Annotated in this window: 46 protein-coding genes, 2 tRNA genes, 1 other RNA gene and 1 pseudogene (2 of these 50 only partly in view); 21 read left to right on the top strand and 29 right to left on the bottom strand. The window is 42.5% G+C overall.

What is annotated here, in order from left to right:
• Nucleotides 1-1,313 carry the 3' portion of an adenylate/guanylate cyclase domain-containing protein gene (locus H0262_RS06230; protein WP_181210097.1) on the top strand. The gene continues 106 nt to the left of window position 1, outside the view, so 1,313 of the gene's 1,419 nt are visible here — the last part of the coding sequence; its start codon lies off the left edge, out of view; its stop codon occupies nt 1,311-1,313.
• 143 nt (nt 1,314-1,456) lie between these two features.
• Here H0262_RS06230 and fdx read toward each other — a convergent pair whose 3' ends face one another.
• From fdx to H0262_RS06190, 8 genes are all read right to left on the bottom strand, one after another.
• Nucleotides 1,457-1,795 carry an ISC system 2Fe-2S type ferredoxin gene (gene fdx / locus H0262_RS06225; protein ID WP_011513987.1) on the bottom strand — a complete coding sequence of 113 codons (339 nt, stop codon included), beginning with the start codon at nt 1,793-1,795 and terminating at the stop codon, nt 1,457-1,459.
• 97 nt (nt 1,796-1,892) lie between these two features.
• Entirely contained in the window at nt 1,893-3,770 is a 1,878-nt protein-coding gene (gene hscA, locus H0262_RS06220; protein WP_181210096.1) for a Fe-S protein assembly chaperone HscA, read from the bottom strand.
• 252 nt (nt 3,771-4,022) lie between these two features.
• On the bottom strand, nt 4,023-4,604 hold the full coding sequence (gene hscB, locus H0262_RS06215; RefSeq protein WP_181210095.1) for a Fe-S protein assembly co-chaperone HscB: 582 nt from the start codon (nt 4,602-4,604) through the stop codon (nt 4,023-4,025).
• Between the two features lie 60 nt (nt 4,605-4,664).
• A complete protein-coding gene (gene iscA / locus H0262_RS06210; RefSeq protein WP_011280745.1) occupies nt 4,665-4,985 on the bottom strand; it encodes an iron-sulfur cluster assembly protein IscA in 321 nt (106 codons plus the stop codon).
• Nucleotides 4,986-5,203: 218 nt separating this feature from the next.
• Nucleotides 5,204-5,590 (bottom strand): Fe-S cluster assembly scaffold IscU, encoded by a 387-nt coding sequence (gene iscU / locus H0262_RS06205; protein ID WP_011513983.1) that lies wholly within the window; start codon nt 5,588-5,590, stop codon nt 5,204-5,206.
• Between the two features lie 207 nt (nt 5,591-5,797).
• Complete coding sequence (locus H0262_RS06200; RefSeq protein WP_181210094.1) at nt 5,798-7,024, bottom strand: IscS subfamily cysteine desulfurase; 1,227 nt, start codon at nt 7,022-7,024, stop codon at nt 5,798-5,800.
• Nucleotides 7,021-7,533, bottom strand: a complete 513-nt coding sequence (locus tag H0262_RS06195; protein WP_149491856.1) for an Rrf2 family transcriptional regulator — start codon at nt 7,531-7,533, stop codon at nt 7,021-7,023. The genes H0262_RS06200 and H0262_RS06195 overlap by 4 nt, the downstream gene beginning before the upstream one ends.
• Before the next feature lie 382 nt (nt 7,534-7,915).
• The gene (locus H0262_RS06190) at nt 7,916-8,563 is read right to left on the bottom strand and encodes a hypothetical protein (protein WP_181210093.1); all 648 of its coding nucleotides are present in this window, start codon (nt 8,561-8,563) and stop codon (nt 7,916-7,918) included.
• A 509-nt stretch (nt 8,564-9,072) separates the two neighbouring features.
• Between H0262_RS06190 and H0262_RS06185 the strand changes: the two genes are divergently transcribed.
• Entirely contained in the window at nt 9,073-9,345 is a 273-nt protein-coding gene (locus H0262_RS06185; RefSeq protein ID WP_011513979.1) for an HU family DNA-binding protein, read from the top strand.
• Nucleotides 9,346-9,739: 394 nt separating this feature from the next.
• Nucleotides 9,740-11,614, top strand: a complete 1,875-nt coding sequence (locus H0262_RS06180; RefSeq protein ID WP_181210092.1) for a SurA N-terminal domain-containing protein — start codon at nt 9,740-9,742, stop codon at nt 11,612-11,614.
• 126 nt (nt 11,615-11,740) lie between these two features.
• Here H0262_RS06180 and purH read toward each other — a convergent pair whose 3' ends face one another.
• The 6 genes from purH to mrcB form a co-directional block, all read right to left on the bottom strand.
• Nucleotides 11,741-13,321, bottom strand: a complete 1,581-nt coding sequence (purH, locus tag H0262_RS06175; RefSeq protein WP_181210091.1) for a bifunctional phosphoribosylaminoimidazolecarboxamide formyltransferase/IMP cyclohydrolase — start codon at nt 13,319-13,321, stop codon at nt 11,741-11,743.
• A 201-nt stretch (nt 13,322-13,522) separates the two neighbouring features.
• A complete protein-coding gene (gene fis / locus H0262_RS06170) occupies nt 13,523-13,783 on the bottom strand; it encodes a DNA-binding transcriptional regulator Fis (protein ID WP_088591987.1) in 261 nt (86 codons plus the stop codon).
• 216 nt (nt 13,784-13,999) lie between these two features.
• On the bottom strand, nt 14,000-15,262 hold the full coding sequence (locus H0262_RS06165; protein ID WP_181210090.1) for a DUF3426 domain-containing protein: 1,263 nt from the start codon (nt 15,260-15,262) through the stop codon (nt 14,000-14,002).
• A 179-nt stretch (nt 15,263-15,441) separates the two neighbouring features.
• Nucleotides 15,442-16,368 carry a 50S ribosomal protein L11 methyltransferase gene (gene prmA / locus H0262_RS06160; RefSeq protein ID WP_181210089.1) on the bottom strand — a complete coding sequence of 309 codons (927 nt, stop codon included), beginning with the start codon at nt 16,366-16,368 and terminating at the stop codon, nt 15,442-15,444.
• Between the two features lie 116 nt (nt 16,369-16,484).
• Nucleotides 16,485-17,357 (bottom strand): tetratricopeptide repeat protein, encoded by an 873-nt coding sequence (locus tag H0262_RS06155; protein ID WP_181210088.1) that lies wholly within the window; start codon nt 17,355-17,357, stop codon nt 16,485-16,487.
• A 99-nt stretch (nt 17,358-17,456) separates the two neighbouring features.
• On the bottom strand, nt 17,457-19,940 hold the full coding sequence (gene mrcB / locus H0262_RS06150; protein WP_181210087.1) for a penicillin-binding protein 1B: 2,484 nt from the start codon (nt 19,938-19,940) through the stop codon (nt 17,457-17,459).
• Between the two features lie 418 nt (nt 19,941-20,358).
• Between mrcB and H0262_RS06145 the strand changes: the two genes are divergently transcribed.
• Nucleotides 20,359-23,223 (top strand): heavy metal translocating P-type ATPase, encoded by a 2,865-nt coding sequence (locus H0262_RS06145; RefSeq protein WP_181210086.1) that lies wholly within the window; start codon nt 20,359-20,361, stop codon nt 23,221-23,223.
• Nucleotides 23,224-23,333: 110 nt separating this feature from the next.
• Here the strand turns inward: H0262_RS06145 and H0262_RS06140 are convergent, their stop codons facing one another.
• Nucleotides 23,334-24,056 carry a Bax inhibitor-1/YccA family protein gene (locus H0262_RS06140; RefSeq protein WP_181210085.1) on the bottom strand — a complete coding sequence of 241 codons (723 nt, stop codon included), beginning with the start codon at nt 24,054-24,056 and terminating at the stop codon, nt 23,334-23,336.
• 297 nt (nt 24,057-24,353) lie between these two features.
• Between H0262_RS06140 and H0262_RS06135 the strand changes: the two genes are divergently transcribed.
• Both H0262_RS06135 and H0262_RS06130 read left to right on the top strand, forming a co-directional pair.
• On the top strand, nt 24,354-25,358 hold the full coding sequence (locus tag H0262_RS06135) for an NAD(+) kinase (protein ID WP_020443747.1): 1,005 nt from the start codon (nt 24,354-24,356) through the stop codon (nt 25,356-25,358).
• Nucleotides 25,359-25,412: 54 nt separating this feature from the next.
• Nucleotides 25,413-25,724: a YeaC family protein gene (locus H0262_RS06130; RefSeq protein WP_011513968.1), complete on the top strand. Its 312-nt coding sequence runs from the start codon at nt 25,413-25,415 to the stop codon at nt 25,722-25,724.
• Nucleotides 25,725-25,818: 94 nt separating this feature from the next.
• Here the strand turns inward: H0262_RS06130 and H0262_RS06125 are convergent, their stop codons facing one another.
• From H0262_RS06125 to alaS, 4 genes and pseudogenes are all read right to left on the bottom strand, one after another.
• Nucleotides 25,819-26,193 carry a HopJ type III effector protein gene (locus tag H0262_RS06125; RefSeq protein ID WP_181210084.1) on the bottom strand — a complete coding sequence of 125 codons (375 nt, stop codon included), beginning with the start codon at nt 26,191-26,193 and terminating at the stop codon, nt 25,819-25,821.
• A gap of 170 nt (nt 26,194-26,363) precedes the next feature.
• Nucleotides 26,364-26,531: pseudogene (csrA, locus tag H0262_RS06120) on the bottom strand (carbon storage regulator CsrA); the annotation flags it as partial.
• 411 nt (nt 26,532-26,942) lie between these two features.
• The gene (locus tag H0262_RS06115; protein WP_011513965.1) at nt 26,943-28,229 is read right to left on the bottom strand and encodes an aspartate kinase; all 1,287 of its coding nucleotides are present in this window, start codon (nt 28,227-28,229) and stop codon (nt 26,943-26,945) included.
• Nucleotides 28,230-28,562: 333 nt separating this feature from the next.
• A complete protein-coding gene (gene alaS, locus H0262_RS06110) occupies nt 28,563-31,235 on the bottom strand; it encodes an alanine--tRNA ligase (protein ID WP_181210083.1) in 2,673 nt (890 codons plus the stop codon).
• 429 nt (nt 31,236-31,664) lie between these two features.
• Here alaS and H0262_RS06105 point away from each other — a divergent pair, with 429 nt between their 5' ends.
• Nucleotides 31,665-31,877, top strand: coding sequence for a hypothetical protein (locus H0262_RS06105; protein ID WP_133104485.1), 213 nt, complete (start codon nt 31,665-31,667; stop codon nt 31,875-31,877).
• A gap of 164 nt (nt 31,878-32,041) precedes the next feature.
• Here the strand turns inward: H0262_RS06105 and H0262_RS06100 are convergent, their stop codons facing one another.
• Nucleotides 32,042-33,466, bottom strand: coding sequence for a L,D-transpeptidase family protein (locus tag H0262_RS06100; protein WP_181210082.1), 1,425 nt, complete (start codon nt 33,464-33,466; stop codon nt 32,042-32,044).
• Nucleotides 33,467-33,843: 377 nt separating this feature from the next.
• Here H0262_RS06100 and prmB point away from each other — a divergent pair, with 377 nt between their 5' ends.
• Together prmB and aroC are read left to right on the top strand one after the other, a co-directional pair.
• Nucleotides 33,844-35,019, top strand: a complete 1,176-nt coding sequence (gene prmB / locus H0262_RS06095; protein ID WP_181210081.1) for a 50S ribosomal protein L3 N(5)-glutamine methyltransferase — start codon at nt 33,844-33,846, stop codon at nt 35,017-35,019.
• 61 nt (nt 35,020-35,080) lie between these two features.
• Nucleotides 35,081-36,184, top strand: coding sequence for a chorismate synthase (gene aroC / locus H0262_RS06090; RefSeq protein ID WP_181210080.1), 1,104 nt, complete (start codon nt 35,081-35,083; stop codon nt 36,182-36,184).
• Nucleotides 36,185-36,219: 35 nt separating this feature from the next.
• Here aroC and H0262_RS06085 read toward each other — a convergent pair whose 3' ends face one another.
• Nucleotides 36,220-37,584, bottom strand: a complete 1,365-nt coding sequence (locus H0262_RS06085) for a glycerophosphodiester phosphodiesterase family protein (RefSeq protein ID WP_181210079.1) — start codon at nt 37,582-37,584, stop codon at nt 36,220-36,222.
• A gap of 159 nt (nt 37,585-37,743) precedes the next feature.
• Between H0262_RS06085 and H0262_RS06080 the strand changes: the two genes are divergently transcribed.
• From H0262_RS06080 to H0262_RS06025, 12 genes are all read left to right on the top strand, one after another.
• Nucleotides 37,744-38,415 (top strand): alpha/beta hydrolase, encoded by a 672-nt coding sequence (locus tag H0262_RS06080; RefSeq protein WP_181210078.1) that lies wholly within the window; start codon nt 37,744-37,746, stop codon nt 38,413-38,415.
• An 85-nt stretch (nt 38,416-38,500) separates the two neighbouring features.
• Nucleotides 38,501-38,859: a transfer-messenger RNA gene (gene ssrA, locus H0262_RS06075) on the top strand.
• A gap of 163 nt (nt 38,860-39,022) precedes the next feature.
• On the top strand, nt 39,023-40,264 hold the full coding sequence (locus H0262_RS06070; RefSeq protein WP_181210077.1) for a phage integrase central domain-containing protein: 1,242 nt from the start codon (nt 39,023-39,025) through the stop codon (nt 40,262-40,264).
• 48 nt (nt 40,265-40,312) lie between these two features.
• On the top strand, nt 40,313-41,371 hold the full coding sequence (locus H0262_RS06065) for a RelA/SpoT domain-containing protein (protein WP_181210076.1): 1,059 nt from the start codon (nt 40,313-40,315) through the stop codon (nt 41,369-41,371).
• A 110-nt stretch (nt 41,372-41,481) separates the two neighbouring features.
• Nucleotides 41,482-42,384, top strand: coding sequence for a hypothetical protein (locus tag H0262_RS06060; protein WP_181210075.1), 903 nt, complete (start codon nt 41,482-41,484; stop codon nt 42,382-42,384).
• 123 nt (nt 42,385-42,507) lie between these two features.
• Entirely contained in the window at nt 42,508-42,798 is a 291-nt protein-coding gene (locus tag H0262_RS06055; RefSeq protein WP_259275415.1) for an AlpA family transcriptional regulator, read from the top strand.
• A gap of 3 nt (nt 42,799-42,801) precedes the next feature.
• Nucleotides 42,802-43,056 (top strand): helix-turn-helix domain-containing protein, encoded by a 255-nt coding sequence (locus H0262_RS06050; RefSeq protein ID WP_181210074.1) that lies wholly within the window; start codon nt 42,802-42,804, stop codon nt 43,054-43,056.
• On the top strand, nt 43,053-43,328 hold the full coding sequence (locus tag H0262_RS06045; RefSeq protein ID WP_181210073.1) for a hypothetical protein: 276 nt from the start codon (nt 43,053-43,055) through the stop codon (nt 43,326-43,328). The genes H0262_RS06050 and H0262_RS06045 overlap by 4 nt, the downstream gene beginning before the upstream one ends.
• A complete protein-coding gene (locus tag H0262_RS06040; protein WP_181210072.1) occupies nt 43,321-43,596 on the top strand; it encodes a hypothetical protein in 276 nt (91 codons plus the stop codon). The genes H0262_RS06045 and H0262_RS06040 overlap by 8 nt, the downstream gene beginning before the upstream one ends.
• Nucleotides 43,583-44,113, top strand: a complete 531-nt coding sequence (locus tag H0262_RS06035) for a hypothetical protein (RefSeq protein WP_181210071.1) — start codon at nt 43,583-43,585, stop codon at nt 44,111-44,113. Before H0262_RS06040 ends, H0262_RS06035 begins: the two co-directional genes overlap by 14 nt.
• Entirely contained in the window at nt 44,106-44,690 is a 585-nt protein-coding gene (locus H0262_RS06030) for a hypothetical protein (protein WP_181210070.1), read from the top strand. Before H0262_RS06035 ends, H0262_RS06030 begins: the two co-directional genes overlap by 8 nt.
• A gap of 106 nt (nt 44,691-44,796) precedes the next feature.
• Nucleotides 44,797-47,337, top strand: a complete 2,541-nt coding sequence (locus H0262_RS06025) for a DUF927 domain-containing protein (protein ID WP_181210069.1) — start codon at nt 44,797-44,799, stop codon at nt 47,335-47,337.
• A 2,248-nt stretch (nt 47,338-49,585) separates the two neighbouring features.
• Here H0262_RS06025 and H0262_RS06020 read toward each other — a convergent pair.
• The 8 genes from H0262_RS06020 to H0262_RS05990 form a co-directional block, all read right to left on the bottom strand.
• Nucleotides 49,586-50,095 carry a BLUF domain-containing protein gene (locus H0262_RS06020; RefSeq protein WP_181210068.1) on the bottom strand — a complete coding sequence of 170 codons (510 nt, stop codon included), beginning with the start codon at nt 50,093-50,095 and terminating at the stop codon, nt 49,586-49,588.
• Between the two features lie 399 nt (nt 50,096-50,494).
• A tRNA-Leu gene (locus tag H0262_RS06015) sits at nt 50,495-50,581 on the bottom strand.
• A gap of 125 nt (nt 50,582-50,706) precedes the next feature.
• A tRNA-Cys gene (locus H0262_RS06010) sits at nt 50,707-50,780 on the bottom strand.
• A 128-nt stretch (nt 50,781-50,908) separates the two neighbouring features.
• A complete protein-coding gene (locus H0262_RS13280) occupies nt 50,909-51,043 on the bottom strand; it encodes a putative transporter small subunit (protein WP_220432381.1) in 135 nt (44 codons plus the stop codon).
• Nucleotides 51,044-51,131: 88 nt separating this feature from the next.
• The gene (locus tag H0262_RS06005; RefSeq protein WP_220432393.1) at nt 51,132-52,787 is read right to left on the bottom strand and encodes a sodium:solute symporter family protein; all 1,656 of its coding nucleotides are present in this window, start codon (nt 52,785-52,787) and stop codon (nt 51,132-51,134) included.
• Nucleotides 52,788-53,534: 747 nt separating this feature from the next.
• Nucleotides 53,535-54,548, bottom strand: coding sequence for a formate dehydrogenase accessory sulfurtransferase FdhD (locus tag H0262_RS06000; protein WP_181210066.1), 1,014 nt, complete (start codon nt 54,546-54,548; stop codon nt 53,535-53,537).
• A 60-nt stretch (nt 54,549-54,608) separates the two neighbouring features.
• Nucleotides 54,609-56,951 carry an FdhF/YdeP family oxidoreductase gene (locus H0262_RS05995; RefSeq protein ID WP_181210065.1) on the bottom strand — a complete coding sequence of 781 codons (2,343 nt, stop codon included), beginning with the start codon at nt 56,949-56,951 and terminating at the stop codon, nt 54,609-54,611.
• A 456-nt stretch (nt 56,952-57,407) separates the two neighbouring features.
• A protein-coding gene (locus H0262_RS05990; RefSeq protein ID WP_011513927.1) for an ABC transporter ATP-binding protein crosses the window boundary here: on the bottom strand, nt 57,408-57,671 show its final stretch. Its footprint extends 531 nt past the window's final position; the window shows 264 of its 795 coding nt (coding positions 532-795); its start codon lies beyond the right edge, outside the window; it ends in the stop codon at nt 57,408-57,410.

The following is a 57,671-nucleotide window of genomic DNA, read 5'->3' as shown; positions in this document are numbered from 1 at the left end:
TCGCTATCCATTTTGACTTCAGTCCAACTTCGATGGCACTTTTAATCGTCGTCTGCTTACCTAGCCTCATGATTTTAGTTTATAACTTTCGTCGTCAAAAAAGCTTTTGGACGTCTAATATAGTTATTATTTTATTGTCTTCTGTTATTGGTTCCATTCAGCTTTGTCCTATTATCTCATTAAGTTTAGCGTCGTTGATCGGATTGCGTATTATTATTAGCAGCCCTGAGAATCATCTAAAGCTGGTTTCTGTATCCATCGTTACCATCATTATTTTTTACTACGTTAGTGTCATTTTGAGTAGTGCCGAGATAGATTGTCACACCACTTGGATAACGCCTATCATCTTGCTAGCAACGATGCTGGTAATGCTTTGTCACTTTCGCCATATATATTATGAGTATATCCATTATGAGGCACGGGCTGAGCAAGTGGTTGGGCGCTTAAGTACGATGGTATCGGTAATCAATAAGTTGACACGTTTCGTACCACCGCAAGTATGGGAGCCTATTGTCAAAGCGGACGGTCCAGTTACTGTCGCTAATAAACGCGCTAAGCTGACGATTATGTTTTCAGATATCGTTGGTTTCACTGAGCTGTCTGATAGCTTAAGTGCGGATAACTTGGCTGATATTTTAAACACTTATATGCACTGTATGACTTTGATCGCCAATAAACATGGGGCAGTATTAGATAAGTTTATTGGTGATGGCATGGTGTGTTTTTTTGGAGAGCCTAATAGCCGTGGTCCGCGTCAAGATGCCCTAGATTGTGTAGCTATGGCAATAGATATGCGCCGTGAAATGCGCACATTGAGGCAAAAATGGAGATTGATGGGCTTTGAGGGATTATATATACGCGTAGGCATTAGTACAGGCTACTGTCATGTTGGTAACTTTGGTAGTAATAATCGTCTGAGCTATACGCTGATTGGCAAAGAGGCCAATCTGGCTTCAAGGCTTGAAGCTGTCGCTGGTAAGGGCGAAATATACATTAGCGAGAGCACTCACGACTATATCGCTCATGATTTTGACTGCGAATACGCAGGTGCTTTCCCGCTAAAAGGTTTCGATGATAAAATAAGTGCTTGGAAAGTATTGGATCCAGATGAAAATAAAGGCAAGTTATCGAAATGGGTAGACCACACGCTTCCAGGTTTTAATCTGCATTTGAACTTTAGAGACATGCAAGATAACGATTATCAAGATATTAGAAGTCGTCTTAATCTTGCACTTGCACGTATTGAGCAAGAAGAAAAATCTGCCGCTATTAAAATTGACGCAGCCAGCAAAAAAGAAGGGAAGCATAAATAATTTATAGCAATACTATAATGATAGTAAATAATTTTCTTTGCTCATGAATAGATTGTGATTACTTAAAGTATCAGATATTGGAATAGGAAAAAGCCAGCTATAAGACATAGTTGGCTTTTTTATGAGTATAAAGTCATCAATAATTAGTGATTTTCTTTGGCATGGTTCAAAGTGTACTTAGGAATTTCGATGGTTAAATCGTCATCCTCGAGCATCACCTGACAAGACAAGCGTGAATCAGGCTCCAGCCCCCAAGCACGATCAAGTAAGTCGGCTTCGATATCATCCATCTCATCCAAGCTATTAAAACCTTTACGTACGACGACATGGCAAGTTGTACAAGCTTTTGACATCTCGCAAGCATGTTCAATCTTGATGCCTTTTTCTAGTAAGGCTTTACATAAGTTTTCGCCTGCTGCTAATTCAACTTCGATGCCTTTAGGGCAAATTTCATGATGGGGTAGTACAGTGATTTTTGGCATAAGGTAGTCTATCCGGTGCTAATCCATTTAAAATAACATCTAAAAGTATAAAGATATGCTTAATTTGACACGTCAGTAATATGGTAACTTATTTCTGTTACCAGTCTTTGGCGCTGGTACCTGCCATACTAGTCTTGACACTTTGATTCATGATAAGAGCAGCAAAGGCGTCGCTATGCGGTTTAAGCGCCAGCTTTTTTGCATCAATAAGGGTTAAGTCATTGGTATCAAGCGCAGCTTGCAAGTCTTGCATAGTGTGTGCCAAAGACTGCTTAGCATCTTCTGAAAGTAAAGCGTCAAAATCTTTCAATGCCGATTGCAGTGCCAGTATCTCACGTTCTGATTCAACCTTGGTTTCAATCAATGAGCGCGCGTTTTTGTCTTCTTCAGCGTATTTAAATCCTGCAATGAGTAACTGTTCTTTTTGTTCATCAGACAAGCCATAAGAGGGCACAATCTCAATTTTACTTTCGGTCTTGGTAGTGGTTTCTTGTGCACTCACTGTCAGTTGCCCATTAGCATCAATGCTAAAAGTCACTTCGATTCGCGCAAATCCCGCTTTCATAGGCGGAATACCATATAGCTCAAAGCGTCCCAGTGAGCGGCAGTTATCGACAGTCTCGCGCTCACCTTGTACCACATGAATCACCATGCCGGTTTGACCATCTTGATAAGTGGTAAATATTTGGCGTTTCTTAACTGGAATAGGGGTATTACGCGAGATAAGCACTTCAACCAAACCGCCCATGGTTTCAAGCCCAAGCGATAGCGGAGTAATATCTAACAACAATAAATTATTATCACTATCACCGTTGACCAATTGATGCGCAGTTTGTGCAGCACCTAAAGCAACGACTTCATCTGGATTTAATCGACAAAGTGGCTGCTTTGCAAAAAAATCAGTAACCACTTGTTTAACAGCAGGCATACGGGTCGAGCCGCCAACTAAAATAACTTCATCTAAGTCAGATGTTGAAAGTTTGGCATCACGTAATACTTGTTCGCAAACGCTCAAGGTGCGGCGACTCACTGGGTCTACAATGACTAATAAATCTTCACGGCGCAATATGCCCTTAAAAGATTGCTCATTCACGATGATATCAATCTCAACTTGCTCAGCATCCGTCAACGCTTGCTTATAGGCTTTGGCTTGCTGAGCAAGGATCGACTTGTCGTGCAGGCTGACGTCTTTAGGATCGATATTTAACTGCTTGATCAGCCAATTGGTCAATAAGCGATCGATATCATCACCACCAAGTGCACTATTACCACCTGTCGCTAGCACCTCAAAAACGCCATCGTTTAGTTTCAAAATCGACACATCAAACGTACCGCCGCCCAAATCATAGATAAGGTAATGTTTCTCGATACCTGCTTCAGTTGCTTGGTCGAGTCCATAAGCAACCGCAGCCGCAGTAGGTTCGTTTAACAGACGCAGTACCTTGATACCAGCTGCTTGAGCGGCGTCTTTAGTAGCTTGACGCTGTGCTTCATCAAAATAGGCAGGCACGGTAATGACCGCACCTTGAATGCTATCCTCAGGCAATGCGTGAGCAGCACGCTGTTCTAGCGCTGCTAAGACACGCGCTGACACTTCAACAGGAGATACGGCTCCTTGCGCAGTGACAAAAGCTGGCATTTCATCTTTGCCACCGCTTAGCTCATAAGGATGAGAGAATTTGATATCAGCTTGGCTACGACCCATAAAGCGCTTGGCTGAAATAATGGTGTTTTTTGGATCATCTACTACGTGGGCGAGGGCATCCGAACCAACCAATGGGCTACCTTCACTTGGATAATACACCACAGAAGGCAACAAGGTATCTGTCGCTGTGCTTGCTTGCAAAACTTGAGCTTTGCCTGAGCGTACCACGGCGACCAATGATCGCGTGGTACCAAGGTCAATGCCTAGGCCAAAACGATGCTCGTGAGGTCGGGTGCTTTGATTGGGTTCAGCAATTTGCATTAAGGACATAAGATAACTCAAAGATAAAATGAATAAGTGAAATGATACAAAGGCGATAAATAGACTATCGTTAGTACAACATAAAATAGTTTTGCTATAAATGTTTGAATATAGAAACTAGCCATTAAAGGCTTTTAGAGTCAAGATTATACGAGATAATTGGTCTTACTTTAACCGTCGCTTTTTAAAACTTCTAAAACGTATTATAAATTGAGCCGTTATTATTATATTCAATAATAACGCTACTAATAAGCGCATTAATTACACATATAAATCATCATCATCTAAATGTGTAGCTGCCGAAATTCCATCAATGGCTGTCACGACGTCAGCATTTAACTTCACCAGAAATTTCAGCTTTTGGGTAGAATCAATAGCGGTTTGCCAGTCTTGAGTCTCATAAGCGTTTTTAAAGCTTGCTGACTGCTTTGCTAGACGTTCTGTAATCTGTGGATGTAACTGCTTTAGCGTTGCTATATCTTGAGCACCAATAGCGTCGTCTAAATCCATGCGCATTTCCATAGCGTCTTCTAAGAAGTCCAGATCTGCGATGGAATGCTCTAGACTTTGCGCTTGACCTGCCATATCTAACAAGTAGCTGGCTCGACTATCAGGCGAACTCAGAGTTTGATAGCCCTGATTAATAAGCGCTGATGCTTGCTCAGATTGCTGCTGTGCTTTTGCAATATTGGCTATATTTTTTGCGACATTGTCAGGATGATAGCGTTTTTGCAAAAAACGTAAACGCTGATCCAAATTGTCTTGTACAACCTCAAACTGTACAGGCTGCTCAAATAAGGCAAAAAAATTATCAAACTGTGGTTCTAATGCGTTGTCTGTCATATCGTCTGCCTTTATTTTATTTATTATTTTAAGGGCTTCTATTTTATATAGTAAAAACGGTTACACCGTAAAAGACTCACCGCAGCCACATTCGCCTTTCTGATTAGGATTACTGAATTTAAAGCCTTCATTGAGACCTTCTTTTTCATAATCCATTAATAGACCATCGAGATATACCAAGCTTTTAGGGTCAATAAAAATACTAACACCAAGGCTCTCATAACGGGTGTCATTTTCGTCAGGAATATCAACGAACTCTAAAACATAAGCCAAGCCTGAACATCCTGCCGTACGAATACCCACGCGTATGCCTTCGCCTTTACCGCGATTGTCCAAAAACTCACGCACATGTTGAGCGGCGCGTTCTGTCATTTCAATCATGCCAACTCCCATTGACTATCAATAATAGGGATAAAAATTCAAAATAAATAACGAAATAAATAAAAGGTGACAATTACATAAGCGTCATTGTCACCTCCTTGGCGTTAGCCGCTTTTTGGCAGCTTGCGCTTTCATACAGAGAACAAGTTGCTAAACACTATATATTAAACAGCTTGTACACTACTTAATATGGCTGGTCATTTTAACGACGACTGGGCTCAGGCAGGAACATGCTTGCCTTTATAGTCGCTAATAGCCGCTTTAATTGCATCTTCTGCAAGGACTGAGCAATGCACTTTTACTGGTGGCAATGCCAATTCTTCAGCAATGTGACTGTTCTTAATTTCACCAGCTTGATCCAAGCTTTTGCCTTTTAGCCACTCAGTAACGAGCGAGCTTGACGCAATGGCTGAACCACAACCGTAAGTTTTGAAGCGTGCATCTTCGATAATACCGTTATCATCGACTTGGATTTGTAAACGCATGACATCACCACAGGCTGGTGCGCCGACCATACCAGTGCCGACGTTTTTGGCATTTTTATCAAGATTGCCAACGTTGCGTGGATTTTCGTAATGATCAATAACTTGGTCACTATAGGCCATGGGGTTTTCTCCTGGTTAGATGATGAGCTGTCATGTAATGACTGTCGTTGTTAATGGGTTACTGGCTCATCGATAATTGGGGTCAAACACTTAATGTATAATTGTCTGATTCATTAGCTATGGCGATATTTTTATGTTTAGTAGAAAAAGTAAATAAAAATATCGCTGTTGCCATTATTTTTTAAATTATAAAGCTTGAATGTAGTATTAGTGCTCAGACCATTCTACTGAGTCTAAATCAACGCCTTCTTGATACATATCCCAAAGTGGCGATAGCGCACGTAATTTATCAACAGCTTGATGCATCTGAGTGATAACCGTATCAATGTCGTCTTCAGTAGTGTAGCGACCAAAGCTAAATCTGATTGAGCTATGTGCCAACTCGTCTGGGCGACCAATAGCGCGCAAGACATAAGATGGCTCAAGAGTCGCTGACGTACAAGCTGAACCTGATGAGACCGCTAAGTCCTTTAGCGACATCATCAGTGATTCGCCTTCAACAAAGTTAAAGCTGATATTTACAATATTAGGTACGCTGTTTTCTAAATCACCGTTTAGATAAATCTCTTCAATATCTTGTAGACCATCCCACAGTTTTTGGCGTAATTTTGCCGCATGTGCATTGTCTTCTTGATAGCGCTCATTGGCTAACTCAAATGCTGCGCCCAAACCAACGATTTGGTGAGTCGGCAAAGTACCTGAACGCATGCCGCGCTCATGACCACCGCCATGCTGCTCCGCTTTTAGGCGAATACGTGGCTTACGACTAACGAATAGAGCACCAATACCTTTAGGACCATAAGCTTTATGACCTGAGAAACTCATTAAGTCAATTTTCATCTCTGCAAGGTTGATAAGTACTTTACCAACAGACTGTGCGCCATCAACGTGAAAAACAACACCCGCTTCGCGCGTGATTTCACCAATCGCTGCAACATCAGTCACCGTACCAAGCTCATTATTCACCATCATGAGAGATACTAAGATAGTATCTTCACGCAGAGCTTCTTTTACTTGCTCTGGTAAAATCATGCCAGTGCTTGGCTGCGGCTCAAGATACGTAATCTCAAAACCTTCTTGCTCAAGCTCACGGCAGGTATCTAATACCGCTTTATGCTCAATTTTACTGGTAATGATATGCTTACCACGAGACTGATAAAAATGAGCAGCACCTTTGATGGCTAAGTTATCAGATTCTGTCGCACCAGAGGTAAAGACGATTTCGCGAGGATCAGCATTGATGACCTCAGCAACTTGCTGACGAGCCGTTTCTACCGCTTCTTCTGCTTGCCAGCCGTAGCCATGCGAGCGTGATGCTGGGTTACCAAAGATGCCATCTACCGTCAGATATTCGCTCATCTTGGCAGCGACTGACTTAGCAACTGGCGTCGTGGCGGCATAATCTAAATATATAAGGGTGTTATGTTGGCTCATGCTGGGTTTGCCTCGCTGGTCGATAAAGTAATAGTGTTAATGTCTTTTGTAGAAATATCTTTTAGAGCATCGCTGTGCTGCCGATCTGATACAGACTGCACGTGCTCCATGTTTAATAATTGCGCTAATGTTATATTTTTCAAGTACTGCTCTACATGATTTGATAATGCACACCACAAATCATGGGTCAGACACATTGTACCACCTTGGCAGTCGCCGCGTCCTTCACACTGCATGGCATTGACCGATTCATCGACAGCAGAAATGATACTCATGACATCAATCTGATCAAGTGGCTTTGCTAAATAATAGCCACCTGCTGCGCCGCGAATACTAGTGACCAAACCACGCTTACGAAGTTTTGAGAATAACTGCTCAAGGTAGGATATAGAAATGGACTGTCGCTTGGCAATGTCGGATAAAGACACCGCGCTTTCTTGTTGGCTGGTTTGTAATGCCAAATCTAGTAAAGCGGTCACGGCATATCTGCCTCGAGTAGTTAAACGCATGTGTTATCTCCAAACTTTTTAAGGATAATTTTATTTAACAACGATCTTAGTATCGGTCAGATGGTTAAGAGATAGCCAGTCACATATAAATAGCTATGCTGCTAATAAGAAAAATCATCTGTCGACTAAGTGTGTCTTATCGTTATTAAACAACAGATGGTTTACCCGATGTGTGCAACGATAAGGTAATTATACTCAATCCCGAGTAATTTAGTCAAGATTAAAGTGTGGTTGAATGGTTAGTGATGTTAATGACGATGATTGATAAAAACAATGATTGAAGATAAAACGAAAAAAGCGCTTGATAGACGATCTGTCATATCAAACGCTCTTAAGAGATATTTTTAAAAAATCATCTATACATCAGGTTGTTTTTTGAACATTAATTCATCACAAACAGTGCAATGATGGCAGCAAGAGCAATGATAGAAGCAATTATTGTCGTGATGATAAAAGTCTTTTGTTTACTTTGTAACTCTTTGACAGCGATTTCGAGCTCACGATTTTTGATGGTCAAAGTAGTAATTTCGATCTGCTGTTCTTTAATACGTAGCTTATAGCTTTCTTTTTTATCTGCCATTTCCGCTTCGGTCGGCTTGGGCTTGCTTTTACCGCCCTTAATCTTTTTGATTAAGCCTTGAATTAAGCTACCTAGACCAAGCTGCATAATAAATTGCTTAACCAGCTGAACCTGTACCGTTTCACCACGCATTTGCAGCTTTTCAGTTGTTTCACTATCATGCGTGGTAATGGCATTAATCACTTGCAGGCTATAAGCATTGATCACGACATCAGGCTCACTGCGACCAATAGGTAGCCTGTCATCTAATAACACGCCTTTGGTACTAAAAGTAGCGAACAACTCTACGTGTGGTAGATATAATCTAAGCGCAACGACAGTTTCTTGCTTAGCAAGTGGATAAGCGGCTTTACGGAGTTCTGGATCTAAACGTAACAATAGGGTCAGCGCCGATTCGATAAACACCAAGATGACATTAAGAAAAGAGTGAGACAACGTAGAACGCTTCATGTAAATAATCCGTTTTTATTGTTCAAATAAAACATAATAAGATAAGTAAGGGTTAAAACCGACCCAAAGTAGGCAATGACATTGCGCTTATAGTAACGCCTTTATGATAAAAAGTAACGCGGGTTTCTGTCAGTTGCAAAATTATTACCTGACAATAATTCTTTTATTTTATGCGTTAAGTATCATAGTTTATAGTTGGTGTTGATAAACATCAGCGTCTAGATAAGCGTTCAGTAAATAAAAGCTAAGACACAAATTAAAAGCTAAAATAGCGTTTTTGTCATCATATTGCAGCAGGTTTAGGTAACATTGGGTGTCAAATACGTTGTAGAGTGCACAAAAATATGTAAAATTGCTTGCGCTCCTTATGTTGCCTTGCTATAAAGGCGATAACAAAGCAAAACCTGTTTATGCATAAGCCAAGTGGTTTTTATTGCTTAAGTGCTCTGAGAGCGATACAATGCTTGGCGTGAGCGTTTTTTTACCCCCTAAAACTTGAAGGAAATTTTATGAATAAGTCAGAATTAATTGATAGCATTGCTGAGAAAAGTGGTCTAAATAAAACTCAAGCTGGCGATGCATTGAACGCAGTTATGGAAAGCGTTGGCGAAGCTCTAGAAGCTGGCGATAGCATTTCACTAGTTGGTTTTGGTACTTTTAGCGTAAAAGACCGTAAAGCACGTACTGGCCGTAACCCTAAGACTGGTGAAGAGCTAAGTATCCCAGCTAGCAAAGTACCAAGCTTTAAAGCTGGTAAAAACCTAAAAGAACGCTTGAACTAAGCCGTATCTATTTAAAGACAGTCGCAGCTTATGGCATGATACCCGAATAAGAACCGCGTTTGTTGACGGTAAAGTGATAAAAGGTGATGGCTTATAACAGCTATGAGCGACTCATCAAAAAAGCACCTAGATAATAGGTGCTTTTTTTAGTGCTGTGGTTTGTATTATATCGCCTGAATATTTTGAGTCTGCATCAAAAATCACGTATCATAGGGCGCGCGACAGAGATGTTGTTCGAACAAAGACGGTGTTATCCGCCTTGAGCAACGATAATAAAATGCACCCCTTCTTAGTTTTACCATTTTCTTACCATTGCCAGCTTGTAGAGCGTTGATATTATTAATAGTATTACAATGGTTTTTCATCAATATAGGTTAATAAAGCAGAGATAACTATGGATAAATTGCGCGATTTCTTAAAAAGCTGGCCGGGTCGCATTTTATTGATTTTATGCCTATCGCCGCTCGCTCTATTGGGCGTCGAAAGCTACTTTGGGGGTAATGTCGATCCCAATCAGATCGCTCAGGTAGGAGAAGCGAGTATCGGCCTATCAGAGTATCAAACGGCAGTAAACAATCGCCGTACTGAGCTTTTAGACCAAGTTGATGATGCCAGTTTATTAAATGAAGATGTGCTACATGAGCAAGTGTTAAAAGGTCTGATTGACCGCACCTTGCTAGAGCAGCAGGCTGGCAAGCTTGGTATGACCGTTTCTGATGACACCATTAATCGTCTGTTGCGTCAAGAAGAGATCTTTAAAGGTGCAGATGGTGAGTTTTCAAATGATCAGTTTGCAAGCTTTTTACGTCAACGCAATATGACAAAAAATCAGCTGTTTGATGAGTTCCGCAATCAGTTGAGCTTAGATCAGCTGAATGCCAGTATCGTTGGTACTGCTGCCTATCCGATGAAAGCGGTCAGTCAACTGATTGATTTACAGCTAGAGGCACGCAATATTTGGCTACATCGTTTTAATTGGCAAGATTATGTGTCAAAAGTTAAATTGAGTAAAAATGACATTCAAGCGTATTATGATGCCAATAAAGACACGCTAAAGAGCGCTGCTATGGTCGATTTGGCTTACTTGCAGCTTAGCCCTCAGACCATCCAAGTAAACGAGGTCACTAAAGAGGACTTACAGCAGCAGTACGAAGCCTATAAGCAAAGCCTTGCCGTCGTCGATGAGCGTAAGGTCAGCCAAATCTTATTAACTGGTAGCGATGCCAAAGCACGTGCTGATAAAATTAAAGCGCGTCTTGCCAAAGGTGAAGCCTTTGCGAAGGTTGCTAAAGCTGAGTCAGATGATCCATCAGGCGAAACAGGCGGCGATATCGGACGCTTTAATCCCTCAGTATTTGGCAATGACGCTGCAGCAGTAGAAAAAGCGTTAGAAGGTTTGAGTGTAGGCGATATCAGCGTACCGGTGAAGACCAGCTTTGGTTATCAGATATTCACCGTGACTGAAGATAATGGTAACAAGATACCAAGCCTTGAGAGTATGCGTGATGAGTTAACTGCCAAAGCAAAAGAGTACAAGCGTCAAGAAATCTACGCTGACAAAGTAACGGCGATTAACGATTTAGCCGCAGATGGGTTTAGCATTGAAGATATTGCTCAGCAAGAAAATGTGTCATTAAAACGTCTTAAAGATTATCGCAAAGAGAACAATAAATCTGTCCTTGCCCAGCCAGCGGTGATTAAACAAGCGTTTGATGAGTTTACCATTCAAGACCAAGCGGTTACCGCTGGTATCGAAGTTGGTAATGGCACAGTATGGGTACAGCCAAGTAACTATCGTCCGACCAAAACATTGTCCTTAACTGCTGCGACGCCTAGAATCACGCAGTTATTACGTCAGCAAAAGGCTAGTGAATTGGCATTAAATGATGCGAAAAAACTTGCGGCTGGTATTAAGACTACCGCTGATATCAATAAGCAAGGGGTAACATTCCAAGCGCTTGGTGAGATCAATCGTCAGACTACGCAGCTGACAGAAAAAGAGCGCGGCTTAGCGTTTAGTAAGCAAGCACCTGAGAACGGTGTGGTTGCCGTAGCAAGTAAAACAGAAATGGGCGCAACGGTATTGGTTGGTGACCGTATCAAAACAGAGCAGCAATCACCATTATCTGCCGCCCAAAGAGCGCAAACGGCAGCGATTATCCGTGATAATTTAGGCCAAGATCAGTTGCAAGATTACTTAGACTATTTGCGTTTGGTGTATAAGGTTGAGATTAATAAAGCCAATATGGAAAATGCACAAGGGCGATAAGTACTTTGTGCGCTATCCATTTTAAATAAAGCTATTTTTGACCATTAAAAAAGCCACTGTAATCATACAGTGGCTTTTTTTATTCAAGAGGATGAGTTTTTAATGAGGATAGCGCTCAATCACAAATTAATGACGGAAATGACGCATACCGGTGAATACCATGGCGATACCGTGCTCATTTGCAGCAGCAATGGTTTCATCATCACGCATAGAGCCACCCGGCTGGATAATCGCCGCAATACCTACTTCGGCAGCGTTATCGATACCATCACGGAATGGGAAGAAAGCATCAGATGCCATAACCGCGCCTTCGGTTGCAAGTCCAGCATGCTCCGCTTTAATAGCAGCGATACGAGCTGAGTTAACACGGCTCATCTGACCTGCGCCGACACCAATGGTACGCTGACCTTTAGCATAAACGATGGCGTTAGATTTGACGTATTTTGCAACGTTCCAGCTAAACAGTAAGTCAGCAATTTGTGCTTCGGTTGGTTGCACGTCTGTGACGATTTTTAAATCATTGGCAGTAATTAACCCTAAATCTTGCTCTTGCACCAGTAAGCCACCATTGACGCGCTTGTAATCAAGCTGGCGGTCACGTAACTCAGGTGCTGGCAAGTCGCCGCAGACCAAAACGCGAACGTTTTTCTTGCTAGCTGTCGCTTCAAGGACACCGTCTTCAATGCTTGGGGCAATAATGACTTCAACAAACTGATTGTCGATAATGGCTTTAGCAGTGGCAAGTGTTAACGGGCGGTTAAAAGCGATAATGCCGCCAAAAGAAGATTCAGGATCGGTGCTGAAAGCAGTGCGATATGCTGCTACTTGATCAGTGTCGACAGCAACGCCGCAAGGGTTGGCATGTTTGACAATCACACAGGCAGGCGTACTAAAAGCTTTCACACATTCAAGCGCGGCATCAGTATCAGCGATATTGTTATAAGACAATGCTTTGCCTTGCAATTGCTTAGCAGTAGCAATAGATGCTTGCTTGCTTTTTAACGCATTGTTTTCAACATAGAACGCTGCTTTTTGATGCGGGTTTTCACCGTAGCGCAGGTCTTGCACTTTTTCTAGCTGAACGTTAAAGGTACGTGAAAAATCTTCCGGCTCTTGATTCTCGTTAACACGGCTGCCTAAGAAGTTGGCAATCATCCCGTCGTATTGTGCCGTATGCTCAAACGCTTTGACCGCTAAATCGTAGCGTAAGGCATGGGTTAATGTCGTCCCATCTCCTAATGCTTCAAGTACACGCGTATAATCAGCTGGATCAGTCACAATACCAACGTGTGCATGATTCTTTGCCGCTGAACGCACCATCGTAGGTCCGCCAATATCGATATTTTCGATGGCATCATTCATGGTAACGTCACTACGGGCAATCGTTTCTGCAAATGGATAAAGGTTTACGACTACCAAATCAATACGCTCAATCGCGTGCTCACTCATCACCGCATCATCTGTGCCGCGGCGTCCCAAAATGCCACCGTGAATCTTGGGATGAAGCGTTTTAACCCGACCATCCATCATCTCAGGGAAACCCGTATAGTCTGATACTTCGGTGACAGCGACATTATGCTCTGTGAGCAAACGGAAAGTACCGCCAGTCGATAACAGACCAAAACCTGCTTTAATCAGACCTTGAGCGAACTCAACGATATTGGATTTATCGGAGACCGACAGTAGTGCTAGTGGGGCTTTACTCATAAAAAAATTTCCATAAAAAAAGCCTGACGTAAACGTCTGGCAAGGTAACAATGACAATCAGTATAGAACATATCGTGAGTGATAAGATCATAAACTACAAACTGCCATACATAATATCAGTTAGGGTAGGTAAGCATTTCATAAATAGGGTTGATGGTACTTATTAATAAGTCAGATGTATCAAAAACATTATTTATAGTATTACATTAAACCATATATTTTGAGCTTTTTGCGTAGTGTACCGCGATTTAGACCTAAAATCTGTGCACACTTGGTTTGATTACCACGGCTTTTTTCTAGTACCACAGACAGCAAAGGTTGCTCTATCTCTTTTAAAATAAGCTCATATAAGTCAGTTGGTATCTCATCACCTAACATTGCAAAATATTGACGCACCACGCGTTCAACATGTATCCGTAATGGCTCATGCGCATGACCTGTGTCATCTAAAGCAGATTCCACATTACGGATTGAGCGATGGTAGTCCTCTTCATAATAATCAAGATTACCAGCGCTTTTGTTAACATGACTGGCATTATACTGTGCCTGTGGTGTCATAAGATAATGTCCTTGGGGTTAAAGAGTAAAACCATGAGGCTCTCGTTGGCTATTATATCAAAATCAGCAGCGATCATCTTAAGAAGATGAGGTTAATGAGCGAATATCAGTCAGCGAACATCAGTAAATGGGATTAATAGCAATTTTACTAATTTGAGCATTGGCAATAGGTACCGTAAAGAGTAACTGCTTACGACCATTAGAAGCTAATTGACTTTGTTTACCAACCAAGTACTTATCTGGTGGAGCGATAAACTCACCAATCAGCGCATTGGCACCATATACACTGACTTTTATATGAGGATATAGCTGTGCTTGTGAGCTTTCGTTATTTAGAGTAGCACTTATATCACTAGAATCAGCTGCACTATTTATTTGACCGGCTCGGTATCTGATATCACTCAGAGTTAATGCAGTCAAGTCAGCACTGGGCAGGCTACAAGCTGCAATCGTACATATCGTCTGTAAGCGTTGAGCATGTGCAGGATTTTTAACTAAGTTATTTAAGTTAAACATAATGTACTGAGCAAAAAGTAGTAGTACTAGCACCAAACAGCCTAATGTCCATAGTAATGAAGCTACTGAACGATAGGATGGTGTTGGTGAGAATGTGGCTTGCGCTTGTAATCTTTTGGCATGTGCCGCTTTACTACGGTCTTCCTCTTTAAAGTCGACGCCCATACTAATGAGTAATTGCGATAAATCAGTATCATTGGTTGGCGTATCTTCGGGTGGGTGCTGTTCTTTCAGCAGTTTTTCGAGCCACGAGTCATCAGCATCATTATCAATATTGGCATGAATACTGTTAGCCGCCGTTGAGCTTAAAGCCACTTCTGCGGACGAAGGAGAGCGGTTTGAAGGCTTAGTAGAGGTAGAAGTTTCTTCAAATAAATTAAGGGATGTATCTGAATGTTTATCTAATTTTTTCGCAGTACTTCTTGCTGATAGAGCGCTTTGGGTAACGTTATTGTTATCGGTGGCTTGTGTAAGCCAAGCATCCATACTATCTAGTGAGTCGTATTCTAGACTCTTGTCAGCAGATGCCTCAATATCGATATCGATATCGTCATGAATCATGTCATCATGTATCATATCGTCATGAATTAGGATATCTGTATCATTTGAGTTTGCAGCTGCTAAAATAGAATGTTTCTTATGAGAGGTTATGTCATTAATTTTCTTATCACGCTCGCTAGAAACTTCTGTATCTGTTAGCTTACGATTGCTGTCAATATCAGCAGTGACGATAAGATTATTATTCACCAAAAACATTTGCTGGCAATGTTCACAACAGACAGTCGCGGTTTTTTGATTTAACTGGGTGTTTTTTATATTAAAAATGGTATGACAATGAGGACACTGGGTTTTAATGGGTGTGGTCATAGAGTTGAATCCAAAAAGGTATCAGTAAGAATACCGTATAGCCACTCACCAACCGCTGCCAATTACTTCAATGTCATTGTTGAAGTATTATTAATTATAAACTACAGGCAACTCTAGAGTAGCGCCAAATACACAACATTTAACTACTACTCTATCGTAACAGATGTAATTTAATGTTGCTAGCCTGTAAATGTACCAGACAATCTCTGCCAATGTTGATCTTCTTGTGCAGTAAAAGCATGCTTAGGATCAAGCGCAAAATAAGGCTGATACGCTTCCGTCACTTGCTCAGTTTGTGATTCAATCAAACCGGCAAGGACGATACGACTTTTTGGTGCCATCAAGGTGACAAAATAAGGCGCTAGACCTATCAGTGGCTTGGCTAAAATATTGGCAACCATCACTTCTACAGGCGCTATATTTTGCTGTTGCCAAAAGACAGTGAAGTCCTCTGGTAAAAACGCTTGCAAACGATTGTCGACCGAGTTGCGTGCTGCATTTTGATTGGTTGCCAGTACCGCTTGCGGATCAATATCTACGGCATAAACGTGGCGCGCCCCTAACAATAAGGCAGCGATACCCAAGATACCTGAGCCGCAACCATAATCAATCACTACTTTGTCTGTAAGGTCCTGCTCAGTTAGCCAATCAAGACATAGGCGAGTAGTCGCATGGTAGCCAGTACCAAATGCCAAGCCTGGATCCATAATAATATTGGTCGCTTCAGGATTGGGCGGAGTCAGCCAATTAGGTACAATCCACAAGTCATTGGCACACTCAATGGGCTTGTAATTGGACATCCATTCACGCTCCCAATCTTTGTCATCGACAGCACTTACCCAACTACGGCTCGCCTGTACTTGTGCTGCAATCTCATGACTGAGTTGCTCGATAACATCACGAGTTCCAGTCTCTATCGTAGCATCGAAGAGCCCTGTTAAAATTACCTCGTCCCATAGTGGTGATTCACCAGGAAGTGGCTCAAATAAAGGTTGGTCGCCTGCATCATCAAGTGCAATAGATAGCGCGCCTGCTTCTAATAATAGTGCTTCAGCAAGATCTGCGTTGTCTTTTTCACACTGTAAGTGAAGTTGTTGCCATGCCATAAAAGTAACCTTGTTTCAAAATAAAAAATAGATAATAAAAATTAACGACCGACTATAAAAGCCTATTCTAGCGCTTCTATAGTCAGTCGTCATGGTTAATCAAAAAGATAATACGGTTAGCGTAATGCTTGTTTGGCTTCTTTTATCACCCGTGCATTACCTTGTGCTTGTCCAGACTGTAGAATAATTTGCCATAGCGCACGGCGGCGACTGCTGTCTTGAGAGACACTAAGCCCACGCCGTCCCATTGCTTCAGCCTTACGCGGTTGGTTTTTCTTGAGTGCCACTTGCGCAAGATAAAAATATACCGCTGATGATTTGGGTGCTAGGCGCTGAGCGCGGGTGAAGCTATTCTCAGCGCCATTTAAATTGCCTGCCTTTAATTGCTCAGTGCCCACTTGCATCAGGGTACGAAAGGCGGGCAAGTTACTATTATTGTTGGTGGTTTTCTGACTGCGCTGCGAATTCTGCCGCGCACGCTCTAGTAGCTCATTATGCGACGGGATAGATGGCACATATATCACTTCATCTTCATGAGCAGGCGTGAGGATCACGATATTAGGCTGAGTTACGATCGGAGTTTGACTCGTGCTTTGATTAGACCCCAAGATTACAGGTGGCTTTTCTGTTATCGATTCCGTTGGCGATTCTATTGATGCAGGTGGATGATAAGGCTCGATAGGATAATTATCGTCAGTCTTATCAGCTTTAGTACTCTCAACACTTTCATAACCACTATGATCAGTGCTAGGGGTTTGGGTCACTATTGTGGATTGTTCAGGTTGCGTCGTTTTTTGACTACTGGTTGATGGTAAGGTTTCAGCAGAAGGCGCTTTTATTGAAGTTGGTGCAGTCTGACAAGCACTCAAACTTAGCATGCCAAAACAAGCGCTAATTAACAGAGCTGTATGCAAATGCTTTGGCTGTTTTTTGGACTGAGCTTCAATCGTCTGCTGAGTCAACAATGCTTGCAATATAGATAACGCCATATTAAAACCCTTTCTAAGTTTTAAAAATCTTAAAATCGTTCAGCTACTAACCTTTAAAGTCAAATTTTCAGCTATCACGACTGAAATAGAAGCAGTTCACTAAAACCATTCAACAGCACGATCATACCAAGTATCTACACGATTGGGTGTATCACCGTCTTGCTCGGCATCATTGCTACTATTATCAATAACTTCACCATCTGGAATCTCTAATCCTTCACGGCGACGTTGCTTATTGATATTGCCTTGCTGATTTTGCCACTGCATCTGCTCGCGCGCACGATCCTGTTGGTATAAGCCAATCGCACAGCTGCTGGCTTCTTGGGGCAAATATGCTGACATAACAGGCAAATAGCGTGCGCTGGCACAGCGCTCATTAGACAGCTTGCCTGAGTTGTTCTCTAACCATAGCCATTCGATGCCTTCTGGCTCTGGTAGCGCAACAGGTGTCAGTTTTAGACGATTCATATAATCAACCCAAACTGGCAAAGCACCGCTACCGCCACTAAGCCCAATCGGTTTATTATCATCACGTCCAACCCAAACCACGCTGACATAGTTGCCACTATAACCGGCAAACCACGCATCGCGGTAATCATTGGTAGTACCTGTTTTGCCCGCAAGATTTAGATTGCTACCAAGCGATTGCACGCGTCTAGCTGTACCGTTCTTGACGACGTCTTGCAACGCATAATTAATCAAAAAGTTGGTCTCAGGCGGAATGCTGCGCTGAGTATTTAAGCCTGTGCGCTGCAAAATACTACCGCGATCATCAATCACACTACGGATACTATGAATAGGCGTACGGAAACCACCCGTTGCAAAGACTTGATAGACCCCAAGCATGTCCATCGGGCTTAGATTGACTGAGCCCAATAATGCCGCAGGATAAGGGGGTATTTTCTCTTTAACACCCATACGTTTTAATTGCTTGGCAAAGGTGTCGACTCCAAACTCCATCCCTAAGCGTACGGCACTATGGTTATACGATTGCGATAGCGCTGTGGTAAAGGGTATGTAGCCATGATCACGATTGTCATAGTTTTTGGGATTCCATTCGGTACCGTCGCTTAGACTGACCGTAATAGGGGAGTCATCAACCGAACTTGCCAAATTATAGCGACCACTTTCGAGAGCGGTCATATAAATAATCGGCTTTAATAATGAGCCTACTTGGCGTTTGGCATCGACCGCACGGTTAAAACCAGTAAATTCGCTGCCGCTACCGACAACAGAAACCAGCTCACCCGTCTCAGGGTTGGCACTGACCAGCGCCCCTTGTAAATCTTTAGTTTTGCTACTACTACGGCGTAGCTCGCCAAGCTTTCTCTCAACCGCTTTGTCCGCTGCCAACTGGGCAATAGGGTCCATGGTACTAATAATAATCAGACCTTCGTTTTTGAGATCATCGGAATAATAGACTTTATTTAGTTCACGCTTGACGATATCTAAAAAGTCAGGGAATTGGCTTTTACCTTCAACAGGCTTATCAACTACCCCAAGTGAGTTTTTTAACGCTTTATCGTAGTCTTCTTGACTGAGCGAGCCGACGGCCAACATATTGCTAAGCACAACATCGCGACGTGCCTTTGAATCGTTTGGATGGCGGCGCGGATTATAAACGCTCGGTCCTTTTGCCATCCCGACAAGCAGTGCTTGCTGATCTAGGCGCAGCTCATTGAGCGGCTTATCAAAATAAAATTGTGATGCCAACCCAAAACCATTAATAGAGCGTTTGCCATTTTGACCCAGATAAATCTCATTGAGATATGCTTGCAAAATCTCATCTTTACTATAATGCAGCTCAAGTAGCACAGCCATCAAGGCTTCATTGGCTTTACGCTTCATTGTGCGGTCTGAATTCAGATAAAAGTTTTTGATCAGCTGCTGGGTGATGGTCGAGCCACCTTGACGTGATCCACCAGAGAAGTTATTGATGACTGCACGAGCGATACCACGTATCGATACCCCTTTATGTTCATAAAAACCACGATCTTCTGTCGCTATCAGCGCATCAATAAGCGGCTGCGGTACTTGATCTAACGAGACAACCATACGGTCTTCGTTACTATCTGGGTAAATACCACCGATATTCACCGGTTCAAGACGGATAATGCCGGTTTTCGCCGCCACAGTACTTTGTACTGACTCAATCTTATCACCAGCAATAGTCATTTTAATGACTTGCTCTTGATCTATATCATTAGCGCTATAAGTAAACCCACGTGTATGAATAAAATAGGTATTACCCGATTTATGATAAGTGCCCGTGCGATCATAGGCTTTATCACTTTGATAATTAAGTAGCTCAAGCCATTTCTTCATCGTGTCTTTATCGACGTTGGCGCCTTGATACAGCTCTAATGGCTGCGAATATACTTTGGCAGGAATATCCCAGCGTTTACCCTCAAACTTGTGAGTAATGGTGCGATCAAGTTTGACCAAGTATAGTGCTAATAGCACCATGCCAGCGATGACAACAATTAATAAAATACTACTAAACACCACACCGCGCTGCTGGGAAGGTAGCGTATTGATAGCAGGCTTAGAGGACTGTGGTTGCTTAGAATTAGATTTTTGCACTGATGACACACCATTTTGGGATGAAAAACTGCCTCATAATGACGCAAATTGACAAATTTTTCAATCTATCATCATCAACGCAGGCATTCATTTGCTCTCAGCGCTCAGGAGTTATACTGCTGAGCGCCTGTGCTTATAGTATAATCTTTATAAAAGCAATGATGGTTATTTGAAAGTATCCGCCACCTCTTACTGTCGTAACACTGTCTCAATTTTGAATAAGAGTAATGGTTTGCATTAACACGCACTATTTTAAAGAAGCATAACCATCAATGTCGCGTAGCCCCAAATATATAGTAGTCAGTTAACCAATATACATCAAACATAGTGGTTTTCTCGATATCGAGTAGATCAGATGATAGAGCCTTGATTTAAAGCTATCTACTCAATGTTCTGTCTAAAGGAAATAAGTGCGATTATGTCCAGTATTCCATCTCCTATGCCGCCAACATCACCGACATTACCAAGGTCATCAAAAACCAATACTCATTATCAAGACAATTCTATTATTGACGGTCTGGTATTGCCGCTGGCGGGTCATTGCTTTCATTGCGGTGATCCCGTGCCGCAGCCGCCGTTTCATACTGATATATTAGGTAAATCGCGTGAGATGTGTTGTATGGGCTGCCAGTTAGCTTCACAAAGTATCGTGGAAGCGGGTCTTGAGCAATATTATCTTGATCGCTCGGAGATTAACCGTACGGCAAGCTTACCCGTTCAGATGACCCGCCTTGAAGCTTATGATCATGATGAAATAAAATCACAGTTTGTCTACGCCCAAGACGGTATGTCGGTAGCAGAGTTGTCTGTCAATAATTTGCGTTGCGCCGCTTGTACGTGGTTGATTGAATCGCGGCTTGATGAGTTAGATGGCATCAGTAAATGTCAGGTTAATTTGACCAATCAACGCATGCGGGTGATTTGGGATGAGACCAAGCTACCGATTAGCCGGATTCTTGCGGTTATCAATGAAATTGGCTATGAAGCCAAGCCTTATCGGCAAGATACCCACGAAGCCATGCTAGCACGTCATAACAACCAAATGCTAATAAGGCTTGGCATTGCGGCACTCGGCTCAATGCAAGCGATGATGTATGCCGTGGCAATTTATTTCGGTGAATATAGCGATATGCTGATATTTCAGCGAGATTTTTTGCGTTGGGTGTCTTTATTCGTCAGTACGCCAGTATTCTTTTATGCCGGTGTACCATTTTTTACGTCAGCATGGTCAGCGATTCGTGCTCGCCAAGTCAATATGGACGTGCCCGTTAGTATTGCCTTGATTGTCACATTTTTCGCCAGTCTATTTGCCACTATTACTGGGCAAGGGGAGACTTATTATGACTCAGTTAGTATGTTTATTTTCTTCTTGCTGGCAGGTCGTTATATTGAGCACAATGCTCGCCTAAAAGCGGCAACTATGGCAAACGATTTGGTGGTAGTTGAGCCAGTATTGGTACAGAAAATTGCTGAAGACAAAGACTCTGCTGCAAGTATTTTGCAGCTATTAGAACAAAATAGCGTTCAGAAAAGTTCGCTTAAACAAGAAAGCGAAGAGTCTGTTAATAAGGTTGATGATGGAGCTGTTAATGGGGCTGTTATCGTAGTTGGTAATGAGGTAAATAGTCAAAATACAGTGAGTGCTACGCCTAATTTTACGCAAAGTATGGATGCTAATGTCTATCAGTTAACATCACGTATTGCTCAAGAATGGCAGCAGACTCGTCAGCAACGATTAACTGTCTCAAATACAAACGATGAGGCAAAAGAAAAGCAGATGGTGACCGCTCATAGCTTGCAGGTGGGCGACATCATCATGGTTGAGGCAGGTTCTGAGATTATCAGTGATGGTATCTTGCTCAGCTCAACCGCCACAGTTTCTCAAAGCCTACTGACAGGTGAAGGTGATTTAATCACTAAGACCCAAGGCGATTATATCGTTGGCGGTGCACAAAACGACAGCCAACCATTTGAGATGTTGGTCACAGCGCTACCAGAAGACAGCCAAATCGGTTTGATTGACAGGCTAATGAATCGGGCAATGAGTGAAAAGCCAAAACTTGCACAGCAAGCAGATAAGCTAGCACGTTGGTTTGTGGCGCGTATTTTAGTATTGTCTGTCTTGGTATTTATTGGCTGGTATATCGTGGATCCAAGCCAAGCGATTTGGGCAACGGTGGCGGTATTGGTCGCGACATGTCCTTGTGCGCTGTCTTTAGCGACACCAATTGCACTTACCGTATCGACTAATAGATTGGCCAGCTATGGGTTTTTGACGACGCGCGGGCATACCCTACAAACGCTGGCTGAAATTACCCATGTGGCATTTGATAAAACGGGAACCTTGACCTATGGTAAACCCAATTTATTAAACATTAAGCTACTTACTGATACAGGTGTCATCACAAAGGCAGATGAGCAAAGAGACAGTGTATTAGCCATTGCGGCAGCGTTAGAGGTGGGCAGTCGTCATCCTATTGCTCATGCGCTACTGACCGCCGCATATCAACTGCATCTGCCAGCGACACAAGCGCTGCAGCATTATCCAGCAGGTGGCGTTGAAGCAATGATGGATGATGTGCTATATCGTATTGGTCATGTAGATTTTGCTTTAGACAAAATGAATAATGTTGCCAATGCAGATAAAGACTTAATGATTGATTTAGTTGCCGAGCGCGCCAGCTCAGCGGTAGTCTTATCTTGTCAAAAGGCTGAATCAGCAAGCTGGCAAGCACTGGCATGTTTTTATTTTAATGATAAGGTACGTGATAGCGCTCAATCTATGCTGGATAGCTTGAAAGCACTAGGTATCGAGCCTGTCATGCTCACAGGTGACCCAAGTCCGCAAGCCTTGGTCATGGCTGAAAATTTGGGTATGCAGTCTGCGTATAACGGTCTGTCACCAATGGACAAGGTCAATCATATTCAGCAGCTACAAGCTCAAGGTGCAGTAATATTGATGGTTGGTGATGGTATTAATGATGCGCCAGTATTGGCAGCGGCAGACGTTTCAACCTCGATTGCCGGTGCAGCAGATTTGGCGCAAGTATCTAGTGATAGTATTATCCTAAACGGACAAATCGAAGCTATTATTGCAGCGAAACGTATCGCTGATAAAACCAAACGCATTATCAAACAAAACTTGCGTTGGGCACTTATTTATAATGGTAGTGTATTGATACCAGCAGCTTTGGGTTATGTGCCACCTTGGCTAGCTGCTATTGGCATGTCACTAAGCTCATTATTTGTCGTATTAAATGCGCTGCGTCTAAAGCGCGCTTAATTTAAACCAGCTTAAACTCATTTAAAAAAATCTCTGAAGATTACCCATAAAAAAACCGTCTTTATAAAAGACGGTTTTTTTATTTCAATGACTATCGAACAGCTATTTGACTAATCTTGTAGATAGCTTAATAGACGCATAAATTCGATATACATCCACACTAGCGTTGCAAGAAGACCAATACTGAATAACCATTCGTAGTCTTCTGACACACCCATTGCCACACCACGCTCAATATTATCAAAATCTAATAACAGCGTAAAAGAGGCGATAACAATCACAAATAAGCTAAAGCCAATAGCGATAGCGCCACCTTCAAACAAGAAAGGCAAGCTTGAACCAAATGCTAAAGAAAGTACCCACTGCGCCACATAAACTAGCATGATAGCGATCAAGGCTGAGGTGACGATTGAGCGGAATTTTTCAGTCACTTTAACCAAACCTGAACGGTATAGCCCTAGCATAACGGCTGCGGTGACAAAGGTCGCACACATCGCAGTGACAGGCACGCTTGGGTACATGCGCATAAAGAATAGCGAGATGCCACCTAAAAAGATACCTTCTAATAAAGCATAAGGTACGGCAAAGGTTTTGGCTTTTTGCGGTTTAAAGGTAATGAAGATCGCTAAGCCGAAAGCAGCAAACATACTACCAAAGGCTGCCATCGTGATAAAACCTTGTGATAAACCTGCCATCAACGCATAAAAGAAAAATCCAATACCAGTAATCGCCGATAAGCCAAGCAATAAACTGGTTTTTTGAATCACGCCCTTCACTGTCATCGGCGCACCGCCGACGGCAAGCTCTGCGCGACTGACAATAGGATTGGCCATAAAGTTGTCCTCAATAAAATATAAATAATAGTTATGTCAGCTACTTTAGCAAAATCGCCATTATTGTCAACGGTGTTTACGTGACAGCGTATAAGGCTTTGCGCAACTATTGAGTCGATTTCGCTCCTATACACAGCGATATCAAATAGCTAGATAGATACGCCCAAAACAGCGTATGTTGGCTTTTATATGGGGTCAATTACGACCGTTAACAACGATAATTGATAAACAGGCTAGTCTAATCGCCCATTTCTCGTTATCATTACTCTGTAATTTACCATCATGCCGAGTCGTTTTATGGAAACCTCAGCGCAGTCCGCAAGATTGCCGCACCTACATGAGTCAGAGCTGTTCCACGCTATCAAAAATCCAGCTTTTCGCCGTATTGGCTTGATGGGACGTGCTGGAAAGCGCAGCGTAACCCAAAGTCTTGGGCAGATTGCCCAGATAATTAACGATATGAACCTTACGTTGATTATGGATGTGCAAACCGCTAACTTGCCAACTCTGAATCTCACTGATATTGAGAGAGTCAAAATTGTTAAGCGTAGCCTTATCGGCGAGATTTGTGATTTGGTCATCGTGGTTGGCGGTGATGGTTCTATACTCCATGCTGCCGAAGCACTAGCGCGTTATCGTGTACCTGTCTTGGGGGTTAACCGTGGTCGCCTTGGTTTTTTAGCCGATGTCAAACCTGATGAAGCGGCGTTTAAATTGCGCCAAGTACTGATGGGCGATTATCAGTTAGACCATAGATTTTTACTGACGATGGAGATTCGTGAAGGTCGTAAGATTATTCATGAAGACATGGCACTCAATGATATCGTGTTGCACGCTGGTAAGTCTGTCCATATGATTGATTTTCAGATGAAAATCGATGGGCATGATGTCTATCGGCAGCACAGTGATGGTCTCATCGTAGCGACACCGACGGGCTCGACAGCTTATGCGCTCTCTGGTGGTGGTCCTATTATCCATCCAAGCATGGATGCCATATGTTTGGTGCCTATGCATCCGCATACGCTGTCAAGTCGCCCTATTGTGGTCAGTGGCACCAGCGAGATTTGTATTCGTATTCACGAGGACAACCGCACCCAGCCGATGGTCAGTGCTGACGGTAAACCAAGCACGCCGCTTGAACAAGAGCAGCGTCTATATATTCGTAAGCATCCGGACAAATTAACCTTGCTACATCCGCCAGGGTTTGACTTTTATGAAGCGTGCCGGACGAAGTTACACTGGAATGTGCATGCTGAGGAATTCAGTCTCGACGCTGATGATGATATCATGGACGATGAATAAGCGTCTTTATTAGACAAAAATGTGATATAAAAATAGTAGTGGAGAGTAGGCACGATGGACAAACAAACGATATTAGCAAGCCTAACACCTGAAGTGGTCGATAAATTTCGTATGGCAATTGAGCTTGGCAAATGGCAAGACGGTCGTAAGCTGACTGCTGAGCAGCGCGAGACCTGTATGCAAGCCGTGATGGTATGGGAGCATGAACATCTGGCGCCTGCTGAGCGAACTGGCTATATTCATAAGCCGGTCAGAGAAGATGGTTCGGTCGTTGGCGCTGAATGTGATGTTGAACATGAACATCATTATCCCAATATGCCAAATCCGAAAGGCGCGGTACAGCCCGTGAAGTTTCGCGATAAATAGACTTACTATCTAAATGCACTGATAAAAAATGAAGCATAAAAAAAGCCACGCTATCATCATAGTGTGGCTTTTTTTATGCTTCAATCATAAACCATTAAAGCGTGCTGGTATCTACGCTAGGACGCAGTGTTAATGGATTCTTCTCCATTAAAAAACCTTGCCAGCCCCAATGTAAAAAATTGCGAATATTGGGATGATCAACTCCTTTAGGCGTCACTTGAACTGTTTGGTAATGCTCACCAAACAACTTTAGCGTATCTAATTGATTTAAGCCGTGATGCTTTGCAAAACCAAAAATCTTGGCGCTGCCTTCGTTTTCACCAGCAGCATTATGTGCCATGCCATTCACAAAAGGCGCTGGCGCATAACGATAAAAATCATCAATAAAACTGATGACATCATTGAATCCAATGGCTTTTTTATTCAAACCATTAAGTAGAGCCGATACATCTGATTGGCGGATACTCATAAATAAATGACCTCAAAGCTGTTAAAAAGCCAAAACTAGCATGCTTGATACAAGCTTAATGATTATTGATAGTTGGATATGAAGCTAACAGGTTAGCGATTAAAATAGTCTTCATCATCAAATGAAGGCGCAAAGCTGCCTTGCTCGAGATGCTGCATTTGCGACTGTACCGTGCGCTCATGTTGAATGCGCTGATAAATCTCTTCGCGGTGTACGGCAATATCTTTTGGCGCATCAACGCCGATACGTACTTGATTGCCTTTGACACCTAGGACAGTCACACTGACCTCGTCGCCAATCATTAGCGTTTCGCCCACACGGCGTGTCAAAATTAACATGCGTCACACTCCTTATGTCGCATCAACAGATTATTACTCATCAGATTGCGTCTCAATTACAGGACATTATCGCTGCACAAAATAGGCAGCTGTTATAAAGTAAATGTCATAAACATTGTTTTATAAATTTTACCCAAAATAGGATGCTAATAGCGATAATGATAGATAAATTCATTTAGCCCAAATGAAACCCTCATTATAGGGGGCATAACAGATACTGTCACGGGTTTTCACAAAACTATTGGTTTTATAATAACCTCAGCAATAATAAAAAAAGAAAATAGGGTCTTAATAAGACCCTATTTAATTAAGTATTAAGCATTATTGAAAATAATAAATCGCAGTTTATTGAACAAATATTAAAGCCTATTATTTTTATACGGCTTTAGTAAAGTGTTTATACGCTCATTCTTATAAACCAGCGATTTTGCTTTCACCGTCTTCACGATCAAGACCAAAGGCCGTATGCAGTGATCTTACCGCTTTTTCCAGATACTGCTCTTGGATAAGAACAGATACCTTGATTTCACTGGTCGATATCATTTGAATATTGATGTTGTTTTCTGCAAGGGTTTGGAACATAAGACTAGCAACACCTGCGTGCGAGCGCATGCCGACGCCGACTAATGAGACTTTAACCACTTCATCATTGGCCAATATTTCTTTAGCACCGATTTCATCTTTGACTTCGCTTTCCAGTACTTTCATGGTTTTTTCCATGTCCGTACGATTAACGGTAAAAGTAAAATCAGTCATACCATTGGTAGATAGGTTTTGCACAATCATATCAATTTCGATATTGGCGCGGCCAATAGGGCTGAGGATAGCAGAAGCAATGCCAGGGTGATCAGGGACACCGCGTACGACGATTTTTGCTTCGTCTCGATTAAAAGCGATACCTGAGATGATTGCCTGTTCCATATTGTCTCCTTCGTCTATCGTAATTAGGGTGCCGACATTGTCTTGAAATTCTTGGTCGAAGCTACCATCGTTGTTTTCATCAAAGCTAGAGAGTACACGCAGCGGTACGCCGTATTTGCCAGCGAACTCTACTGAGCGAATCTGTAAAATCTTAGAGCCAAGACTTGCCATCTCAAGCATTTCTTCAAAAGTAATCTTTTCAAGTTTTTTGGCTTTTGAGGTGACGCGTGGGTCAGTAGTATAGACGCCATCCACATCAGTATAGATTTGGCATTCATCAGCGCCTAAAGCCGCGGCAATCGCCACACCTGTCGTATCAGATCCGCCGCGCCCTAACGTCGTCGCATTGCCTTCTTCGTCGATACCTTGGAAGCCTGCGACAATAACGACGTTACCAGCATCTAGCTGCTCACGGATGTTTTTGTCATCGATACTTTCGATACGCGCTTTATTGTGAGCATTATCGGTTTTAATAGCGACTTGACGACCGGTAAATGAACGTGCACCGATACCCAACTCTTTAATCGCCATGGCAAGCAGTGAGATAGACACCTGCTCGCCAGTTGAGACCATTTGGTCATATTCGCGAGGATCGGGCTGGCTACTGATTTGGCGTGCTAAATCAATCAAACGGTTGGTTTCACCGCTCATGGCAGACACGACAACGACTACTTGATGACCATTGTCATGCCAGCGTTTGACTCGTTTGGCGACGTTTTTGATGCGGTCGATACTGCCCATCGAGGTGCCGCCATATTTTTGTACTATTAACGCCATAAAAATCTACCTATTATTCACCAATGGTTATCTGTTATTGAGAGACATCAATTCATCATGGCACTGTCTAAATTAAGTGCTAGATTGATTTTAATAACGATAAAGCCAGATTATAAGAACTGCGCCCTTTGTTTTACTTTTTGATGGTTTACTGTCTTATTATGCCAATAGACTTCATACGCTGAAATAAGTCTAAGCGTTGACCTTTATATCATATTAGCGTCGTAAATTTAAGTATTAGTAGACATTAGATACATGGCGATTGGTTATAACCGTTATAACCAATCGCGTATCTTATTTCTGATTTATTACAATATTGCTCAGCTTAAGGTATTAGCCAAGCTGGTCTGCAATCCAAGCAGGTAGCGCATTGACAACAGCACTAGTATTGGCAGCTTTTGGCGCGCCGCCTTGGGCATAGTCAGGTTTACCACCACCTTTACCACCCAGCTCACCTGCCAAATGACGAATGATGTCACCGGCTTTTACTTTAACAGTCACAGACTTTGCCACACTGGCGGCTAGTGCTAACTGCTCATCTTTATCACCAATTAATACAATCACGCTATCAGGAAGTTTAGATTTAATATCGTCCATTAGGGTACGGATAGATTTGCCGTCGATACCGCTTAGTGTACTGATCAGTACTGGCGTACCAGCGATGGTTTGCACGTCATCAAGCAAGTTTGCGGCTTGGGCGCTGGCGATTTTTTGCTCTAAACGCTCTAGTTGTTTCTCAAGTTCGCGCTGCTTATCCGCCATGGTACGCACACGCTGCGCCACTTCAGGACGTTTTACTTTTAGCTGACTGGCAAGCTCGCTCAGCTGCTGCTCACTTTGCTGAATGTTTTTAATCGCATTCATACCAGTGACAGCTTCAATACGGCGGATGCCAGCAGCAATACCTGATTCGCTGGTAATTTTTAACACACCAATATCACCGGTACGTTTAACGTGCAAACCACCACAAAGCTCAATAGAGAAGGGCTTACGTTGACCATCGATGATACTGTCAGTACCCATGGTCAGTACACGAACGTCACTGCCATATTTTTCGCCAAACAATGCCATCGCACCTTGTTTCATCGCTTCGTCGATAGACATATTCTTGATGCGAGCAAGGGTGTTGGCTTGAATTTGCTCATTAACTAAGCGTTCGATACGTGTAACTTCAGCAGTGCTGACGGGCTTGTCATAGGAGAAATCAAAACGTAATACTTCGCTTGATACTAGCGAGCCTTTTTGCGTGACCGCGTCGCCCAATACTTCTCTTAATGCAGCATGCAATAGATGTGTGGCAGAGTGGTTTTTGGCACTGGCTGCGCGAATACTCGACAATACTTGCGCATCAGCGGTTTGTTTGGTGTTAATGTCACCCATGGTCACCACACCATAATGGATGATGGCTTGACCAGATTTTTTGGTATCTTGCACTTCAAAAACGCCAGTCGCGGTGCGGATTTCGCCAAGCTCACCAACCTGACCACCACCTTCCGCATAAAACGGCGTACGGTCAAGTACTACGACACCTTCCATACCTTCAGTTAGGCTATCGGCTGGATTGCCATCTTGATACAGCGCATCAATCGTGACACCTTCTTCTTCAAGCTGCTCATAACCGATAAAGGTGGTTGGGTTTTCTACTTGTATGACACTACTATAATCGACGTCGAATTTTCCTGCATCACGCGCGCGTTCACGCTGTGCTTGCATATGTTCATCAAACTCCGCTTCATCAATTACGATACCGCGCTCACGGGTGATATCAGCAGTCAAATCAACAGGGAAGCCATAGGTATCATATAGCTTAAATGCTGCTTCGCCAGAGAGGGTGTCACCATCTTGTAAGCCTTCAAGTTCGCTGGCAAGCAGGCGTAAACCTTGCGCCAATGTCTTGGCAAATTGGGTTTCTTCTTTTTGAATAGCATTTTCAATGACGCTTTGTTTGTCTTTTAGCTCTGGATAGGCAGTGCCCATCTCAGCGACAAGCGGTGCGACCATTCTATAAAAGAAATCGCTATCGGCACCAAGCTTATTACCGTGACGTACGGCACGACGAATGATACGGCGCAGTACATAACCGCGACCTTCATTACTTGGAGTGACGCCATCAGCAATCAAAAATGAAACAGCGCGAATATGGTCAGCAATGACTTTTAATGATGACTGTTGCTGATTCTCAATTTCTAAAATCTCAGCCGCCGCATCCATCAAGTGTACAAACAAATCTATCTCATAGTTGCCATGAACGCCTTGCATGATGGCGCTGATACGCTCAAGTCCCATGCCAGTATCAACACTTGGGGCTGGTAGCGGTAGCATAGAGCCGTCTTTTTGACGATTAAACTGCATAAAGACGCAGTTCCAAATCTCAATATAACGGTCGCCGTCTTCTTCTGGCGTACCCGGTAAACCGCCTTCGATATCAGCGCCATGGTCATAAAATACTTCGGTACAAGGACCGCAAGGACCGGTATCGCCCATCGTCCAAAAGTTATCAGAGGCGTAAGGCGCGCCTTTATTATCACCAATACGGATAATGCGCTCGCTTGGGATACCGATATCTTTATGCCAAATATCAAAGGCTTCGTCATCAGTCTCATAAATGGTCACATACAAGCGATTTTTATCAATCGCAAGCCATTCATCTGAGGTCAAAAATTCCCAAATATAACCAATACCGGCTTGCTTAAAGTAATCGCCAAAAGAGAAATTACCAAGCATTTCAAAAAACGTATGATGGCGCGCCGTATAGCCGACGTTATCCAAATCATTATGCTTACCACCAGCACGTACGCACTTTTGCGAGGTTACCGCACGCGTATAATCACGTGGCTCCATACCCAAAAATGTCTCTTTAAACTGATTCATACCGGCATTGGTAAATAGCAATGTCGGGTCATTATACGGAATCAAACTCGATGAGGCGACGGGGGTATGCTGCTTGCTTATGAAAAAATCGATAAAAGCTTGACGAATATCGGCTGAGCGAAATGGCTGGCTCACAGCGGCTCCTTACTGACGGATGTATTTAGTAGAATAAGTAAAATAATTTTGCAAGCGATTTTAGCACAAACGTGCCAAGGGTGTTGAAGATTCCTAAGTAAATACATGGTAAACCCTACTCATTTTTTGCTATAAACCAGACAATTTTATTTAGATTGTCAGTCGAATATTTCAATAGCAAGGATAAACAAGCACGTAGTCATAGGTCTTCCTGAATAAAATTAGACCAGTACAAAGGGTGGAAAACTTTTAAATAAAAGGTGGTTTGGGATTAGTAAAAACACTTATTATAAATCAATACTTATAATAAGGTTATCAATAGTAATTACTTACTATGATTGGGCTGAGCATAAATAATAAAAGACTTACTATTAGTGTGGATATAGTGTATAAAGTAGTTATACCCATAATAAAAGTAAGGAATAAGTTATGAACTGGCCACTTTTTTCTGTTGTCTATTCAATGGCAGCAACTGTAATCATCGGTCTCTTTATGATCGGCGCTTTGGTCATGGGTTTTAACCAGATTCCGCATATTCAAATAGCAGTCGCTATCGGTTTCTTAGTTTCTATTCCCACAGCATTATTTTTCACCAAAAAAATTGGCAGCATTACAGGTAATGAAGAGGGTTACAAAGCATAGATTGCGGTAAAAAAGATCGTAGTATCATTTAATCGAGCATTTTATATATGCTATTCATTTTATTTATTACATTTAAAATTTTGGTACTGAATCTTTTGGAATATAATAAAAAAAGACCTTGATACGATGATCAAGGTCTTTTTTATTGCGTACTATCTATTGAACTATTTTAGCTCAACGGTTGCGCCATTTTCGATATTGGCATAAACCTCTAAAACGTCCCAGTTAGTCAAACGCACACAGCCTGCTGATGCTTGGCGACTGATACCTTCTGGCTTAGGTGAGCCATGTAAACCGTAAGAAGGTTTAGATAAGCCCATCCATACCACACCTACGGGACTGTTCGGTCCTGGTGGTAACATATGTACTTTTTTATCTGCGCCTTCACCAACAGTTGCTTTATACCATGGCATTTTTACTTTATTAACGATTTTAAAGGTGCCCTGTGGTGATGGCGTGCTGTCACTACCGACGGTTGTAGGATAGGTTGCAACCAGCTTGTCATCATTATAAGCATAAAGGGTTTTATCGGCTTTATTGGCGACGACACGATTGATACGCTGCTTAAGCGGAGCACGCGTATTTAACACAGTAATGGTTTCACCCACTTTATATTGTTTGTTTTTATTTAACTTGTCTAAATAACGCACATCCATATGGAAGCGCTCACCAAACATCTCTTTGATGTCTTGATAATACAAGCCTTTCATTTTTGACTTGGCTTCTGAGCCTGCAGGCATAGTAGCAAAATTGGTATTCACATCATCTTCAGTGATGGTATACGTCACTAAAACTGGCTTGTTAGCTGGAATATTTTTATTTAAAGCATCCCATGTTTTTTGATCCATCTTACCGTTTGCTGGCAAGCCTTGCATGGTTTGAAAGTTGATCAGTGCTTTTTTACTGTTCATGCCCCAGCCGCCATCAATAGCACCCGGAGACGCATGATTCCAATCGAGCAGCGCCTGCATTTTGATAGTCATAGCTGAGTTAACTTTCATACTCGGTGTCCATGTGGCACCGTTTACTTGTTTGGCATAATTAGACAAATTCAGCGTGGTATGTTTTTTACCATCAACATCGGCGATACTTTTGATAGAAGTATCCGTTGCACTATCAGCCATCGCAGAGCTAGGTGCTGATACCGCTTGACCTTCGCTAATATCGTCACTGTCTGATTGCTCATCCTTACGAGTCAATTCCTCTACGGTCATATTGTCAGCGGTAACGGCGACCGATGCTTTCACTTCAGCGTCCTGCTTGGCATCAATCAGCTGGGTCATACGGTCCGCTGATTTGGCTTTATTCGTATCTAGCTTTACGGTCGTACTAGAGTCGACGACTGAGCTACTGCGACTTTCTTGCACATTCAGACTGACTTTTTTCGCAATACTAGGAAGCGAGTCAGCTGTGCGTACAGGTAAAGTGCGTGTACCATCAGTAGGTGCAGCAATAGCACTCATACTAACAACAGCGATAGATATAGCGGTGATAAGAGGTTTTATTTTCATCATATTTACATACTTGTGGTGGCTGCTAATGAGGCTATTATGCGCATAATTTGGATGCTTCGCAAACTTTTGACACATATTTTTTCGTTTAAGACTTGCCAAACGTCAACAGTTGACGTATTCACTACAATTAAGCAAGAGTTGAGTCAGGCTAGGGCTGCCTTTTCCGCTCAATTAACAGTTACCACAATACGTTATGAGCTTTAAGATAGTGTTATATGGCTATGCTAAATCAGCCTTTTTAACCCTTCTGTTAAAGCCATGGGCTACTTAATTGTGAATACTGCTGGAGATTTTGTTGAAGTAAAAAACACAGTCATTGGCGCATCATCTTGTTTCCGTCTATAATGTGGAACGAGATTTTTATTTAATAAATTGGCTGTTCAGTGAAGTCATTGAAAGCGATTTAACCCATCCGCATGTAGTCAGTGAGCATGTAATCAGCAAGGTGCGATATGTCAGAAGACCAAGTAATGAGCGCAGAAGAATTTCAAAATCAATACTTTAATGATGATGAGTCACAAGGTATCAATGATGATATGGAATACGATTTAGAGACAGGGCTGGTCGGTGAGCACGATGAATTTGCGACTTTGCGTGCGGAGCTTGAAGAGGCACGTGAGCAACTGGTCACTATTCGTGACTTTATTCGTTTTTCAGTGACGCAATTACGTAACTATGATGTGGTTGTCGCCCAAGGCACCACCGATGAGTTTGCCGAAGCATCTGCGATTGTATTGCATTCTTTATCTTTGGATTGGTCTGCCAATGATCAGATTCTGGACTGTCGTTTGACCACCTCAGAGAAGCAATTGGTTCTAAGCTTGTTAGAAGAGCGTATCGCTGAGCGTAAGCCATTAAGCTATTTGATTAATCTGTCTTATTTCTGTGATTTGCCGTTCTATGTCGATGAGCGCGTATTGATTCCTCGCTCACCTATTGCTGAATTGATTCGTCAGCAGTTCCACCCATATTTTGAAGTGAGCGAGCTGGCAAAACCAATAGGCGTAAGTGTCAATAATCAAGCGCCAGCTTTTCATGATCATGGCTTAGAAATTAAACAGCTATCGCAGCCTGAGCGTATTTTAGATTTATGTACCGGTTCTGGATGTATTGCTATCGCGCTGGCGACCCGTTTTGTCGATGCACTGGTTGATGCTGTAGATATTGATAAAGGCGCGCTAGAAGTCGCGATGGTCAACGTCGATCATCATGACCTTGGTCATCAAGTCAATGTAATTGAGTCTGACTTATTTGCCAAAATCCCTGCCGAAAATCAATATGAACTGATTGTAACCAATCCTCCTTATGTTGATGCCGCTATCATGGCAGATTTGCCACCAGAGTTTTTATATGAGCCTGAGCATGCACTCGCTGCTGGTCAAGATGGTTTGGACTTGGTACATCGTATCTTGTTTGAAGCGCCAGATTATCTTAGCCCAGAAGGTTTGCTAGTCTGTGAAGTGGGCGATAGCGAGTGGGCGTTAAAACAAGCTTATCCTGAGATTCAGTTTGATTGGCTAAGGTTTGCTCATGGCGGTCATGGCATCTTTGCGATTACCTATGATGAGCTTATGAGCTATCGCTCATTATTCGCCAATTATGTACAGTTACTAGATAGCAATCAATAAATCACGATTGATACTATAATTAAAACAGTCAAAAATCGACTTCATTTGTTTAAGGATAAATATGGCAGGCAACAGTATTGGGCAGGTCTTTACCGTCACCACCTGCGGTGAGTCGCATGGCGCAGGTTTGTTGGCAATCGTCGATGGCGTGCCACCAGGTTTAGCCTTATCCGAAGCCGACTTGCAAATAGATTTGGATCGCCGTAAACCGGGTACTTCTAAGTACTCGACCCAGCGCCGTGAATCTGATGAAGTCGAGATTATCTCTGGCGTTTTTGAAGGTAAAACGACAGGTACTTCTATCGGCCTACTGATTCGTAATACCAATCAAAAATCTAAAGACTATGGTGAAATTAAAGATACCTTTCGCCCCGGTCATGCCGATTATACTTATAGTATGAAGTATGGCTTTCGCGACTATCGTGGCGGTGGTCGATCATCGGCGCGTGAGACTGCCATGCGTGTCGCTGCTGGTGCTATCGCCAAGAAATACTTGCTAGAGCGCTTAGGTGTGCAAATCCGTGGTCATGTGACCCAAATTGGTAATGAGTACAGTGATGTCCTAAACTCAAGCACAATCGATTGGGATTTTGTGAATAGCAATCCGTTTTTCTGTGCGGATGCCGATGCTGTCAGTCGCTTTGAGACCTTGATAGATAGTTTACGCCGTGAAGGTACGAGCTGTGGTGCCCGTCTTGAGATTATTGCAAGCGGCGTACCAGTTGGACTTGGTGAGCCTGTCTTTGACCGTTTAGATGCCGATATTGCCCATGCCATGATGAGTATCAATGCCGTTAAAGGTGTTGAGATTGGTGATGGCATGGCAGTGGCAGGACAATTTGGGCATAGCTCTCGTGATGAAATGACACCCGATGGCTTTACCGCCAATCATGCAGGCGGCATCTTGGGTGGTATCTCATCAGGACAAGATATCCGTGTCAGTATTGCACTGAAGCCAACCTCTAGTATTACTACGGCTGGCAAGAGTATCAATACAGAGGGGGAGGCGATTGAGATGCTGACAAAAGGTCGTCATGATCCTTGCGTTGGTGTACGTGCAACGCCCATTGCAGAAGCTATGTTGGCGATTGTGTTACTGGATCATTATCTGCGTCATCGTGGTCAAAATGCGGATATTAAGCAACCAGTCCAATCGATTACTTAATGTCTTTATAATATGAGTAGGGTTGACCCTTTATATTACTTCAAACCTTTACAGTTGGCATAGTAACTGACCGTTGCTGGCCAATCTGAGAAGATGCCTTTAACTCCAACTTCTTGCGCCAGCACATCAATGACATTCATGATATCGCCATCATTATTAATGGCGGCGCTAAGCCCACTATAATACCAGCCACCACCACTTTTTAATGGCCCTGACCGTTCAAGCGACCACGTGAGAATGTCGAGGCCATTGGCTTTGGCTTGCAAGGCATATGCCGACGGTAGCAGCTTGCCATTACCATCGCTGGTAACCAATAGCCAAGTTGCGGGGGCAATGATATTAACGCCGCGCGCTTTCAGCTCAGCCAATGAATGCTTCCACGTCGTTGGGTCGTTTTTATCAAATATTTTACCCGCCGCGCTCTCGTTGCTATCATCGATAAGATAGACGGCATTGGTGGCATAGTTCGGTTCGTTATTAATCCAATAGTCAATATCTGCAAGATTAAATGACTGCGGATATACATCACTGGCGGGCACGCCTGCAACTTTATAAGTGTCAATCATTTGTTGACGATAAGTATCTAAACTATATCCATTAAATGGCATAGTAACCACGGGTTCTTTGAGCTCAGGTGTATGTTTCATACCCAAGCTACTGGCAAGTGCTATATGCTCTTTTAATGTCAATACCTCACCATTTTGTGAATACAAATCCGTTCGCCATGGGGCAGTCGCATTCATGTAGGCACTAATACTGGTGGCTTTTGGATTAGCGGCGTCCATTTTTCCCGTTAAGCTTTTAAAATCCCTGACGCTAATATCTGAAGTGCGACATTCAATATCGGCGGCGTTGGTAAGAGATCCATTAGCATCTATTATAGGCGGTACGCTACATTGATTCGCTAGTGGCGTAGCAACAATATTGGTAGTGGTATGCAAATCGTTTTGGGCATGGCGACATACCAGCTCACCATCATTAGTGAAGGCCACATCGCACTCTAGGATGCCTGCGCCCATTTGTGCTGAAGCTACATAACCGTCATAAGTATGCTCAGGAAATTGTAGAGGCGCGCCGCGATGGGCGATAGAGAAACCTGTCTTGCTAGGTGTTTGACCCTTACATGCCAGCAACTCATCTTTTAGCGGGCTGTCATCCATATCGTTGACCAGATAAAATGGTCGAATACCATAGGTATAAGCTAGCGACTGTATAGGTTCAATCGTTGGCGGTAGAGTAGGTGGTACGATCATTGATGAACCGTCATCTTCATTACAGCCTATTAATAAAAAAGTGCTGATAAGGGCTAAAGGTAAAGTAAAACCTTGGCGTTTGAATCTATTCAGCACTGCGTTGTATAGCTGCGCCCGCTCATTCGCTGAATTTTTTGAAATTGTCATGTAAACTACCCTCATAAATGTGCATGAATCATCATTACTAATTTTATGGTTACTGACTTAGTTCCTAAAATATAGGGTTATGTTTAAGGAATGATGACAACCAAAGTAATTTTGTAATATTAATTTTGTTTAAATTTTGACTCTCATTAAGGATAATTAATGAATAAGTATTTAGATGCCGTTATTGTCGAGCACAATCCTGCAAACAAAGCGATTAATCGATCCGTGATTTGGCTGCATGGTTTGGGTGCTAGCGGTCATGACTTTGAGCCAGTAGTGCCGCAGCTCGGCTTAGCGGATGGAATGGCAGTACGTTTTATCTTTCCGCATGCACCCAACCGCCCAGTGACGGTAAATGGCGGTATGGTCATGCCTGCATGGTATGACATCTTGGAGATGAGCCTTGAGCGCAAAGTTGATATTGCGCAGATTGAAGAGTCCGCACAGCAAATCCATGACTTGATTGCTCGTGAAATCGAGCGCGGTGTGAAACCTGAGCATATTGTGATTGCAGGATTTTCGCAGGGCGGGGCAGTGGCGTATCATGTGGCACTCGGTTACCCACAGCGCTTGGCTGGCTTGATGGCGCTTTCTACCTACTTTGCAACCAACGACAGCGTTCACTATAGTGCTGCCAACACAGATATGCCCATTTTGATTGAGCATGGTACGCATGATCCAGTTGTTCCCGTTATATTAGGCGAACAAGCAAAGCAGTTATTATCAGAGAAAGGATACAGTGTTGCTTATCATACCTATCCTATGGCACATCAGGTATGTATGCCGCAGATTCAAAATATCGGTAAATGGTTAAATACCATACTGGCTTAGATGGTTGAGCTGTAACGTAATGTAATACAGAGCTCTAATAGGTTGCAAGCAGCCATATATATACTATATAATCATCGACCTTATTGGGGATGTTCTGGCTTCGACGCTGGTGATGAAACTCAATGATGCATGTCGAGAGTATATGTCCTCTCGTTAATCAAACATATATTGTTATAGTCGCAAACGACGAAAATTACGCTCTAGCAGCTTAAACCCTGTTTACTTGGTTGCTGATCATCTACAGTTGGTCAACTAAGTTGAAGCGTCCGCATGTAGAAGCGCCACAAGTGATTGTCTCAATTGCTTGGGTTTAAAAGTAGAGAATCGGCTAATCCATCCTGACTGTCGGATCGGTGCAGACTAAAATTAAAGACAGAAACTAAACATGTAGATTCATGAGCGTAATGCTGGCGGACGCGGGTTCAACTCCCGCCATCTCCACCAAACAACGATAAAGGGCTGACCGTCATAGACTGTCAGCCCTTTATTTTGGGCGTTTTTCAAGGATTGAGGGTTGTATAGGGGTATGGCGTCCCATATAGAATGTTGGTATTATTGTTGGTATTAGAGTTTATACACGCTCTCAATACCAACAAAGGATAGTCCAATGCCCTTAACTCATACCGTTATCAATAAGCTACAGCCCAGTAGCACCTCGATTGATACAAAGCGACCTGACAAACATAGTGACGGTAATGGGCTGCAATTATGGGTGCGTTACACGGGCGTTAAGTCATGGATTAGCGCATATCGTTGGCAAGGTAAGCAGCAAACCCTCACTATTGGCACTTATCCAGTAATGAGCCTTCAAAATGCACGCCAACGCAATATTGAGATCAAACGTTTAATAGCTGATGGTGTGAACCCCAAAGATCACAAGAAAGAGCAGCGAGCCAGCCAAGACGGTTTAAATGTTTTCGATAACATAGCCCAGTCATGGTATGCAGAACGCAAAACCTACCTAGCAGAAAGCACCTTTTCCCGTAACTATTCCGCCTACATGCGCGATGTTAAGCCCTCTATTGGTCAAAAAAACATAAACGACATTACCGCGCCTGATATATTAGCCATTGGCAAAGCAGTAGAAAGCCGTGGCGCTAATGAAATGGCAAGGCGTACCATTAGAGAGATAGGGCAGATATTCAAGCATGCCATACGCAATGGACTAGCCACACATAACCCAGCCACCGACCTAGCCGAAGCCATCAAGCCACACAAAACCGTCAATCATAGCCGTATCACCAGCCAGCAATTACCTAAGCTACTCAAAGATATTAATGCTTATGAGGGTGATCTATTGGTGAAGCTAGGCTTATGGTTTTTATGCTATACGTTTGTGCGTACCAATGAGATTAGATTTATGGAATGGCAGGACATAGATTTTAATCGTGGCTTATGGACTGTCCCAGCTGAAAAGATGAAAGCTAGGCGTTTGCATATCGTGCCACTAGCACCGCAAGCAGTAGCGATATTAAAGCAGATCAAAGAGCTGGGCTTTTCGGATCAGTATGTTTTCTTTAATAGCTCAACCCGTAAGCCATACAGCCAAAGTGCATTTATTAACGCGCTATGGAATATGGGTTATAAAGGCAAGATGACAGGGCACGGGTTTAGAGGGCTTGCCAGTACCACGCTACATGAAAAAGAGTTTATGCACGAAGCCATAGAGCTACAGCTGGCACATGATAGAGAAAACAAGATCAGTGCAGCCTATAACGGGGCGCAGCACTTGCCATATAGAATAGACATGATGAATGAATGGGCAAACTTCATTGATGATGCTTATGCTGGCAAATTGGATAACGTCATACATACCAGCTTTAAACAACAAAAACAAAAGCTAGGCTAAACAATTCTATACATATTATTCTAATAATCAGGCATGAGAGTAACGACTATGGCGTATGACGTACCAAGCCGCGAAAAGGTGAAAAAGGCAGGTAAAGTATTAATTAATATTGATGCTACGGCTGATGAATTTGAGCAAGCAATGGCGGTCATGTCGCAATGGCGCTCATTGCACAGTTATCCGATCAATACCTTTCAAGCCATGCTAAGAGGTAAGGTAAAAAGACTGGGGTTTAAATCCCCTATCATTGCCCAGCGCCTAAAACGCGCCCCCTCTATTGTCCGCAAGCTTACCCGTTTTCCCAGTATGAGCTTGTCACGTATGCAAGACATAGGCGGCATACGCATTGTATTGCCTACTGTCAGTGATGTTTATCGCTTGCATCATGACATTGTAAAAAGCAAAGGACGGTTCGAACACGAAGCCCTACTACCGCCTTATGATTATATTCAACTGCCTAAAGCTGATGGTTATAGAAGCTTGCACCAAATCTTTAAGTATAAAAACCCGAATATGCCTAAACTGGACGGCTTATTCATTGAGCTACAGATAAGAACCAAGCTACAACATTCATGGGCAACTGCCGTTGAAACGCTAGGACTGGTAGAGAAATCATCATTTAAAACGGGTGAGGGTGCAGAAGAATTTAAGCATTTCTTTAAGCTGGCAAGTGCCTTATTTGCCCACCATGAAAAGCAGCCCATCATTGATGAGCTGGCAAACAAAGGCATTGATGAGCTGGCAGAGGAGTTAATGACCCTTGAACAAGAATTACAGATATATGCCAAGCTCAAAGGGTTAATCGTAACCGCAAAGCATATTGAAACCAGTAGCAGCAAAAGCGATGAATATCACTTGATGGAGCTAGACACCAGTAAGGACAGCCCAGCCGTAAGCCTAATCCCTTTTACTAAGTCACAGTTAGAAGTTGCCGAAAGCTTATATAAAATGCGTGAAATAGCGACCCAGCATACGCCCAATATTGAGGTGGTACTGATAGCCGCTGGTAACTTAAAGGACATTAAAAAAGCTTATCCAAACTACTTCTTAGACACGCAAGACTTCATTAAAAACCTAAAGAATATTTGCCATAAACTGAGCAAGTAAACGACTATGCAAGGCTAGGACTAATTACCCGAAAGCCAGCCGTTCACACACCTTTAGGCTGGCACTGCCTTGCACCTACTGTGATTTAAGGGTGTGTAAAGGTGTGAATTGTGGGCATTATTTACGAGGCTATGCGAAAAATAGAAGAACAAAGTAATAGAGAGTTTTTCGATGATGACGAGAATGAAAACTATGTTTTATTTTATGAGTTTATAATTATTCTTACTTTATATGGAGATGACAGCGAAAAAATGGTTGCTGAGTATCTCATAAGAGATGATGAATTTTTAAAGCTAGATTACTATATTTACGACTCTTACTTTTCAAAAACTACTAACCTTGAAATACCACTACATGAAATCCCAAACTTAGACGAACTAGTTAGTAAATATGGGTTTCATAGGCAAAAGTATGATGAGAGTAGCAATGAAGAGCAATACCCAACAGAATTCTTTTTAGAACAAGTTTTAGACGACCATGTAGAGGATATTTTCAATGATAAACATTGGAAAATCGAAGATGTCTTATCATTGGATTGTATAGTCAATATAGGCTTAGATGCTAACGCTTTCAAAGAATGCTATGAAGCATTAAATAGTGATCCTAGTATGATCCTTAAGTATATTAGAGAAAGGAAAGAGTTTAAGGAAAGACTGATAGCAGAACAGGTAAGAAATTCTAGAATGCAAAAAGTTGATCCTAATGTGTATGACTACACTCTTAAGCGATTAGTTAAAAAAGACGATGAAATAAAAGATTTACTAAGTAAAATTGAAAACTTAGAGCGAAAAGCTGTATCAAGTAATGACGAACCTATGCACCCTAGAACTGCCAATAATGCTAGTAAAATAATAGCAGCCCTTGCTAGCGAACTTTTAAAAATGGACTTAACACAGCCATTTTCTAATGATAGTAATGGCAAAATAATGGCAGCTATTGAGAAACAAGGTAATACAGTTAGTAAAGATGTTATTGCAGACTGGTTAAAGCTCGCACACGAAAATAGTATTTAATTCTAACTAGCTTCTAACTAGAAAGCCTATTTTTCTAATTAGAACTATCGAATAACTCCACCCCGTAAAGTAGCAATCACTGGACGTTACACACCGTAGCGTCATTTAGTGGAGCTACACATAATGATACACCCCACCCAAAACACACCAGTAATTCCTTTTACTGATAACACCTCGAACGACACCGAACCAACCAACGCAAACAATCCAGCTATGCAACTGCCTACTACTGGCATGGGCAGGGCTAAAGATATTTTGCCGTTTCTACCCTTTAGCAAAACCACCCTTTTTGAATGGTCAAAAGATGGACGTTTCCCAGCTGGCAAGAAGCTAAGCCCTACCATGACCGCATGGAGCTATGCAGACGTTCACGAATGGCTTAGCTCTCACACCTCAAACACTAGCGAGGTGTAACCCATGAACACACGGCAAACAAAGCAGAAGTACAAGCAAATCATTCTTAATCACATGCTGGCAGGTAAGAGCCTATCCACTTATGAAGCGTACGACCTCTATAACATAACGTGCTTTTTACAGCGTGTCAGTGAGCTAAGAGATCAAGGCGTAACCATTCAAGATGAATGGATAAAGAATAACGGCAAACGCTTTAAACGCTACTGGATAGATCAACCGATAGATAACCACAATAACGCTAGTGGGGTGCAGCTATGAGCCAGTCAAACGACATATTAGAGCCGCGCCTAGTGGCAGTAGATAGCTATTATCTGTCTGTCATTAATGACCGCATACAAGACCTATCAAACGATGCGGAGAGCCTATCAATGGCGCTTAGTGCTATCAAGACCGATGATGACGCAAGCCGCGGCGTTATAGTCGCTGTAAAGTCTGCCTTACTCGCTAATAGTGAGCTGGCAACCATCTTAAGCGAGATGATGGACGGGCTTATATTACTGCCTGAACTGGGGGCAACAGACCATGAGTGATAACGACTTTATAAATCGCGTCATGGACGGGCTAAAAGAACAGGGTTACTTGATGATACCTGATGGCTTTATCGACCAGCTAATCATTACCTTGCACGCCAATGTGACAACCATTAACACCATGACCCAAATAGCAGAAATAGAAACGCAGATGCTAGGCAGCTTGTTGCCGACAGGCAGCCGACAAGTGGCGTCATTAAAAGAGCTATCGACATGCATTGCAGAAATCGCCTTTAACGTGGAGGACGTAAGAAATGACCAAAGATAACAGAACCAGTCTAAAAGCCAGCCACGGGGCACACAATCGCCCACAGCCACATAAGCGAGGCTTACTACTTAGCTTTATCATATTTATGGCATGGGTTATAGGTATTGGCTTGCTACTGTCATTAATCGCTTGCCAGCCAGTACAACCAAAACCGATTGCAACCAATACCAACAATGGTTACTATATAGACCTCTCAAATTCTACAAGCGGACAAGCCAGCCGTGACTTTTTGGCTTTTTTTGTGCCTGATAATAGCGCAGCCTCTCAAGCTGTCACTATGCCATCAAGCACCGCCCTAAACGCGCATTTAAGCGCATCAAGGGGGCATTCCCTCATATCTATAGCAAGTCACTTGCTAACCGACTATGACGGGTTGACGCTGCAAAATAAAATAGCCGTAAGGCGAATATGCAGGGCGGTTTCTTGTAGAACCGAGAGTAAGACCCGTCACCCTATATCTTTACTGTATAGCGTGGCATTAACTCAAAAACTACAAGGAGCTATCCATCATGGGTAATTCAATCCGTACGACCTTAAACACTCAAACCACTATTAACAGCACACCAGTCACATTCAAGGCAGGTGATGCCGTTTTGTGCCCGTCTGTGGGCAATGGTAGTTACACCCTAGTCAACAAGTCAAAAGACTGCTTAACCATCAATATTGGCAATGTTGAATGTTTATATCGCGCTGATGGTAGAGCCTATCATGATGACTGCTACGTATTGCCGTCACTATTCCACGACACGCCAGCCAACCGCCAAGCAATAGCCACTCTATACAGTGGCATACCTACCAGCCAACGCACAATAATAGACACTACCGAAGCAGACGACAAAGAAGTGATATTAATATCTGCTTTTGATTTATCAGATATTGCTTGCGACATTGAAAGCGCAGCCGTTGTTATAAGTGACATTGGCAAGCTATTAGCCCTTATTCACTACGAAAAAATAGACGCTAATACCGCTATATCAATGGCACGCTTAACGCATGACACCACTGAAACGTGGCACGAACTGCTACAAAGCCAGTTAGGTTCAATAAAGAAAACCCTAGCAATGACTCGTTACGGTAAGGAGGGCAGCCAGTGAAAACCTACCCACCAAAGCAGAGCCGTAAACACGCCAAGCGCAAAAGCTACTACAAGAAGTATAGAGAGCAGCGCAAGCCGAAACAGTCACAAGCAAGGGGGACTCGATGACCACTACACAAACAGCCACCCATGAAAAAGCCCGTGCATTTAGCACAGGCTTTACAGTGGTAATAAATAGTTTTGATGCAGCCACACGGCAAGGGCTGGCAGACGATCCTACTTTAATAAAACTATATGAGCTATTACCGCCCAATAGCTTATTAAGCATTACTGATGATCTTACTACAAATGACGCGTCATTAGTACCGACAGCTGGCACTATAGCCTTACGTTTGCACGATAAACAAGGCGATATAGTAGGCGCGGTATTCTACACACCAAACAGCAAAGCAAAGCCCATTGTTATTGATCCTACAGGGTATGGCGCTATCGTCATTGGTGACTTAAACAAAGCTAATGAGATAATAGCGTTTGATGAGCCAGAACATGGCATTGATGCTTATCAGTGTATGGCAGCCGATGACATAAATTTTATTATTAGCCCTCAAAAGACAAAGCAATGCTTTAAAAAGATGGTGCAGCATTGGAGCAGCGGATCACTATTAACCATACCAATGACCATAGATAACAAAGGCATGATAAATCTATTGGCAGGTGTAAATGCTAGGGCATTGGTTACCGTGGCTGATATTGTCACGATGCTACATGCTAACCATAGCTATGAGGCGATACTGGCAGCTGATGATAGCCAAATCATTAACTTAAAAGATACTGCCTATTATCCTGAATGGCGCGACGATCCCCAGCTGAATGACCCGATGATCTATAGTGATGGACGTTTTGAGTTATATCACGATGGACTGTTTTTCGTGAAGTATAACGATGATGACCCAGCAAACATAACCTTTAAGTTTAAGGCGTTTGTTTGTTCACCGATTGAGGTTATCGCTAAGACTAGGGACACAAGTAGCGGAACATGGGGGCGGTTACTGCAATGGCGTGATGATGACAGCGTACTACATACGTGGTCAATGCCGTTATCACTGCTACAAGGTGATGCAAGGGAATACCGCAAGGAGCTTGCCGGTCAGGGATTAAACATTACCACCAACCCCAAACAGCGCAGCTACTTAGACACTTATATTCAAAACTACCCTATTCACAAACGGGCGTTATGCGTAGATAGGCTGGGCTGGCATGAGGCGCAATATATATTACCTGATGGCGCAATAGGCAGTGATGGTAAGCAGTTAATCGTCTATCAGTCTGCCCATGCAATCAACAGCACCATAGCCCAGCAAGGCACACTAGAACAATGGCGTGATGAGTTATGTAAAAAGCTAGCAGATCAAAGCCGTTTTGTTTTCTCTATTGCTTGCGCGTTTGCTGGTCAGTTACTCGCACTGTTAGATGATGACGGGGGTGGCTTTCATCTTTTAGGCTCATCAAGCATGGGCAAATCTTTATCGCTTAAACTGGCTGCTAGCGTATGGGGCAAGCCTGACAGCTACACTAAGACATGGCGCAGCACTGATAACGCCTTAGAGGGCACAGCAAGCGAGCACAACGACAGTTTTTTACCACTTGATGAGATCAGCGAATGCGACACCAAAATAGTAGGCAAAGCCGTTTACATGCTGGCTAATGGGCAAGGCAAAGGTAGAAGCACCACCACAGGGCATAACCGCACTGCTAAGACATGGCGCATTATTTTCTTATCTAATGGTGAGGAGTCATTACAGAACTTCATGGCGCAAGCAGGACAAAAAACCAATGCAGGTATTGAGGTTCGAGTGGCGCATATAGATGCTGATGCTGGCAAAGGCTTAAAAACGTTTGATAGTTTGGTACTGGCAGACACAGGCGCAGGACAAGCCGATCAGATCAAGGAGTTATCACAGGCTTACTATGGTGTGGCTGGTATCGCATGGCTAGAACATATCACCAATAACAAGGCAGCGACCACAGCCACCGCTAAGCAGCTTGTAAATGACTTTATGAGCAACTATAGCGACCTTGCCCCACAAGCGCATAGAGTGGCTAAAAGGTTCGCTATTGTGGCTGCTGCTGGTGAAATGGCAACACAGGCAGGTATTACAGGCTGGCAAGCAGGACAAGCAACCACAGCCGTTATGACATGCTTAGATAATTGGCTTGATAACTATGGGCGTGATGGTGAGCATGAACAACGGCAAATTATAGAGCATATCAAGGCGTTTATTGAACAGCATGGCAGTAGTCGCTTTCAGCCTTGCCACATTCACACATACCAAGACTTTGAACCCAAGATAACAAACCGTGCTGGCTATCATAACTACGACACAGGGGAATATTATTTCTCTACCAGTACGTTTGATGAAGTCTGTTCACCCTTTAACAAAAGCAAAGTCTTACAAGTATTAGATGAGGCTGGACTATTAAACGTGACAGAAAGCGACCGCAAAACGTGTAGAGTTGCTTTACCGTTTAAAAAGAACCGTACGCGCGTTTATGCAATCAAAAACGAGATATTAAGTTGTGAAACTACTAAAAGCACTGGGACAGCTGGGACAACTGGGACAACCCATAAGCAGCAAGGGCTAGACACTGTCCCAAGCATTAAAACACCACTGGGACAGCTGGGACAAAATAGCTCAATTTGTTAATCTGTCCCAAGTGTCCCAAAGGCTAAAAACGGGTTGGGACAGCTACAAGCCAGTAAGTACGGGCGTTGTCCCGTTGTCCCAAGTGTCCCAAGTAAAAAACTAAGGTGCAGAAAAAATAATCAAAGGTAGGCGTTTATCGTCTGCCTTTTTTTATAGTGTAAAGATACCCTAAGGAAACCCTAAGGTTTTGCGCTCAATACTCACTTGAAAATCACGGGTAGCATGTTGTCAAAAGTTAACGTTCAAACCAGTTTGCCGACTGCCAGCATGTTAATAAATGTTAAGGTTTAAAAGCATAATTCTTTTTACCACGTTTTACCGATTGCATAACCCCCCAATGGGGTAAGTATTAGCGCAAAGCATGACCATCATTAGCCTACAGCGTGGCAGCCTCACTAAAACAGCATAGAGCCGTCAAACAAAATAGATAAGTCCATTTTTGGACGCATTAAGCATGATTTAGGTTTACCAGTGTTTACGGATTGCCAAAACTCCAATGGAGGGCAACCGCTGGCTAGTCATGGGCTATAAGGCAGTTTTAACAGCAAATCAGCATGGAGCTGTAAACCTAAATTGATGTGAGCAGTTTTGCGCGTATTAAACGTGGTTTAAGTTAACTATTTGGTTACGGATTGATAAAAAGTGAATGAGCCGCAAACACTTACCAATCATGGGCTATAAGGCGGTTTTAGGGTTGAATTATAGGAGGGCTGTAGCAGATTATGGATAAATCCTATTTTGGTTGTATCTCATATCAAAGGGTAGGAATAACGGTAAGATTACGGTTAGTTTTCGGACACGTTAGAACCTTACTAAACCTTACATTCAGCACAACAGCCAATTACTACTTTTTACTACATTGGCAGCGCCTAGTCATCATGGCGAACCCCAAGAATACCGCAAGATTAAAACCTGATAAAACCTAACATTCAAAGCCGATTAATACAGCCGCCGACTTAACTAAACTTAACATTTAGAACCCCACAAAACCCAACATTTTGCACAGCCAAGAACATGACAAAACATGACATTTTGCAACGCAATCACCCATCATTGCCAATATCACAAAGCTATGCAGCATAAGGGCTTAGATAGTTTCTGTACAAGTATCGCGCGCGCACGCGAGGCAAGCAGCAATTACAGGGGTTTTCATACACTATAAAAAAGGAGTTTTCGGAGTCCATAAAGGGCTAATTTTTCGGACTGCTTTAAAAAGAACTTGAGCAGGTTTTTGGACATCGTAAAGCGTAGTTTTTGGAGTCCAAAAAAAGAGGCATTAAAATAATACTTAGAGTCCATAAAAAGGGTTAATTTTCGGACATCGTAAGCAGGGCTAAAAATGAGTTGTTGGACACGTTAGGCGGACTTTATGGAACAGTACGCGCACGGGGTAGATTTTGCCCATGATTGATAGTTTTGGGACAAGTATCGAGGGGGGTATTGTTTTGAGTGCTGAGCGTATCAACTAAAAAAGCGCACCTATTCACATGCACAAAATAAAAACCGTTTCAAAAAGAGGTTAAAGCCATAAACTTAGCCGAACCCTCACAACATATAGCCTAGCACCTATAATCGAATAAATAAGCATGTTAAGAAGGTTAAGAGATGTTAAAGGTACTTTTGCGACAAGTATCGCGAGGCAGCATAATGGACTTTTTGGACAGGGATCGTAAGGCTATGCGAATTGATGCGAGCAAACGCACAGAAACGCACGCATTTAAGCGCTATTATTGAGCGCGTGCATTAATTAGCAATTCAACCCCATGAAAGAAAGTAGCAAGCTCATAATAGTATCGATTAATTAATAACTGGATAACCGAATATATAGAATGTACCTAAGAGTAAATAGCCCATTGGTTAATACTAAAGAATACTGATTATAGAGATGTCTGCATGTTGAGAAATGTTGAAACGGTAAACAGTGAAAATAATTACAAAATAATCTTTAGCTGCTAGGGTAAACATTGAATAACGGCAAAATCAAAAACGATTGTTGGTATTATGGTTGGTGTCGTCTTATTTTTAAATTTATATAGTTATATAAATCAATGACTTGAGGCTATAGTTTAGTTTCCGCCATCTTCACCAAACAACGATAAAGGGCTGACCGTCATAGACTGTTAGCCCTTTATTTTGGGCGTTTTTCAGGTATATAGGGGTATAGCGTCTTATATAGTAGGCTATACATTAGACGATTAAGTTGTTCTTACCCTATAAAATATACTCATTCTAATCGTCTGGTCAAAAACTAAGATTTTTTCATCTTAGACTCGCGTTTTTCTTGTCGCTCTTGGAGTTTTGATAACTTGTCTATAAACATAGTAATTTGAGAAGTATTCATTAGGTAAGGATTAAATTCATTGCTGGCTGAGTATTTCAGAACATACTCTTTATTCTGATCATTAGCCGTTAAATATTTCATTGACCATTTATTCCAATGCCGTTCCTCAATTTCACGGCACTCAATAATTTGCAAAGAAAAATGTCGCTTATCATCAATCAATTTTTTTAACAGATTGTTAATAACTGGTCTTGCGCCCTCAATAACTTGGAGAAAATAGTTTTCATTAATTACTAATGCACCAGTAATACCATTGCGCTCATTATTACGCTGCGCCTGCTCAAGAATACGTGCTACTTCGATATTTGAATTTTCGGTGTTATAGCGGCTAACATAAGTCAGACGCAGGATAATATGTTCGCCATGATGACTATTTAAATTGTTTTTATCGGAGAGCTCATTCAGATTTAGCTCCATAATGTACTCCAGCTTATGAAAGATTGTTTTTATTTGACGGTTCATCGTCATTATTTAATATAAGAATTTTAACTGTAGCTAAAAAACTTGTATGAAACAAGCAGGTTGAATAAGGCTTTGTGTTATCTAACGGCTATCATTAGCTAGTACTTTCTAAATAAATAAAGTGATGCTATTTCAATCGATTAATAACTTAGAGGATATAATCTATGTCTATTCATAGAACACGTAACGATAGAGAATAAGATAGTATTAAAGCGCTTTTTGGCTTTTATGCCTGAATTTCTCATTAGAATTACAGCATAATCTGCTGATAGTAGAGGTAAGAGGTAGCTACAGAAAGTTAATAATATACAATAAGAAAAAGGCTTCCAATTTCTTGGAAGCCTTTCAATATAATGGTACCCGGAGCCGGACTTGAACCGGCACGCTATTACTAGCGAGGGATTTTAAATCCCTTGTGTCTACCAATTTCACCACCCGGGCAAAACTTGTATTATCTAATAAGTAAGCTTTCTACTTGTTAGATAGTGGTCGCTATTATAAGCATTTACATTAATAAAGCAAGCTAAAATTAATATAAATCCTAATAAATTTTTAACCTAAATAATTGGAGGCTGAGGTCGGAATCGAACCGGCGTTAACGGAGTTGCAGTCCGCTGCATGACCACTCTGCCACCCAGCCAATCAAGGACGCCTATATTAGCAAATATAATTTAAATTACAAGCCCTTTTTGATATAAAGACCGATTATTTAACAGGTTAGGTCTATTTAGCGTCATATCACGATAAATCCTAGCCTCAATTAAGCCGCTAAACGATACTTTTATTGTTATCTACAGCCTTTTTTACATCTCTATAAGTGGCAGTGCAAATAAGTATCAGTACACTCAGCGTGATTGCTGGCCAGATTAAGATATAAAGCCCATAAAAAAATGTGGTTTCCATATTAACTCCTTTATTTTAGGTATTAAAAATGAATGATGAATACATCAAGCCATTAAAAAATTCATCAAAACGTCGATAAGATATAAATCTAGTTTTGAACGTTGGTTGTCGGCGGTATGTTGGGTTTATTGTCATAGTCGCCAACGCGCTGTTTAATAAGGTCAAAGTCAAAATGCTCGTTGCTCATGAGGCTGATAATGACGCAGACGATTGTACTGGCACCATAAGCGGTCAGTGATGCAAGCAGCACCATATATTGACGCAAGAAACCAGTGGCAAATATCAGCATCAGTATCAGTGTAAGGGCAGCAGCTGCTACAGCCATTTTTCGACCTAAAAAGCCAAATACCATCAGTCCAATCACCACAGCAGCACCAACGCTTGCCAATACTTCAAAAAATAGCGCCGTAACGCCAATGATAGGGATGAGCTCAAAGCGAGCGATACAGAATAATAATAATCCGACGATGACGGCTGAGGTAAAGGCAGTGTTTGTCACGCGATTCCAGAACACACTGGCAATCACTGGGAATACAATCGCACCCCATAACGCACCGACAAAGACTAACATCACGAGAATATCAAGCTTAAAGCTGGCAAAAATCAATCCTGCTGCCGTAGCGACAATCATGGTTCCGCGACCGACAAGCATCATGGTTTTTGGGTTTACGCCGCCTTTTTTGGCAATATTCTTGCCGTAGATGTCAGCCATCATAATGGTAGATAGTGCTGATAAATCTGAATCAGCCGTTGAGGACAGGGCACCAATAACCAAGATAAAGAATAAGGCGATGAATACCGGATGTAGATAAGTGCTGACCATTTGCGGAATCAAATTATTCATATTGCCATTGAGCGGCTCAATACCTATGGTTAATGCCATAAGTCCAATCATGCCGAGACCAATTACAATACCGGCATAGCCGACAGTAGCAGTAATAAAGGTTGCTTTAATTTTGCTTTTATCAATGGCAAATAGACGTTGGGTAATGGTTTGATTACCAATAGCATAAGCCAATACTGCGACAAAATAGGGCGCACCTTGCTGAAAAAAGGCCTCGGATGAAAAGAAGTCTTGTTGCTGCAATGTTAGATTTGAAAGCCCACTGACCATGACGGAAGGACCACCCATGGAAAACAGTACCGCTGGGATAATGATGACACCAATCGCCATTAACGCGACCAATTGGGCAAAATCGGTGAATACTGAAGCACGAAATCCAGAAGTTAAGGTATAGCTTAGCACTCCGACGCCGGCGATAATTACCCCTGTTTGGAATGACAAAGGTGATAATACTGATACCAATGCGCCAGCAGCGGTGAAATTGACCATCAAGCTAATTAAGCTGCCCATAAGGTTAGATATGGCTAAAATTAATTGGCTTGATGAGCCATGGCGGGCGTGAATAAGTTCACCCAAGGTATGTCCATTTGGGGCAAGTTCACGAAATCGCATCCCAAAAGGGTAGATGAATAAAATCATTAAGGCACCCCAAAAACCATAATGTAATGGTCCTGAGACGCCATATTTATAGCCGGACGTGGCAGCTGCATAAAATGACGCTGCCCAGATCCAAGTAGCGGTCATACTGGCAGCACCCATACCAAAACCGACGTTGTGACCGGCGACCATAAAGCCTGAGGTCGTCTCCTTATCTTTTTTTATTAATAAAGACAGCAAATACGTGCCACCATAAAATGCCAGTAATAGCAAAATGATGGTTAATGCTGAAAATTGGAACAATGACTCAGTTTTCAAATTCCTACCTCGCAATTGTTATAAGTAAAATGTAGATTAAAACGTATTCTCCCAGACTATGAGGTATGCAAAAACGACCTATTCAGTCTATAGGTCAATTATAGGTAGCACGCAACGAGATGAACCGTCACAAAAAAAATCGAAAGCGGATGGCTTTTGCCTCTGCATGACTTCATCATAAATTATGAAGGATATGTCAAAAATCATAGGGACAACGCTCGATATGCGTCTGTAAATGGCTGAACCATTACACTACGAATGATGCATACGTGATATAGCTGGCTGCTGATAAAGGCTTGTACAAGCATCTATAGCAATAATACGGATGAGCGGTAAGTCGCAACTGCTTGACTTATGCTAGGTTTAGATAGCGTGTATCAGATATATATAACCATGGATCGAGTATTGCTTTACTTATCTATGGTCTAATAAACATAATCCGTAATCGTGATGGCAAGTGATAAATGTCTAAGCATTTAACTTGACATACATAGCATTGATAATTAAAACTACAGTAATGTTAAATATTAGTAACATGTTTGTGCCTTAAGACTAACCTATTCTGCTATCAATCACAAATTTTATGGTTAATTATTATAAATAATGATATATAAAACTGACCATTGAAAAGTCTGTTCGACAGATAAGGAAGATATTAAAAAACAAAGTTTGATGGAAGTGGTTAGACAAAGAATGTGTTCAAACATTAGAGTAGAAGAGGGTCTACGTATTTTAAGAGTCGGCATAACCTGCGTAGTAAGTCACGCGGTTATCACGTAAAAATCCTGCCAAACCTAAGCCATAGCGCTCAGCAACCCGTACCGCGGTACTGGTCGGTGCAGACATACCAATCAGCCAAGGTATACGACTCCGAATGGATTTTTGTACCAGCTCAATCGATAAACGCGAAGTCATTAGCACATAGTCAACCTCTGCCTTATGATGCAACTGCCATCCTATGAGCTTATCAAGGGCGTTATGGCGCCCCACGTCCTCAAATAGGTACAGTTGCTGCTCGTATAGGGTTGCAGCAGCATGGACAGCACCTGTGAGCTGATGGGTGTGCTGGGCTGCATTGATTTGTGCCTGCATACTCAGTAAATCGTCAAGACTAGGCATCGCTCTACTAAGCAATAGCTTGTTTATCTGATATTTACTTAGATCGGGTAGTGCCTGCGTTAAACCCGTTATGCCGCACATACCGCATCCTGTGCGTCCTGCCAATTGGCGTTTTTGCGCTTGAATACGCTGATGACAGCGCTGGTTTAAGACTAGCTCGACCACGTATATATCATAGTCTTGCAGCTGCTCTGAGAGCTGATCCAAGCTTATAAGCTCATCAGTCACATTAGAATTAAGAGAGTCTTTATTAGAAGAATTTTGAATGAAAGAATCAGGCGTAAAATTTGGATAACTTTCATCGTCTGTTAATTGAGTAATATCCCAATCTAGTAATTCATGACTATGCTGAATCAATCCTTCACTATATAAAAAGCCGATGGCAAGGTATTCGAGCTGATAAGGACTTGCCATCAAGACAGCGTAGTGAATGCCATTAATTACAATGGCTACAGCTGCCTCAACAGCCAACATTCCTGACTTGGTATCAATATCCAGCGGCGCCTTCTTAGCAGCATCTAAAAATGTATCTGATGCATAGCTGTGTTTATATGCCACATGTAGCCGTGACAATGGCGCATCTTTCTTAAAGCTATCTTCTGCCGCCAAGTGAGGTTTGTTTGCCATTGTGAGTGCTTATTAGCCTGTGTTATTAATAAAATAAAAGTCCTGGTGCCGAGACACCCATCATACGGCAGTTGCCATACTGCTTTGTTCAAGACACTTCAATACCACGATAACAGACTTATAAGCAGGTGTTCTGGATTCCGGCGCATGACTGTCCAAATCAAGGAGGTCATTACATTCAGGATAATAGGTTGCCACTGCATTCGCTGCAATATCCATCTCTGTCAGTATTAAAGGTCCTAACGTGCGCTCAGAATTTTGACTGTCTTGGCGCGATACCATGATTTGATCGCCTTTTTGCCAACCTAAGCGACTGATTTCATCTGGATGCATAAAGAGCACGTCACGACGATCAGTCTGTCGGTAGCGATCTTGGAAGCCAAATATCATGGTATTAAATTGATCATGACTACGGACACTGGTTAGTTGCCAGACGTTTTGCTCAGCGGACTGGTTCATATCAAAGATTTGATTGTTTACTGAATTATTTTGATAATCAGATGTCGGTTGTGCCATTTGCGCGGCAACGTAGGTGATCGGATATTGCGGTACTTCAAATTGTGCTTTGCCACTATCCGTATTCCAAATCCGATGACGCGCCGCATGATACAAGTGAAAACCACGCTCAGCAGCACGAATACGCTGATTAAAATCCTCAAATCCTTCAATCGCTTGCTCAATATAATCACGAATAATATCAAAATCCGAACTCATATCCTGCCAAGGAATGGAAGACTCAGAGCCAAGCACATAAGTTGCCATGTCTGCAACGATTTGTGCTTCAGATTTTAGCGTGTCACTAATGGGTTTTAAACGTCCTCTGGTCGCCACAACTTGACACATTGAATCTTCAATAGTGGCAAACTGCTCACCTTTATCAGTGATGAGGCGCTCGGTACGACCGATGCAAGGCAGGATAAGGTTGTTTTTACCAGGATATAGCATGGTTTCGTTAAGCTTGGTTGCGACAAAGACATTCAACTGAGTGGTAGTCAGAGCCGCTTGAATCGCACTTTTATCTGGCGCGGCAACCGCATAGTTGCCACCCATACTAACAAAGGCTTTGATGCCGCCTTTTATTAGTGCCTTTGCACCGGCGATGACATCAAGACCATCTTCTTGTGGCATCGGCTGCTTAAAAACGCGCTCAAGACTATCAAGCAAGCTCTGCTTAGGACGTTCATGAATACCCATGGTACGATCACCCTGCACGTTTGAGTGTCCACGTACAGGCGATGCGCCTGCACCATCGATACCAATCATACCCATCAACAATAGCAAGTTGGTAATCATGGCAACATTATCCTCGCCTTGGACATGCTGAGTGATGCCCATGCCCCATGTACAAATCGTTGCTGGACTCTCAGCAACTAACTTTGCGAGCATAATAATCTCTGCTTTACTAATGCCACAGCCAAGCTCTACATCCGTCCAAGATTGCTGACGTAACCAAGCATCCAGAGCGTCATAACCTGAGGTATGCTGCTCAATAAAACCACTGTTTATTTTACCGTTTTTGGTGAGCCATTTAGCCATGCCAGTTAATAAAGCCGCATCGCCACCGATTTGTATTTGGATAACCTCATCGACCATCTCATCACTTTGACCTGCTGCCATATGGGAGGGTTTTTGCGGGTTTCTAAACTTGCTTAGACCCTGTTCGCGCATGGGGTTAATAGAAATAATGCGGCAGCCTTGCTTATGCGCGTGCGCTAGCATCTCAAGCATACGTGGGTGATTGGTTGCAGGATTTTGCCCAAACATTAAAATCAATTTAGCTTGCTCAAAATCTTCCAATATTACGGTTGCTTTACCGATGCCTAGCTGCTTACCTAGCATCACTGACGTTGGCTCATGACACATGTTTGAGCAATCAGGCAAGTTATTGGTGCCAAAACAGCGCACAAATAGTTGAAACATAAAAGCAGGTTCGTTGGTTACCCGTCCTGAGGTATAAAACAGTGCTTCATCTGGCGAATCAAGCTGTTGCAATTGGTCAGCGATAATCTCATAAGCTGCTTGCCAAGAAATCGGCAGATAGCGGTCTTGAGCAGCATCATAATAGAGTGGTTCTGATAAGCGTCCACTGTGTTCAAGCTCATAGCCTGACCAGCCTTGTAGCGCTGTGACCGTATTATTAGCAAAAAAAGCCGCATCTGCTCGTCTGTTCATCGTTTCACTGGCAATGACTTTGATACCGTTTTCACAGACATCTATGGCCTTATTTGACTTGTGATCCGGCCATGCGCAGCCCGGACAATCAAAGCCGTCCTTTGGCTGATTGCTATGTAAGACGCTGATACTGCCGCGCAAAAAAGCCTTGTAATCCATTAAGGTACGCGTAGAGGCAATCAGTGCAGGCCAGCCCGCTGCAGGGTGTATATAAACAGGAATTTTGCGCATGATAAACCTTATAAGCGAGTGCTGATAGATAACGGTTGTTTTACTAAGAGCAGATGTATAAACGCTTACTATATAATGGCTAGTGGCAAAGTGGTGCTATCATTACTTATCAATAACAAAAACCTCAAAGCAAATTAGGCGTGGCTGATGAGTAGAGGGCTTTGGTATATAAAAAGCGAGCTGATTCAAAAGATATAGTCAATGAAAAGTAATATTGACATATTATGTACTGCTGGTATCAATTTTTCTTACTTGCTGTACCTACGCAGACAGAGGCTGCAAAAAAAATTGTACCCGCAGTACCGTAGCGTTTTTAGGGTATGTTGACTATAGTGACGTTAGATTCTCAATTGGGAATAACGATCAGATATTATTTTTATCGTAAATCAAAAGCAAAAAACGCCTACTTCATCGTAGGCGTTTTTTATTTATATTCAAAGAAATACGTGTTATCGGTTAGCTCAAAATCAAACTATCATCATCAACTTTCTCGCCGCGCGTTTGCTCAAACATATCGAGTAAATCATGCACAGTCATGCCTTGACGTTTATCACCAGCCACATCTAATACCACCTGACCTTGATGGAGCATAACGGTACGTGTGCCATGCGCGAGCGCTTGCTGCATCGAGTGCGTGACCATCATGGTGGTGAGCTGATTATCAGTGACAATTTTATCTGTTAGCTCTAACACAAAAGCGGCAGTCTTAGGGTCAAGCGC

The organism is Psychrobacter sp. D2, assembly GCF_013608135.1.
Lineage (GTDB): Bacteria > Pseudomonadota > Gammaproteobacteria > Pseudomonadales > Moraxellaceae > Psychrobacter > Psychrobacter cryohalolentis.
This window is presented reverse-complemented; position numbering and strand designations above follow the sequence as displayed.

Coding starts and splice junctions, on each gene's coding strand:
- fdx (WP_011513987.1), bottom strand. CDS start 1,795: ATGCCAAAAATCACTGTACTACCCCATCATGAAATTTGCCCTAAAGGC.
- hscA (WP_181210096.1), bottom strand. CDS start 3,770: ATGTCCTTAATGCAAATTGCTGAACCCAATCAAAGCACCCGACCTCAC.
- hscB (WP_181210095.1), bottom strand. CDS start 4,604: ATGACAGACAACGCATTAGAACCACAGTTTGATAATTTTTTTGCCTTA.
- iscA (WP_011280745.1), bottom strand. CDS start 4,985: ATGATTGAAATGACAGAACGCGCCGCTCAACATGTGCGTGAGTTTTTG.
- iscU (WP_011513983.1), bottom strand. CDS start 5,590: ATGGCCTATAGTGACCAAGTTATTGATCATTACGAAAATCCACGCAAC.
- H0262_RS06200 (WP_181210094.1), bottom strand. CDS start 7,024: ATGAGCCAACATAACACCCTTATATATTTAGATTATGCCGCCACGACG.
- H0262_RS06195 (WP_149491856.1), bottom strand. CDS start 7,533: ATGCGTTTAACTACTCGAGGCAGATATGCCGTGACCGCTTTACTAGAT.
- H0262_RS06190 (WP_181210093.1), bottom strand. CDS start 8,563: ATGAAGCGTTCTACGTTGTCTCACTCTTTTCTTAATGTCATCTTGGTG.
- H0262_RS06185 (WP_011513979.1), top strand. CDS start 9,073: ATGAATAAGTCAGAATTAATTGATAGCATTGCTGAGAAAAGTGGTCTA.
- H0262_RS06180 (WP_181210092.1), top strand. CDS start 9,740: ATGGATAAATTGCGCGATTTCTTAAAAAGCTGGCCGGGTCGCATTTTA.
- purH (WP_181210091.1), bottom strand. CDS start 13,321: ATGAGTAAAGCCCCACTAGCACTACTGTCGGTCTCCGATAAATCCAAT.
- H0262_RS06165 (WP_181210090.1), bottom strand. CDS start 15,262: ATGACCACACCCATTAAAACCCAGTGTCCTCATTGTCATACCATTTTT.
- prmA (WP_181210089.1), bottom strand. CDS start 16,368: ATGGCATGGCAACAACTTCACTTACAGTGTGAAAAAGACAACGCAGAT.
- H0262_RS06155 (WP_181210088.1), bottom strand. CDS start 17,357: ATGGCGTTATCTATATTGCAAGCATTGTTGACTCAGCAGACGATTGAA.
- H0262_RS06145 (WP_181210086.1), top strand. CDS start 20,359: ATGTCCAGTATTCCATCTCCTATGCCGCCAACATCACCGACATTACCA.
- H0262_RS06140 (WP_181210085.1), bottom strand. CDS start 24,056: ATGGCCAATCCTATTGTCAGTCGCGCAGAGCTTGCCGTCGGCGGTGCG.
- H0262_RS06135 (WP_020443747.1), top strand. CDS start 24,354: ATGGAAACCTCAGCGCAGTCCGCAAGATTGCCGCACCTACATGAGTCA.
- H0262_RS06130 (WP_011513968.1), top strand. CDS start 25,413: ATGGACAAACAAACGATATTAGCAAGCCTAACACCTGAAGTGGTCGAT.
- H0262_RS06125 (WP_181210084.1), bottom strand. CDS start 26,193: ATGAGTATCCGCCAATCAGATGTATCGGCTCTACTTAATGGTTTGAAT.
- H0262_RS06115 (WP_011513965.1), bottom strand. CDS start 28,229: ATGGCGTTAATAGTACAAAAATATGGCGGCACCTCGATGGGCAGTATC.
- H0262_RS06105 (WP_133104485.1), top strand. CDS start 31,665: ATGAACTGGCCACTTTTTTCTGTTGTCTATTCAATGGCAGCAACTGTA.
- H0262_RS06100 (WP_181210082.1), bottom strand. CDS start 33,466: ATGTGTCAAAAGTTTGCGAAGCATCCAAATTATGCGCATAATAGCCTC.
- prmB (WP_181210081.1), top strand. CDS start 33,844: ATGTCAGAAGACCAAGTAATGAGCGCAGAAGAATTTCAAAATCAATAC.
- aroC (WP_181210080.1), top strand. CDS start 35,081: ATGGCAGGCAACAGTATTGGGCAGGTCTTTACCGTCACCACCTGCGGT.
- H0262_RS06085 (WP_181210079.1), bottom strand. CDS start 37,584: ATGACAATTTCAAAAAATTCAGCGAATGAGCGGGCGCAGCTATACAAC.
- H0262_RS06080 (WP_181210078.1), top strand. CDS start 37,744: ATGAATAAGTATTTAGATGCCGTTATTGTCGAGCACAATCCTGCAAAC.
- H0262_RS06070 (WP_181210077.1), top strand. CDS start 39,023: ATGCCCTTAACTCATACCGTTATCAATAAGCTACAGCCCAGTAGCACC.
- H0262_RS06065 (WP_181210076.1), top strand. CDS start 40,313: ATGGCGTATGACGTACCAAGCCGCGAAAAGGTGAAAAAGGCAGGTAAA.
- H0262_RS06055 (WP_259275415.1), top strand. CDS start 42,508: ATGATACACCCCACCCAAAACACACCAGTAATTCCTTTTACTGATAAC.
- H0262_RS06050 (WP_181210074.1), top strand. CDS start 42,802: ATGAACACACGGCAAACAAAGCAGAAGTACAAGCAAATCATTCTTAAT.
- H0262_RS06045 (WP_181210073.1), top strand. CDS start 43,053: ATGAGCCAGTCAAACGACATATTAGAGCCGCGCCTAGTGGCAGTAGAT.
- H0262_RS06040 (WP_181210072.1), top strand. CDS start 43,321: ATGAGTGATAACGACTTTATAAATCGCGTCATGGACGGGCTAAAAGAA.
- H0262_RS06035 (WP_181210071.1), top strand. CDS start 43,583: ATGACCAAAGATAACAGAACCAGTCTAAAAGCCAGCCACGGGGCACAC.
- H0262_RS06030 (WP_181210070.1), top strand. CDS start 44,106: ATGGGTAATTCAATCCGTACGACCTTAAACACTCAAACCACTATTAAC.
- H0262_RS06025 (WP_181210069.1), top strand. CDS start 44,797: ATGACCACTACACAAACAGCCACCCATGAAAAAGCCCGTGCATTTAGC.
- H0262_RS06020 (WP_181210068.1), bottom strand. CDS start 50,095: ATGGAGCTAAATCTGAATGAGCTCTCCGATAAAAACAATTTAAATAGT.
- H0262_RS13280 (WP_220432381.1), bottom strand. CDS start 51,043: ATGGAAACCACATTTTTTTATGGGCTTTATATCTTAATCTGGCCAGCA.
- H0262_RS06000 (WP_181210066.1), bottom strand. CDS start 54,548: ATGGCAAACAAACCTCACTTGGCGGCAGAAGATAGCTTTAAGAAAGAT.
- H0262_RS05995 (WP_181210065.1), bottom strand. CDS start 56,951: ATGCGCAAAATTCCTGTTTATATACACCCTGCAGCGGGCTGGCCTGCA.